This is a genomic window from Bradyrhizobium sp. SZCCHNR1017 (assembly GCF_032381375.1).
Taxonomy (GTDB): Bacteria; Pseudomonadota; Alphaproteobacteria; order Rhizobiales; family Xanthobacteraceae; genus Bradyrhizobium.
Window position 1 is genome coordinate 169155 of sequence record NZ_JAUHIR010000010.1, and the last position, 52210, is coordinate 221364.

At 64.8% G+C, this 52210-nt stretch carries 71 protein-coding genes (2 of these 71 only partly in view); 20 read left to right on the forward strand and 51 right to left on the reverse strand.

Translation table 11 applies throughout. The features are described 5' to 3' along the window. A protein-coding gene (phnC, locus tag QW863_RS23990) for a phosphonate ABC transporter ATP-binding protein (protein ID WP_315752874.1) crosses the window boundary here: on the reverse strand, positions 1–39 show its 5' end (the start). It extends 771 nt beyond the left edge of the window; 39 of the gene's 810 nt are visible here — the first part of the coding sequence; it begins with the start codon at positions 37–39; its stop codon lies beyond the left edge, outside the window. Positions 40–213: 174 nt separating this feature from the next. On the opposite strand from phnC, the gene QW863_RS23995 reads away from it, so the two are divergent. Genes QW863_RS23995 through QW863_RS24005 form a run of 3 tightly spaced genes read left to right on the forward strand, consistent with a single transcriptional unit; the run spans position 214 to position 2774 of the window. Next, a complete protein-coding gene (locus tag QW863_RS23995) occupies positions 214–876 on the forward strand; it encodes a DapH/DapD/GlmU-related protein (RefSeq protein ID WP_315768804.1) in 663 nt (220 codons plus the stop codon). Further along, the gene (locus QW863_RS24000; protein ID WP_315768806.1) at positions 873–2057 is read left to right on the forward strand and encodes an alpha-D-ribose 1-methylphosphonate 5-triphosphate diphosphatase; all 1185 of its coding nucleotides are present in this window, start codon (positions 873–875) and stop codon (positions 2055–2057) included. Before QW863_RS23995 ends, QW863_RS24000 begins: the two co-directional genes overlap by 4 nt. 6 nt (positions 2058–2063) lie before the next feature. Next, positions 2064–2774: a DUF1045 domain-containing protein gene (locus QW863_RS24005; RefSeq protein ID WP_315768808.1), complete on the forward strand. Its 711-nt coding sequence runs from the start codon at positions 2064–2066 to the stop codon at positions 2772–2774. Between the two features lie 5 nt (positions 2775–2779). Here QW863_RS24005 and QW863_RS24010 read toward each other — a convergent pair whose 3' ends face one another. Then, entirely contained in the window at positions 2780–3385 is a 606-nt protein-coding gene (locus QW863_RS24010) for a hypothetical protein (RefSeq protein ID WP_315768810.1), read from the reverse strand. A 158-nt stretch (positions 3386–3543) separates the two neighbouring features. Between QW863_RS24010 and QW863_RS24015 the strand changes: the two genes are divergently transcribed. The 4 genes from QW863_RS24015 to QW863_RS24030 all read left to right on the forward strand — a co-directional run bounded on the left by QW863_RS24015 (position 3544) and on the right by QW863_RS24030 (position 8516). Further along, entirely contained in the window at positions 3544–4098 is a 555-nt protein-coding gene (locus QW863_RS24015; RefSeq protein ID WP_315713058.1) for a peroxiredoxin, read from the forward strand. Positions 4099–4100: 2 nt separating this feature from the next. Continuing rightward, positions 4101–4646, forward strand: a complete 546-nt coding sequence (locus QW863_RS24020) for a carboxymuconolactone decarboxylase family protein (protein WP_315768812.1) — start codon at positions 4101–4103, stop codon at positions 4644–4646. A gap of 503 nt (positions 4647–5149) precedes the next feature. Next, positions 5150–6067: a sel1 repeat family protein gene (locus QW863_RS24025; protein ID WP_315768814.1), complete on the forward strand. Its 918-nt coding sequence runs from the start codon at positions 5150–5152 to the stop codon at positions 6065–6067. A 103-nt stretch (positions 6068–6170) separates the two neighbouring features. Beyond that, positions 6171–8516, forward strand: a complete 2346-nt coding sequence (locus tag QW863_RS24030; RefSeq protein ID WP_315768816.1) for an ABC transporter substrate-binding protein — start codon at positions 6171–6173, stop codon at positions 8514–8516. A 13-nt stretch (positions 8517–8529) separates the two neighbouring features. On the opposite strand, the gene modD is transcribed toward QW863_RS24030, so the two are convergent. Next, positions 8530–9405, reverse strand: a complete 876-nt coding sequence (gene modD, locus QW863_RS24035; protein ID WP_315768818.1) for a ModD protein — start codon at positions 9403–9405, stop codon at positions 8530–8532. Positions 9406–9478: 73 nt separating this feature from the next. On the opposite strand from modD, the gene QW863_RS24040 reads away from it, so the two are divergent. Next, positions 9479–10042, forward strand: coding sequence for a DUF2478 domain-containing protein (locus tag QW863_RS24040; protein ID WP_315768941.1), 564 nt, complete (start codon positions 9479–9481; stop codon positions 10040–10042). Positions 10043–10069: 27 nt separating this feature from the next. On the opposite strand, the gene QW863_RS24045 is transcribed toward QW863_RS24040, so the two are convergent. From QW863_RS24045 to nifH (QW863_RS24095), 11 genes are all read right to left on the reverse strand, one after another. Continuing rightward, positions 10070–10276, reverse strand: a complete 207-nt coding sequence (locus QW863_RS24045; protein WP_315713067.1) for a molybdopterin-binding protein — start codon at positions 10274–10276, stop codon at positions 10070–10072. Between the two features lie 152 nt (positions 10277–10428). Further along, entirely contained in the window at positions 10429–10725 is a 297-nt protein-coding gene (locus QW863_RS24050) for a ferredoxin family protein (RefSeq protein WP_172112536.1), read from the reverse strand. A 41-nt stretch (positions 10726–10766) separates the two neighbouring features. Further along, positions 10767–12074, reverse strand: a complete 1308-nt coding sequence (locus tag QW863_RS24055) for an FAD-dependent monooxygenase (RefSeq protein WP_315768820.1) — start codon at positions 12072–12074, stop codon at positions 10767–10769. Positions 12075–12096: 22 nt separating this feature from the next. Continuing rightward, positions 12097–13203: an electron transfer flavoprotein subunit alpha/FixB family protein gene (locus QW863_RS24060; RefSeq protein WP_315713073.1), complete on the reverse strand. Its 1107-nt coding sequence runs from the start codon at positions 13201–13203 to the stop codon at positions 12097–12099. A gap of 36 nt (positions 13204–13239) precedes the next feature. Beyond that, positions 13240–14085, reverse strand: coding sequence for an electron transfer flavoprotein subunit beta/FixA family protein (locus tag QW863_RS24065; protein WP_315752866.1), 846 nt, complete (start codon positions 14083–14085; stop codon positions 13240–13242). 261 nt (positions 14086–14346) lie between these two features. Then, positions 14347–14685: a nitrogenase stabilizing/protective protein NifW gene (gene nifW / locus QW863_RS24070; RefSeq protein ID WP_315713078.1), complete on the reverse strand. Its 339-nt coding sequence runs from the start codon at positions 14683–14685 to the stop codon at positions 14347–14349. Further along, entirely contained in the window at positions 14682–15473 is a 792-nt protein-coding gene (gene cysE, locus QW863_RS24075; RefSeq protein ID WP_315713080.1) for a serine O-acetyltransferase, read from the reverse strand. Before cysE ends, nifW begins: the two co-directional genes overlap by 4 nt. Positions 15474–15475: 2 nt before the next feature. Beyond that, entirely contained in the window at positions 15476–16615 is a 1140-nt protein-coding gene (gene nifV / locus QW863_RS24080; RefSeq protein WP_315768822.1) for a homocitrate synthase, read from the reverse strand. 326 nt (positions 16616–16941) lie between these two features. Then, a complete protein-coding gene (gene irrA, locus QW863_RS24085; protein ID WP_315713082.1) occupies positions 16942–17436 on the reverse strand; it encodes an iron response transcriptional regulator IrrA in 495 nt (164 codons plus the stop codon). Positions 17437–17453: 17 nt separating this feature from the next. Continuing rightward, a complete protein-coding gene (locus QW863_RS24090; protein WP_315768824.1) occupies positions 17454–18188 on the reverse strand; it encodes a nitrogen fixation protein NifQ in 735 nt (244 codons plus the stop codon). Between the two features lie 83 nt (positions 18189–18271). Continuing rightward, the gene (nifH, locus tag QW863_RS24095; protein WP_315713086.1) at positions 18272–19159 is read right to left on the reverse strand and encodes a nitrogenase iron protein; all 888 of its coding nucleotides are present in this window, start codon (positions 19157–19159) and stop codon (positions 18272–18274) included. 419 nt (positions 19160–19578) lie between these two features. On the opposite strand from nifH (QW863_RS24095), the gene QW863_RS24100 reads away from it, so the two are divergent. Both QW863_RS24100 and QW863_RS24105 read left to right on the forward strand, forming a co-directional pair. Continuing rightward, positions 19579–20010: a response regulator transcription factor gene (locus tag QW863_RS24100; protein WP_315741025.1), complete on the forward strand. Its 432-nt coding sequence runs from the start codon at positions 19579–19581 to the stop codon at positions 20008–20010. Next, positions 19904–20431 carry an ArsC/Spx/MgsR family protein gene (locus QW863_RS24105; RefSeq protein ID WP_409977958.1) on the forward strand — a complete coding sequence of 176 codons (528 nt, stop codon included), beginning with the start codon at positions 19904–19906 and terminating at the stop codon, positions 20429–20431. Before QW863_RS24100 ends, QW863_RS24105 begins: the two co-directional genes overlap by 107 nt. 19 nt (positions 20432–20450) lie before the next feature. Here QW863_RS24105 and QW863_RS24110 read toward each other — a convergent pair whose 3' ends face one another. The 3 genes from QW863_RS24110 to QW863_RS24120 are packed head-to-tail and all read right to left on the reverse strand — an operon-like array spanning position 20451 to position 21421. Then, entirely contained in the window at positions 20451–20813 is a 363-nt protein-coding gene (locus QW863_RS24110; RefSeq protein WP_315768828.1) for a (2Fe-2S) ferredoxin domain-containing protein, read from the reverse strand. Next, a complete protein-coding gene (grxD, locus tag QW863_RS24115) occupies positions 20810–21139 on the reverse strand; it encodes a Grx4 family monothiol glutaredoxin (protein WP_315768829.1) in 330 nt (109 codons plus the stop codon). The genes QW863_RS24110 and grxD overlap by 4 nt, the downstream gene beginning before the upstream one ends. A gap of 48 nt (positions 21140–21187) precedes the next feature. Next, the gene (locus tag QW863_RS24120; RefSeq protein ID WP_315768831.1) at positions 21188–21421 is read right to left on the reverse strand and encodes a BolA family transcriptional regulator; all 234 of its coding nucleotides are present in this window, start codon (positions 21419–21421) and stop codon (positions 21188–21190) included. Between the two features lie 272 nt (positions 21422–21693). Here QW863_RS24120 and QW863_RS24125 point away from each other — a divergent pair, with 272 nt between their 5' ends. The 4 genes from QW863_RS24125 to QW863_RS24140 all read left to right on the forward strand — a co-directional run bounded on the left by QW863_RS24125 (position 21694) and on the right by QW863_RS24140 (position 23684). Next, the gene (locus QW863_RS24125; protein WP_315768833.1) at positions 21694–22185 is read left to right on the forward strand and encodes a hypothetical protein; all 492 of its coding nucleotides are present in this window, start codon (positions 21694–21696) and stop codon (positions 22183–22185) included. 88 nt (positions 22186–22273) lie between these two features. After that, positions 22274–22636: an iron-sulfur cluster assembly protein gene (locus QW863_RS24130; protein ID WP_315713640.1), complete on the forward strand. Its 363-nt coding sequence runs from the start codon at positions 22274–22276 to the stop codon at positions 22634–22636. A 36-nt stretch (positions 22637–22672) separates the two neighbouring features. After that, positions 22673–23431, forward strand: coding sequence for a dienelactone hydrolase family protein (locus QW863_RS24135; RefSeq protein ID WP_315768835.1), 759 nt, complete (start codon positions 22673–22675; stop codon positions 23429–23431). 10 nt (positions 23432–23441) lie between these two features. Continuing rightward, on the forward strand, positions 23442–23684 hold the full coding sequence (locus QW863_RS24140; protein WP_315768836.1) for a hypothetical protein: 243 nt from the start codon (positions 23442–23444) through the stop codon (positions 23682–23684). A gap of 241 nt (positions 23685–23925) precedes the next feature. On the opposite strand, the gene QW863_RS24145 is transcribed toward QW863_RS24140, so the two are convergent. The 20 genes from QW863_RS24145 to QW863_RS24240 all read right to left on the reverse strand — a co-directional run bounded on the left by QW863_RS24145 (position 23926) and on the right by QW863_RS24240 (position 34620). Further along, positions 23926–24384 carry a group II truncated hemoglobin gene (locus QW863_RS24145; protein WP_315768837.1) on the reverse strand — a complete coding sequence of 153 codons (459 nt, stop codon included), beginning with the start codon at positions 24382–24384 and terminating at the stop codon, positions 23926–23928. A 16-nt stretch (positions 24385–24400) separates the two neighbouring features. Then, the gene (locus QW863_RS24150) at positions 24401–24568 is read right to left on the reverse strand and encodes a hypothetical protein (protein ID WP_315713107.1); all 168 of its coding nucleotides are present in this window, start codon (positions 24566–24568) and stop codon (positions 24401–24403) included. Between the two features lie 12 nt (positions 24569–24580). Then, the gene (locus tag QW863_RS24155; protein ID WP_315768838.1) at positions 24581–24895 is read right to left on the reverse strand and encodes a DUF6156 family protein; all 315 of its coding nucleotides are present in this window, start codon (positions 24893–24895) and stop codon (positions 24581–24583) included. Positions 24896–24908: 13 nt separating this feature from the next. Beyond that, complete coding sequence (locus QW863_RS24160; protein WP_315752854.1) at positions 24909–25121, reverse strand: hypothetical protein; 213 nt, start codon at positions 25119–25121, stop codon at positions 24909–24911. A gap of 12 nt (positions 25122–25133) precedes the next feature. Beyond that, the gene (locus QW863_RS24165) at positions 25134–25442 is read right to left on the reverse strand and encodes a 2Fe-2S iron-sulfur cluster-binding protein (protein WP_315713113.1); all 309 of its coding nucleotides are present in this window, start codon (positions 25440–25442) and stop codon (positions 25134–25136) included. Between the two features lie 35 nt (positions 25443–25477). Beyond that, positions 25478–26692 carry a DegT/DnrJ/EryC1/StrS family aminotransferase gene (locus QW863_RS24170; RefSeq protein ID WP_315768840.1) on the reverse strand — a complete coding sequence of 405 codons (1215 nt, stop codon included), beginning with the start codon at positions 26690–26692 and terminating at the stop codon, positions 25478–25480. Positions 26693–26694: 2 nt separating this feature from the next. After that, positions 26695–26955 (reverse strand): hypothetical protein, encoded by a 261-nt coding sequence (locus QW863_RS24175; protein WP_315768842.1) that lies wholly within the window; start codon positions 26953–26955, stop codon positions 26695–26697. Between the two features lie 19 nt (positions 26956–26974). After that, positions 26975–27331: a DUF3024 domain-containing protein gene (locus QW863_RS24180; protein WP_315713117.1), complete on the reverse strand. Its 357-nt coding sequence runs from the start codon at positions 27329–27331 to the stop codon at positions 26975–26977. Between the two features lie 6 nt (positions 27332–27337). Next, on the reverse strand, positions 27338–27586 hold the full coding sequence (locus tag QW863_RS24185) for a nitrogen fixation protein NifZ (RefSeq protein ID WP_315752850.1): 249 nt from the start codon (positions 27584–27586) through the stop codon (positions 27338–27340). Further along, positions 27583–27906, reverse strand: coding sequence for a nitrogen fixation protein NifZ (locus tag QW863_RS24190; RefSeq protein WP_315768844.1), 324 nt, complete (start codon positions 27904–27906; stop codon positions 27583–27585). The genes QW863_RS24185 and QW863_RS24190 overlap by 4 nt, the downstream gene beginning before the upstream one ends. After that, a complete protein-coding gene (locus tag QW863_RS24195) occupies positions 27903–28676 on the reverse strand; it encodes a 4Fe4S-binding leucine-rich repeat protein (RefSeq protein WP_315768845.1) in 774 nt (257 codons plus the stop codon). Before QW863_RS24195 ends, QW863_RS24190 begins: the two co-directional genes overlap by 4 nt. Further along, entirely contained in the window at positions 28669–29202 is a 534-nt protein-coding gene (locus QW863_RS24200; RefSeq protein ID WP_315713124.1) for a hypothetical protein, read from the reverse strand. The genes QW863_RS24195 and QW863_RS24200 overlap by 8 nt, the downstream gene beginning before the upstream one ends. 11 nt (positions 29203–29213) lie before the next feature. Next, positions 29214–29543 (reverse strand): iron-sulfur cluster assembly accessory protein, encoded by a 330-nt coding sequence (locus tag QW863_RS24205; RefSeq protein WP_315713125.1) that lies wholly within the window; start codon positions 29541–29543, stop codon positions 29214–29216. 11 nt (positions 29544–29554) lie between these two features. After that, a complete protein-coding gene (locus QW863_RS24210) occupies positions 29555–29779 on the reverse strand; it encodes a YfhL family 4Fe-4S dicluster ferredoxin (protein WP_006609676.1) in 225 nt (74 codons plus the stop codon). A 55-nt stretch (positions 29780–29834) separates the two neighbouring features. Beyond that, positions 29835–31397 carry a nitrogenase cofactor biosynthesis protein NifB gene (nifB, locus tag QW863_RS24215; protein ID WP_315768848.1) on the reverse strand — a complete coding sequence of 521 codons (1563 nt, stop codon included), beginning with the start codon at positions 31395–31397 and terminating at the stop codon, positions 29835–29837. Between the two features lie 265 nt (positions 31398–31662). Next, positions 31663–32529, reverse strand: a complete 867-nt coding sequence (locus tag QW863_RS24220) for an SIR2 family protein (protein ID WP_315768850.1) — start codon at positions 32527–32529, stop codon at positions 31663–31665. After that, complete coding sequence (gene nifT, locus QW863_RS24225) at positions 32529–32750, reverse strand: putative nitrogen fixation protein NifT (protein ID WP_315713133.1); 222 nt, start codon at positions 32748–32750, stop codon at positions 32529–32531. The genes QW863_RS24220 and nifT overlap by 1 nt, the downstream gene beginning before the upstream one ends. Continuing rightward, positions 32747–33961, reverse strand: a complete 1215-nt coding sequence (gene nifS / locus QW863_RS24230) for a cysteine desulfurase NifS (RefSeq protein WP_315768852.1) — start codon at positions 33959–33961, stop codon at positions 32747–32749. The genes nifT and nifS overlap by 4 nt, the downstream gene beginning before the upstream one ends. A gap of 9 nt (positions 33962–33970) precedes the next feature. Continuing rightward, positions 33971–34261, reverse strand: a complete 291-nt coding sequence (locus QW863_RS24235) for a NifU family protein (protein WP_315713137.1) — start codon at positions 34259–34261, stop codon at positions 33971–33973. A 38-nt stretch (positions 34262–34299) separates the two neighbouring features. Next, positions 34300–34620 (reverse strand): HesB/IscA family protein, encoded by a 321-nt coding sequence (locus QW863_RS24240; protein ID WP_257170758.1) that lies wholly within the window; start codon positions 34618–34620, stop codon positions 34300–34302. A gap of 324 nt (positions 34621–34944) precedes the next feature. Between QW863_RS24240 and QW863_RS24245 the strand changes: the two genes are divergently transcribed. Then, positions 34945–35553 (forward strand): hypothetical protein, encoded by a 609-nt coding sequence (locus QW863_RS24245; RefSeq protein ID WP_315768854.1) that lies wholly within the window; start codon positions 34945–34947, stop codon positions 35551–35553. A gap of 71 nt (positions 35554–35624) precedes the next feature. On the opposite strand, the gene QW863_RS24250 is transcribed toward QW863_RS24245, so the two are convergent. Then, entirely contained in the window at positions 35625–36044 is a 420-nt protein-coding gene (locus QW863_RS24250; protein ID WP_315752842.1) for a Rieske (2Fe-2S) protein, read from the reverse strand. Between the two features lie 199 nt (positions 36045–36243). Between QW863_RS24250 and QW863_RS24255 the strand changes: the two genes are divergently transcribed. From QW863_RS24255 to QW863_RS24265, 3 genes are read left to right on the forward strand one after another with little or no spacing between them, the layout of a single operon-like run. Beyond that, positions 36244–36702: a hypothetical protein gene (locus QW863_RS24255; protein ID WP_315768856.1), complete on the forward strand. Its 459-nt coding sequence runs from the start codon at positions 36244–36246 to the stop codon at positions 36700–36702. Positions 36703–36755: 53 nt separating this feature from the next. Next, positions 36756–37607, forward strand: a complete 852-nt coding sequence (locus QW863_RS24260; RefSeq protein WP_315768858.1) for a sulfurtransferase — start codon at positions 36756–36758, stop codon at positions 37605–37607. A 22-nt stretch (positions 37608–37629) separates the two neighbouring features. Then, entirely contained in the window at positions 37630–37947 is a 318-nt protein-coding gene (locus QW863_RS24265; protein ID WP_315713146.1) for a hypothetical protein, read from the forward strand. A 323-nt stretch (positions 37948–38270) separates the two neighbouring features. Here the strand turns inward: QW863_RS24265 and hspQ are convergent, their stop codons facing one another. From hspQ to nifH (QW863_RS24315), 10 genes are all read right to left on the reverse strand, one after another. Then, on the reverse strand, positions 38271–38597 hold the full coding sequence (gene hspQ / locus QW863_RS24270; RefSeq protein WP_315768860.1) for a heat shock protein HspQ: 327 nt from the start codon (positions 38595–38597) through the stop codon (positions 38271–38273). Positions 38598–38616: 19 nt separating this feature from the next. Then, on the reverse strand, positions 38617–38904 hold the full coding sequence (fdxB, locus tag QW863_RS24275; protein ID WP_315768862.1) for a ferredoxin III, nif-specific: 288 nt from the start codon (positions 38902–38904) through the stop codon (positions 38617–38619). A 21-nt stretch (positions 38905–38925) separates the two neighbouring features. Then, entirely contained in the window at positions 38926–39126 is a 201-nt protein-coding gene (locus QW863_RS24280) for a CCE_0567 family metalloprotein (protein ID WP_315768864.1), read from the reverse strand. Positions 39127–39141: 15 nt separating this feature from the next. Next, the gene (locus tag QW863_RS24285; RefSeq protein WP_315740955.1) at positions 39142–39612 is read right to left on the reverse strand and encodes a NifX-associated nitrogen fixation protein; all 471 of its coding nucleotides are present in this window, start codon (positions 39610–39612) and stop codon (positions 39142–39144) included. Between the two features lie 10 nt (positions 39613–39622). Next, complete coding sequence (nifX, locus tag QW863_RS24290; RefSeq protein ID WP_315713153.1) at positions 39623–40018, reverse strand: nitrogen fixation protein NifX; 396 nt, start codon at positions 40016–40018, stop codon at positions 39623–39625. Positions 40019–40043: 25 nt separating this feature from the next. Beyond that, the gene (nifN, locus tag QW863_RS24295; protein ID WP_315768866.1) at positions 40044–41441 is read right to left on the reverse strand and encodes a nitrogenase iron-molybdenum cofactor biosynthesis protein NifN; all 1398 of its coding nucleotides are present in this window, start codon (positions 41439–41441) and stop codon (positions 40044–40046) included. Positions 41442–41451: 10 nt separating this feature from the next. Continuing rightward, positions 41452–43125, reverse strand: coding sequence for a nitrogenase iron-molybdenum cofactor biosynthesis protein NifE (gene nifE / locus QW863_RS24300; RefSeq protein ID WP_315768868.1), 1674 nt, complete (start codon positions 43123–43125; stop codon positions 41452–41454). 132 nt (positions 43126–43257) lie between these two features. After that, positions 43258–44817: a nitrogenase molybdenum-iron protein subunit beta gene (nifK, locus tag QW863_RS24305; protein ID WP_315768870.1), complete on the reverse strand. Its 1560-nt coding sequence runs from the start codon at positions 44815–44817 to the stop codon at positions 43258–43260. A gap of 83 nt (positions 44818–44900) precedes the next feature. Beyond that, positions 44901–46403: a nitrogenase molybdenum-iron protein alpha chain gene (nifD, locus tag QW863_RS24310; protein ID WP_315713160.1), complete on the reverse strand. Its 1503-nt coding sequence runs from the start codon at positions 46401–46403 to the stop codon at positions 44901–44903. Between the two features lie 73 nt (positions 46404–46476). After that, complete coding sequence (gene nifH, locus QW863_RS24315; protein WP_315713086.1) at positions 46477–47364, reverse strand: nitrogenase iron protein; 888 nt, start codon at positions 47362–47364, stop codon at positions 46477–46479. 449 nt (positions 47365–47813) lie between these two features. Between nifH (QW863_RS24315) and QW863_RS24320 the strand changes: the two genes are divergently transcribed. Together QW863_RS24320 and QW863_RS24325 are read left to right on the forward strand one after the other, a co-directional pair. Beyond that, entirely contained in the window at positions 47814–48206 is a 393-nt protein-coding gene (locus QW863_RS24320) for a response regulator (RefSeq protein WP_315752834.1), read from the forward strand. A gap of 45 nt (positions 48207–48251) precedes the next feature. Continuing rightward, positions 48252–48713 (forward strand): SufE family protein, encoded by a 462-nt coding sequence (locus tag QW863_RS24325; RefSeq protein WP_315768872.1) that lies wholly within the window; start codon positions 48252–48254, stop codon positions 48711–48713. A gap of 270 nt (positions 48714–48983) precedes the next feature. Here the strand turns inward: QW863_RS24325 and QW863_RS24330 are convergent, their stop codons facing one another. The 3 genes in view from QW863_RS24330 to sufC are tightly spaced (at most 14 nt apart) and all read right to left on the reverse strand, a layout consistent with a single transcriptional unit that may run on beyond the window. Next, on the reverse strand, positions 48984–50225 hold the full coding sequence (locus QW863_RS24330; protein ID WP_315768874.1) for a cysteine desulfurase: 1242 nt from the start codon (positions 50223–50225) through the stop codon (positions 48984–48986). Between the two features lie 3 nt (positions 50226–50228). Beyond that, positions 50229–51554: a Fe-S cluster assembly protein SufD gene (gene sufD / locus QW863_RS24335; RefSeq protein WP_315768876.1), complete on the reverse strand. Its 1326-nt coding sequence runs from the start codon at positions 51552–51554 to the stop codon at positions 50229–50231. A gap of 14 nt (positions 51555–51568) precedes the next feature. Beyond that, positions 51569–52210, reverse strand: the 3' portion of a protein-coding gene (gene sufC, locus QW863_RS24340) for a Fe-S cluster assembly ATPase SufC (protein WP_315768878.1). 120 nt of this gene lie beyond the right edge of the window; 642 of the gene's 762 nt are visible here — the last part of the coding sequence; its start codon lies beyond the right edge, outside the window; it ends in the stop codon at positions 51569–51571.

The following is a 52210-nucleotide window of genomic DNA, read 5'->3' on the forward strand; positions in this document are numbered from 1 at the left end:
CATGCCAAAACGGCACGTCAGGCCATCCACCACCAGCATTGAATTCTCCAGACGCCTCGCTTTGGCCTATCGCTAGCGTCTGGATTCTACAGTTATGTGACAGGGACACTGCGGCGCCACGTCCGTCCACATGCCGGTCACAGTCATGCAGATGTCACGCCTCTGTCATAGGGGAGATCCAACACCCTCACAGGCGTAGAGACAGGACGCGAGATGGCCGGCAAGTCGCTTTCGATTGAACCTACCGTTGATCCCTCGGCCAAGCTCCAGGACGTGACGCTCGGCGCCTATTGCGAGATAGGCGCCCGCACCATCCTGCAGGAGGTGACGATGGGCGACTACTCCTACGTGGTCAACGATTCCCAGATCACCTACACGACGATCGGGAAGTTCTGCTCGATCGCGGCGATGACCCGGATCAATCCGGGCAACCACCCGATGCAGCGGGCGACGCAGGCCCATTTCACCTATCGCGCCAGCGCCTATTTTCCAGGAGAGCCGGACGATACGGAGTTCTTCGCCTGGCGGAGAGAGCATCATGTCCAGATCGGACACGATGTCTGGATCGGCCATGGCGCGATCGTGCTGCCGGGCCGCAACATCGGCACCGGCGCGGTTGTGGCGGCTGGCGCCATCGTTACCAAGGACGTTCCGGCCTATACCGTCGTCGCCGGCAATCCGGCGCGCCCGATCAAGCGCCGGTTTCCGCACGAGGTCGAGCAGCGGCTGCTGGATCTGGCGTGGTGGGATTGGAATCACGAGGCGCTGAGCGCGGCGCTGCCGGATTTCCGCAAGCTCGCGATCACCGCGTTTCTCGACAAATACGAGGCTGCCCTCGACGCACGCGTCGCGGTGCGGCAGAGTGCCGCCCCATGACCGATATCTCCATCTCGCGGGGCCGCTGCCTCGTCGATACTGACCTCGTCGACACCTCCTTGATCATATCCGGCGGCATCGTCGCCGGCGTCGGGACACCGGGACGCCGGTCGGGTCTCGAACTCGATGCGGAGGGACTCACCGTGCTCCCCGGCATCGTCGACATTCACGGCGATGCGTTCGAGCGCCAGATGATGCCGCGCGCCGGGGTCGATTTCCCGACTGACGTTGCGCTGATCGACAGCGACCGCCAGGCCATCAGCAATGGCATCACCACGGTCTTTCACGCGACGACCTGGTCGTGGGAGCCGGGCCTGCGCAGCGCCGACAATGCGCGGCGCCTGCTCGAATCGATCGAAGCGCTGCGCCCGCGGCTCGCAGCCGACACGCGCTTCCATCTGCGCCACGAGACCTTCAATCTCGACGACGAGGAGGAGATCGGGTGGTGGCTCGCTGACCGGCGCGTCGACCTGTTCGCCTTCAACGACCACATGGATTCGACGGTGGCGAGTCTGGACAAGCCGCACAAGCGCCAGCGCATGGTCGACCGCACCGGCCTGCCCGGCGCGGAGTTCGACCAGTTGGTCGCGCGCATCGCCTCTCGCGCCGATGCCGTTCCGGCCTCGATCGCGCGGCTGGCCGAGATCGCTCGCAAGGCTGGTGTCCGTATGCTGTCGCACGACGACGACAGCCCGGCCATGCGCAAGGCGTTTCGCAGCCAGGGCGTGACCATCGCAGAGTTTCCGGTCAACGAGGAGACTGCGCGCGAGGCCGCCCAGGGCGGCGACGCCATCGTATTCGGCGCGCCCAACGTCGTCCGTGGCGGCAGCCATACCGGGTGGACGAGGGCCAGCGACATGATCGCCAAGGGCCTCTGCTCGGTGCTGGCCTCCGACTACTACTATCCCGCACCGTTGCTGGCAGCGTACCGGCTCGCGACCGAGGGCGTTCTCCCGCTGGCGCGCGCCTGGGATCTGATCTCGGGCGGCCCTGCACGCGCAGCCGGGCTGGCGGACCGCGGCACGCTCGCTGAGGGCCGCCGCGCCGATATCATTCTGGTCGACGACCGCGTGCCGTTGCGCCCCCATGTCGTCGCCGTGATCGCGTCCGGCCGGCTGGTCTATCTCACCGAGACAGACCGGCTGAACGCCCGGCCGGCGCGTGCCATAGCGGCGGAGTAGCGAACCATGGCCAAATTTCCGCGCTATGCGATCTACTATGCTCCACCAGCCACAGCCGACCTGGCGGAATTCGGCGCGAGCCTGCTCGGATACGACGCGTGGAGCGGCGATGACCGCAGCTTTCCGAGCGAGATCGTCCGCGCGCTTCCAGACTGGGCTGAGCTGACCGCAGACCCGCGCAAATACGGCTTTCACGCGACCTTGAAGGCTCCGTTCGAGCTGTCCGATGCGGAGAACGAAGCCGCGCTCCGCAGCGCCTGTGCCGCGTTCGCGGCCACGCCGCGAGCCGTCCCGGCCATCCGTCCGATCGTGGACGCAATCAGCGGCTTCATCGCGATGATCCCCGGCGAGCCGTCGCCGGCGCTGCAACAGCTCGCGGCCGATTGTGTCCAGGCCTTTGAGCCATTTCGCGCTCCGATGACGGCTGACGACCGCGCTCGGCGCAAGCCGGATCTGCTGACACCACGGCAGCGCGATCATCTCGATCGTTGGGGTTATCCCTATGTCATGGAGGACTTCCGCTTCCACATGACGCTGACCTGCCGGCTGTCCGACGAACGGCGCCGGCCGATCCTGATGATGCTGCAGGAGAGATTCGCGGCACTGTCACTGACAGAGCTTCGGATCGACAGGATTGTGCTGTTCCGCCAGGCCAAGGCCCACGAACGTTTCCGCATCATCGGAGACTGGCCGCTCACGGCCGTCCAGGGGGGATAGCGGCGTCAGCTCGGCATGGCTGCATAGTGCGGCGGCGCCTCGCGGCCGAAGACCAGAGTGGCGGCGAGATGTCGGCGCGCTCCCGCGGCAGGGCTCCCCATCCTGCCGCGAGCGCGGCTGAGGTCGCGAGAAATCGTCGATCGATCGACAGGCTCGCGCTTGCATTTGGTGCCGAGACGGTTTCGCTCATGGTGATGAACTCCTCCCAGGCCGATGAAAATCTGCGAGGAGACTATGGTCGGGTCATCGCGCAGCAAGGCGAAATAACAGACGCGATCTGCCGAAAAGCTGACAACACTGTGCGCCGCGCGACACCTTGCACCGTGCCGCGCCGTGATCTGCCGACGGCTTGTCGCCTTGATGCCGCTTAGCGAATCGCCGTGGTCAAACGTGCATCGCGACGAAGGCGATAATGTCAATTTTGCCACTTCGGCCGCACAAAGAAATTGCACGTCGGGCGTCGTCGAGACCGTCAACACGACTTCGCATGGCGCTTCGACCAAGCGGGATATCAACCTCCTTTTGCCGTGGCGACGACGCGCGCGCTCCGGCTGTCGTCGCTCGATGTCCGATCGCAATGTCACGAAGCCGACGCTCCAAGCCAGCTCCATCCAAAAGCTCCCCATCGCCACGGCCTCGCACTCGCAGCATGTTGCCGCCACGTGTCGGGTTTTCGACAATCCACTGATACTAAAAACGAATGGCATATCGCTTGCAATGCACAATGCGTCTCGCTATTGCAGCGCAATAATTTTCTTGGAGTGCCCCAATGCTCGGAATCGGAAGCAAGCTGCCATCGTTTGAAATCGTCGGCGTGAAACCCGGCTTTCATCTTCAGGAGGAGAAGGGCGAGAGCGCCTTCGAGACCCTGACCGAGACCAGCTTCCCTGGAAAGTGGAAGATCATCTTCTTCTATCCGAAGGATTTCACCTTCGTCTGCCCGACCGAGATCGCCGAGTTCGCGCGCCTGGCGAAGGACTTCGCGGACCGCGATGCCGTCGTGCTCGGCGGCTCGACCGACAACGAGTTCTGCAAGCTCGCCTGGCGCCGCGACCACAAGGATCTGCACAAGCTGCCGATCTGGCAATTCGCCGACACCAAGGGCGCATTGGTCGACGGCCTCGGCGTCCGCTCGCCCGACGGTGTCGCCTACCGCTACACCTTCATCGTCGATCCCGACAACACCATCCAGCACGTCTATGCGACCAACCTGAATGTCGGCCGCGCTCCGAAGGATACGCTGCGCGTCCTCGACGCGCTGCAGACCGACGAGCTCTGCCCGTGCAACCGCGAAGTCGGCGGCGAGACCCTGAAGGTCGCCTGATCATGTCGATCGAGCAGCTGAAGGACCAGATCCCGGACTTCGCCAAGGACGTCAGGCTCAACCTGTCGTCCATGGCGTCCGACGAGACGCTGTCGCCGCAGGCCAAGTATGGCCTGTTCGTCGCCTGCGCGATTGCGACTCGCAATCCGAGCGTCGTTGCGGCCTTCGAATCGGTTGCGGCCGCGCAGCTGTCGCCCGCCGCTTTGGCGGCGGCGAAATCGGCCGCCGCGATCATGGCCATGAACAACGTCTACTACCGCTTCGTGCACCTTGCCTCGAACAAGGAGTACGCGACGATGCCGGCCCGGCTGCGGATGAACGTCATCGCCAACCCCGGCGTCGCCAAGGCCGATTTCGAGCTGTGGTCGCTCGCGGTGTCCGCCATCAACGGCTGCGGCACGTGCATCGATTCGCACGAGAAGGTCCTGCAGGATGCGGGCGTGCCCGCGGCCACGATCCAGACCGCCGTGCGCTTTGCCGCCATCATCCAGTCGGTTGCCGTTGCGATCGAAGCCGCTGGTGTGTCCGTCGCGCTGGCGGCGGAATAAGAATCGATCGGATATGTGAATGCGGCCGGCATTGTCCGGCCGCATTTGTCTTTCGCCATTTCTCGCCTGAGTTGCAGAATTTCCCGGCGCGCCTGCAACTCCTCGGTCCGCTAAGCCCCTGACCTCGCGGCAAAGTCGAGATGGCTGCGGCATCCTGATACTCCAACCGATCTTTCCGCAAAGCGCAGAACTCGCCCCCGGTCTCGCGCATTGCGAGTAGTCACCGATGCGGCGCGCCGGGAAATTTCCATCAAATAGCCTTACCTACTCACCCTTCCCGACAAGAACATTGATCAGCTTAGGGACCAAGCAACATCGATTGTGACCAGGGCGCGCGAAAACAATGGCGTGCATGTCGGAAGGAAACCGGACCTGTCGGTCTCGACGGAAGCGTTGATGCAATGTCCCCGATGTCGCATCATGTGCGCTTCGGTTGGACCGCGCGCGCCCGACGTCCTGAAGCTATCTCCCACGACCCGTTCGTCGGAGACAGGAGGCTAGTGATGAGTGCTCCAGATCAGAACGATCCGGCGAAACCAGCGCCGCCCTGGGCGAACGAAGAGCTCCGCAGATATGCGCCGCGCCGCCGCCAGACGGAGGCCGGCCCGACGGCATTCGATCCGCCCGCCGACGGCATCCCCCTGCCGCATCATCTGGTGTCCCGGCCAAGCTCCCTGCCGGCCCGGCCAGCGGCCCTTGACCTCGACGATGAGGAGGCCCACCGTGCCTGGAGCGCGAAGCTCGATCCCGTGGTGATGCCCCTGCCGCCGGAGGATCCGGACAAATCGTTGCGGCTGAGTAGCATCATCAAGATCGGTGCCGCCGTCGGCATCGCGGCCTCCATCGCCATGATGGTGGTCAACATGGTCTCCTTCGACAACGGCGCAGCGACACCGGGTGGCAAGAGCCCGATCATGCCGACCGCCGTACTGGAAAGCCTGGCCCAGATCGATCCTGCGGAAGCCAAGGTCGCCCAGGACGACCCGCCGCAGACGGTCGCCGCGCTCGCGGCTCCCAGCGGTACAGAACTGGCGATGCGGCCATGGCCCTCGACGCCGACGTCGCCAGCGCCGGCCGCCGCAGCACCGGCGGTCTCGCCCCCCTCCGCTGCGCTCCCGATGGCCTCGCCTCGCCCGACCGTTCCACTGCCGCGAGACGAGGTCGATGCTCTGATGAAGCGCGGACGCGACCTGCTCGCCGCGGGCGACGTCGCCAGCGCGCGCCTGATCCTGACGCGGCTTTCCGACGCCGGAATTGCGGACGCCTCCCTTCTGCTCGCGCGCACCTATGACCCGGCCGAACTGACGAAATCGCGGTTGCTCGGTGCTGTTCCCGACGCAGCCAAGGCGCGTGCCTGGTATCTCAGGGCTGCGGAGCAAGGATCGCCGGAAGCCAGCCGACGCATCTCGGCTGCGCGCTAACGCATAAATCTCGAAGCGCTCGAGACGCGACCCGGACCGCTCCCTGCGAGACGGGCGGCCGCGATCTGCTGCGCCCGAGAACCAAATATCGATGGGAGGACTGATGATGCACGGCATCCATGCTGCAGTTCGCGCCGGCTTGGCCGCCAGATGGAGCCGACGTCGCAGACCACGGGATGCAAAGATCAGCCCCCCTCGAGCAGCCGCATGCCTCGCCCTGGCTCTGTCCGCTCCGCTGGCGCTGACCGGACATCAAGCGGTCGCCGCGGACAACGAGATCCGCATCGGCAACACCATGCCCTACAGCGGCCCGGCTCTCGCCTATGGCGTCATCGGCAAGACGATCGCGGCCTACTTCAACAAGATCAATGCCGAGGGCGGCATCAACGGCCGGCGCGTCAACTTCATTTCCTACGACGACGGCTATGCGCCGCAGAGGACGGTCGAGATGACCCGCAAGCTCGTCGAGGAGGACAACGTCCTCCTGATGTTCGCCAGTCTGGGCACGGCTCCCAACCTGGCGGTCCGCCCTTATCTCAACGCCAACAAAGTCCCACAATTGTTCGTGGCATCAGGCTCCTCGCAATGGGACCAGCCCCACGACTTTCCGTGGACCATGGGCTTTCAGCCGAGCTACCAGGCCGAGGCGCACGTCTATGCCCAGTACCTGCTGGAGACCCACAGCCGCGGCAAGATCGCGATTCTCTATCAGGACGATGATTTCGGCAAGGATTACGTCAAGGGATTGAAGGACGGCCTGGGTGGCAAGCTTCCGATCGTCGCGGAAGTCACCTACAAGGTGACGGACGCCAACGTCAATCAGCAGATCGCCACGTTGAAGGCATCCGGCGCCGACATCTTCTTCGACGTGACCACGCCCAAATTCGCCGTGATGGCGATCCGCCGCGCGGCCGAGCTCGGCTGGCGTCCGGACCATATCATCTCGACGGTCTCGGAATCGGTCTCCGCCGTGATGCAGCCGGCCGGCCTGCAGAATGCCGAAGGCATCTTGTCCGCGGGCTACTACTACGAGGGCGAGGAGGCCGCGGCCGCAGGCGATCCATCCTACCGCGAATGGTCCGCATTCATGGACCGCTATTTGCCCGACGTACCGAGAAGCAATGGTCTTGCGACCTTCGGCTACCTCGCGGCAAACGCGATGGTCGCAGTGTTGCGGAATTGCGGCGACGACCTGTCGCGCGACAACATCATGAAGCAGGCGGCATCCCTGAAGAGCCTCAAATTGCCGATGCTGACGCCCGGCATCACCGTCAACACCAGCCCCCATGATCACGCGCCGCTGGAGCAGATGCAGATGATGCAGTTCACCGGCGGCAAGTGGCAGCGCTTCGGTCCGGTCCGGAGCGGTATCGATCCCGGCAGCGTCAGCGATTCCTTCAAGACCATCTTCCGTTACGGCACGGCGAAGCGCGATCTGGCCAACCAGCTGAATGCCAATACCGTCACGCTGATGACCGGCTCGTTCGGCAGCACCTACGCCAATATGGGCGCGGACCTCGCATCCGCGCTCGACAAGGGGACGGAGTTGCGCATCCTTCCCGTGATCGGCCGCGGCTCGGTGCAATCGGTCGCCGACATCCTGCTGCTGCGCGGCGTCGACGCCGGCATCATCCGCAAGGACACCTTGGCCTTTCTCGAGCGCAAGGACTTCGCCAACAACATCCGCGAACAACTGGTCTATGTCACCAAGCTGTTCAACGAGGAGATGCACGTGCTGGCGCCGAGATCGATCGCCAGCCTGAGCGAGCTCGACGGCAAGACGATCGCCGTCGACCTGCCCGACGGCGGCACCTTCGTCACCTCGATCAACGTGTTCGAGCGCCTCGGGATCAGGCCACATCTGCTCTATATCGAGCCGCGGCTGGCGCTGGACATGCTGCGCAAGGGCGACATCGACGCGATCATCACGGTCGAGGGCAAGCCGGTGCAATGGCTGAGCCAGGTCAACGATCCCAATCTGCATCTGGTGCCCGTCGACTACGACAAGGCTCTGCACGACGACTATCTGCCGGCGCAATTGTCCGCCGAGGACTATCCGAACCTCGTCGGCGCCTCGGCGCCGGTGAACACGATCGCGGCCGAGGCCGTGCTGGCGTCGTTCAACTGGCCAGCGGGCAGCGACCGTCACCGCCGGCTGTCTCTGCTGGTCGAAGCCTTCTTCAGCAACATGCAGGCGCTGCAGCGGCCGCCATACCACCCGAAATGGCAGGAGGTGGCGCCGCTGGCGCCGATCGCCGGCTGGACACGGTTCAAGACGGCACAGGACTGGCTCGATCGCAATACGCCGCCTCCCCAGATGCTGGGGGCCAACGCGCAGGCCAATGATCTGCAGGCGAGCGGCGTTTCGGCCGATCCGCGGCTGTTCCGTGAGTTCATGGAATGGCGAGCCAACCGACAGAAGCGCGCCGCTCCGCGGCACCCACAGTAGCCGGGTCGTGCGGTCAAGCCGCGGCCGAGGCAGGGCTGATCCGCACCTGCACGTCGCAGGGACGCGCGAGGTAGGGCGCCGAGGTGACCAGCACGTCCGCCCCCGCCGCAGCATAGGCTGCGGCGTTCTGCGCATTCACGCCACCCGCGGCCGCAATGATCGGCCGCCGCGGCAGCGCCGCGCTGATGGCGATACGCTCCGTCAGCGCAGCGATCTCGGCAGGCGAAAATTTCTCGGCCTGGATGACGTCGAAGCCGGCCACGGCGGCGGCGACGGCCTGCTCGACCGTGGTGACCTCGATCACGAGCCGCTTCTCCGGCGCACTCCGCCGCAACCGCTCGGCGACATCGGCAAGCGGCGCATCGCCGAGAAACGCCCGGTGTTCCGGAAACACCAGCACCGTCTCCGACAGGCCGAGCCGATGCATCACCGCGCCACCCGCCTTCACCGCGGCAACGGCGAACGGCTTGGTTCCGGGGACGTTCTTGCGCGTGCAGGCGACCGCAATGCCAGGCCTGGCCGCACGCGCCGCGCCGACGATCGCAGCCGCCCCGGTGGCGACGCCTGACCAGATCTCGATGAGCGTCTGCGCCACCTTCCAGCTCCGCAACAGGCCTGCCGCCGCGCCCTCTGCACGTAGGATCGGGGCCCCCTCCTCCAGCACCATTCCGCTGCCGGCGAACAATTCGACATGGCAGCCCGTGAGCTCGATCAAGGCCGCCGCGTCCTCGGCTAGGGCCAATACCATGCGGCCGCGCGCAGCGAAGTGCATCAGGCCCGGCTCGGCGCCGATCCCGAGCGTCTCCGTCGTCAGGTCGCCATAGGGGACATCGTCGCGGAGCAGCGCTTCCAGATCATGGTGCGTAGCGGTGGTCGGCGCGCGCGACATCTGCTCTTTCTCCACAGGCTGCATCCTCTATATAAACCCTGGTCGCCGCCCGCCCCCGATCGCCAGGCCCCGCATGATCCCGCACGATCTTCCTGCTTCCGCCGAGCCCAATCAGCCCCGTCTCGCCGCCATTCTCTACGGACCGGGCGACGACGCCGATGCCTTGCTGGACGCCTTTGCCCAGGAGCTGCTGCAACGGGGCGTCCGCGTCGGCGGCATCGTTCAGCGCAATACGAGAGACGAAGTCGGCAAGAAAAGCGGAATGGACGTGATCGATCTCGCCAATGGCGACACGATCTCGATCTGTCAGGACCTCGGCACCGGATCGACGGCCTGCAAGCTCGACACCGCAGGCCTTGCCGAAGCCGGCATGGCCGTTCACCGCGCCATCGCGGCCCATGCCGACCTCATCGTGATCAACAAGTTCTCCAAGCAGGAGGCTTCCGGAAGCGGGTTGCGCGGCGAGCTGGCCGATGCAATCACGTCGGGGATTCCGGTGCTGACGGCCGTGCCGCAGAAATGCATCGACGACTGGCGGACCTTTGCGGGCGATTTCGGCACGCTGCTCCAGCCGTCGCTTTCCGCGATGGAAACCTGGTGGCTCGACCTGCGCGCGCGACAGGCGTCGCGCGGCTGATCGGCGCAGCAATTCGGCGCCACGCTCCTATTTGCCGATCATCACATCCGACGACTTGATGACGGCGGAGACGCTGTCGCCGACGGCAAGCGCGAGTTCGTCCACCGCCTCGTTGGTGATCGCCGAGAAGACTGTCAGTCCCGGGGCGAGCTCCACCTTGACGTGGGCGGTGGTCGTTCCCTTTTCAACCGAGATGATTCGTCCCGGTAAGACATTTCGTGCGCTCAGCTTCACGTGCTGTTCCTCATCCGTTGCAGCCTCGTTGCTGCTGCTCAATGTAAACAGAACGCGTGCCAGAACTCAATGACCTATATCAAACACAATACAGGATTGATGATCCGGCGCTGCGTTTGCGGCACCCCGTCGACCGGCATGATCCGACGGCGTCAGCCGAACTTGAACAGCACGCCGTAGCCGCCGCGCGGATAGCTCCACTCGATGTCGCCGCTGGCCTCGCCGATGACCCGGCAGGTGCCGCATTCGATGCAGCCGTCGACCGTGATCTCGACCTGGCCCTTGTCGTTGAGTTCGTAGCAGCGTGCCGGGCAGGCCTTGAGAAGCGCCTTCAACTGCGGCGTCGGCGTGGTATGCGGACGGACCTTGATATGGGCCCGGCCGGGATCGACCTGATAGCGATTATAGAACAGCTTGTCTTCGACCCTGACTGCGACGTCCGTGCTCATGTCTGATCTCCCTCGCCTGAGCTGTTTCGTTCATTCACCAATCATCGCCACGCCCGAGCAAACCTGAAGGCGTCACCGAACAGGCCGGTCCATGACCTTGCATTCACGAAGGAGCGCACGGTGCTGCTTTCCTTCTCCTTCTTCGGCGTGCCGTCGACGCGCACGAAGTTCTGCATCGCCTTGGAGACGAGCTGCGGATAGGTCAGGAAGAAGTTCTGCGACTGGTTGTGCAGCAGCGCCGGCATGTCCTTGTATTTCTTCAGGTCCTTGATGACGAAGGAGTCCTCCAGCATCTTCTTGTAGAGCGCGAGGTTCTCCTTGGTCATCGGATCGCGGCGCGACTTGACCTGGAAGATCGCCTCGGCCGCGATGCGCCCCGAGGTCATCGCGAGATTGGATCCCTCGCGGTGGACGGCATTGTTGAGCTGGGCGGCATCGCCGACCACCACCCAGCCATCGCCGCAGAGCTGCGGGATCGCGTTGTAGCCGCCCTCGGGAATCAGGTGCGCCGAGTACTCCTTGACTTCCGACCCCTCGATCAGCGGCGCCACCGACGGATGCTGCTTGAACCGCTCGAGCAGGCCGTAGGGCGTCTCGCCGGTCTTCTGGAAGTCGGAGACGAGGCAGCCGATGCCGAGCGAAATGCACTCCTTGTTGGAATAGATGAAGCCCATGCCGGTCATGCCGCGGGAAATCGTGCCGACGGCCTCGATGACGGCCCCTTCGTCGCCCTTCAGGTTGAAGCGCGCCTCGATCGTTTCGCGCGGCAGGAAGTGCATCTCCTTGACCGCGAGAGCGACGTTCTCCGGCTTCGGCCGCTCGCGCAGGCCGGCGCGGGTTCCGAGCAGGCCGTTGACGCCCTCGGCCAGCACGACGACGTCGGCATGGATCTCACCATCGCGCCGATCGGTTCTGACGCCGATCACCTTGCCATAGGCATCCTGCGCGAGCTCGGTCACGGTGGTCTCGCACAGCACGGTGGCGCCAGCCTCCTTGACCTTGGACGAGAACCATTTGTCGAACTGGGCGCGGATGATCGTGTAACGGTTCGGCTTTTCCTCGTTGAAGTCGTCCGACTTGTAGTGCAGGCCGACATGCGACTTGTCGTCGAGCATCCAGAAGCGCTGCTCGACCAGATGGCGTTCCAGCGGCGCTTCCTCGCGGAAGTCCGGAATCAGCTTCTCCAGCATGTCGGCGTAGAGGATCGCGCCCTGCACGTTCTTGGAGCCGGAATACTCGCCGCGCTCGAGCTGCAGCACCTTCATGCCGCGCTTGGCCATGGTCAGCGCAGCCGCATTACCGGCCATGCCGGCACCCACGACGATCGCGTCGAAACGTTCCTCGATCATTGCCCTGCTCCCTCTCTGGTGCCTAGCTTGCGATGCGATCGCGCGAATGCGGCGACAGACGCGCGCGGAATGCCTCCGTCAGCGCGGGCAGCAGCCGGATCGCATCGGTGACGATGCCGACATGCGCGAAGTCGAAGATCGGCGCGTTCTTGTCGGTGTTGATGGCAACGATCAGGTCGGCGCCCTCGACACCGACCCGATGCTGGATCGCGCCGGAGATGCCCGCGGCGATGTAGAGCTTGGGCCGAATGGTCTTGCCGGTCTGGCCGATCTGGCGATCCGAGGTCACCCAGCCCTTCTGCACCAGCGGCCGCGAGCAGCCGAAGTCGGCGCCGAGCACCGCGGCGAGCCCCTTGACGAGCTGGAAGTTCTCCGGCGAGCCAAGCCCGAGCCCGCCCGCCACGACGATGTCGGCATAGGCGAGATTGGACTTGGCGGAATCGCGATCCGGAATGAAGGACAGCACCTTGGTGACGATGTCCTCCTCGACGAGACCGAGCTTGTGCTCGATGATGCGACTGGCGGGTTTCTCGACGCGGTCCGGCATCGGCATCACGCGCGGGCGGACGGTGGCCATCTGCGGCCGATAGTTCAGCGTGTAGATCGTGCAGAGCAGCGAGCCGCCGAAGGTCGGACGCGTCGCGGCCAGCGAGCCGTCGGCATCGACGTCGAGCTCGGTGCAGTCGGCGGTCAGACCCGTGAGCAGCGTTGTCGCGACGGAGCCGGCGAGGTCGCGGCCGAGCGTGGTGGCGCCGAGCAGCAGGATCTCCGGCTTGAAGGTGTTGACGACGTCGGTCAGCGCCTTGGTGTAGGCTTCGTTGCGATAGTCGGTGAGAACGCCGTCCGCGACGATGTAGGCGAGATCGGCGCCATAGCAGAACGACTCCGCGGCAGCGTGCTGCACGGCTTCTCCGGGAGGACCGATCACGACGGCCGCGAGATCGACCTTCAGCTTGTCGGCGAGCTTGCGTCCGGCGCCCATCAGCTCCCAGGATACCGGGTGGACCTGGCCGCGCTCCTGCTCGATGAACACCCAGACGTGCTTGTAGGCCTTGAAATGCTCGGGCAGCTCCTTCTTGGTCGCGGCGCGACCGGCTGCGGCGGGCGGTGCTTTGGTGGGTTCGCTCATGGTCGTCGTCCCTTGGTCCGTCAAAAGCCGTTTGGATCAGAAGCCGTGCGCTGACGTCGTCAGCTCGGCTTCGAGCTTCGGCTGCCGCTTGAACAATTCCTCGATCAGCGCGTCGGCCGGCGCGCGGTTCGAGAAGTCGACCATGGTTGCCTTCTCCGCCCGGGCCGACGGCGCGAAGACCCGCTTCACGATGGTCGGCGAGCCCTTCAAGCCGCACTTCGAGATGTCCTCGACGCCGGCGTCCTTGGCGCTCCAGGTGACGATCTGAGCGCGCGCCGCACGGAGCGCATCGGCCATGGCGCCGCGGCGGATCTCGTTGGTCGCCTCGAGCATCGTCACCAGGCACGGCAGCTTGGTCTTCAGCACTTGAACGCCCCCCTCGGAGCGGCGCTCGGCTTCGATGGTGCGCGCGACAGGATCGACCTCGCGGATCTTCGCCACGTACGTCAGTTGCAGCAGGCCCAGCCGCTTGGCGATGCCCGGGCCGACCTGGGCGGTGTCGCCGTCGATCGTCTGCTTGCCGGTGAACACGATGTCGGGCGCGCCAAAGGTCTCGCTGACCTTGCGAATGGCTGTCGCCAGCGCATAGGTGGTTGCCAGCGTATCGGCGCCGGCGAAGAAGCGATCGGTCAGCAGCACGGCGCGGTCGGCGCCGTAGGTCAGCGCCCGGCGCAGCGAGTCCTCGGCGGACGGCGGTCCCATGGTCAGCACCGTCACTTCGCCGCCGAACTTGTCGCGCAGTTGCAGCGCCGCCTCGAGCGCAAACAGGTCGTAAGGGTTGATGATGGTCGGCACACCCTGGCGCATGATGGTGTTGGTCACCGGATGAACGCGGATCTGCGCGGAGTCCGGAACCTGCTTGATGCAGACGACGATATGCATGCGATCACTCCGGGTGTGTAGTCCTGCGATCAGGACAGCAATTGTCGTACCAGTTTCGGCCGCGATGATTATCGGCACGGATTCAACATCTTGGCGCATGAACCTGATCTGCTTCTGAGAACTCGCCGACGAGGTCCGACACGTCGCAAGCAACACGCGTCGGGAATGCGACAGGAACTTGAAAGCGCACGGCTCGCTTGAAAGCAGAAGCGCCGCCAGTCGTGCTGGCGACGCTGGTGGGAGCGATCGTCAGTTCATGCGCTACTTGAGCGTCGTCAGCGAAACGAACGGCTTTGGAGCCGGCTTCGGCGGCGCCACCGCCTCCTTGAGCACCTTGAACACCCGCTGATCGAGCGGCGTCGAGACGAGGAAGTCCTGATAGGCCTGCTCCAGGAACGATTTGCAGCGGGCTGCGACGTCCTCACTGGAAACGCCGGAGAAGTCCTCGCTGACGAGGTACTGCCCCATCCGGCGGAGGATATGCAGCCGACAGACGTTGAGCACCTTGGGATCGTAGTCGACACCGAGCAGCTTGAAGAACTCCTCGGCCGCGGAGGTCTTCTTCAGTTCGTCCAGAACGTTCGGCGTTGCCGCAGTCATTGCTTTGCTCCTTGACTCGAAATCGGATCAACCTCGCAGAAGGAGGTCGGCGCCGGAGCCGGCGGTCCCTGGCGTATCTTCTGCCTGATGTGGGCGAGCTGCGCTTCGAGGAACTCGATCCGGTCCAGCATCACGGAAAGGGCCTCACCGACCGGATCAGGCATCAGATGATGATCCAGATCGATCCGTCCGACAGTCCGCCGATGGGTGAACTCAGGCCGCACCACCTTGGCGGGGATCCCGACCACCGTGACGTCGGGCGGTGTGCTCTGGATGACGACGGAGTTGGCACCGACGCGGGTCCGCGGACCGATGGTGATCGGTCCGAGAATCTTGGCGCCGGCGCCGACGACGACACCGCTGTCCAGCGTCGGATGCCGCTTGCCTGGCGACCACGACGTACCGCCCAGGGTGACGCCGTGATACAACGTGACATCGTCGCCGACCTCCGCGGTCTCGCCGATCACGACGCAGGCGCCATGATCGATGAAGAAGCGGCGGCCGATTTCGGCGCCCGGATGAATGTCGACATTCGACAGGAAACGTCCGAGCCACGACAACAAGCGCGCCGGAAAACGCCAGCCGCGGATCCACAGCCGATGCGCCAGGCGGTGCCAGATCAGCGCGTGAATGCCGGGATAGGTCAGCAGTGTCTCGATTTCGCTGCGCGCCGCCGGATCGCGCGAGCGGACACACGCAATGTCCTCGCGGATCAGGCGAAGCAGCGAGGGCCGGCTCGCCTCGACGACGATCGGCTCTGCAATGGGGGTGTCGACGATGTCGCTCATGATCAGGCAAAGCTCGCCAGCGGGTGATCGCAGACTTCGCGCCAGATGGCCGCAACGGCCTCCTTCGGCACCGGTCCCTTGTGAGTGACGGCATGCCTGCGCACGCGCGCCAGGATGCGCTGGGCCTGGTCGACGCTCGCCGGCAGCCGCAAATCCGACAGCAGCGAGGTGATCGCCGACAGCCCGGAATGCTTCCCGATCACGATCCGATTGGAGCGGCCGAACAGTACCGGATCGAGCGCCTGGTAGGTGCGCTGATCCTTCAGCAGGCCGTCGACGTGAATGCCGGATTCATGGGTGAAGACGTGCTCGCCGACGATGGCCTTGTTGAGTGGAATGGCGCGTGCCGCGGCGGCCGCCACGACATTGGCGACGTGATCGAGTTCGGCCAGCACGATGCCGGTCTCGCGCCGGTAGAGCTGCCGCAGCGCGACCGCGACCTCTTCCAGCGGGGCATTGCCGGCACGCTCGCCGAGGCCGATCACGGTGACCGACGCATGGGTCGCGCCCGCCTTGACCGCCGCCAGCGTGTTGGCGGTGGCAAGACCGAGATCGTCATGGCCGTGAAACTCGATCTCCAGGTTCGTGGTCGCACGCAAGGCGCCGACCAGGGCTGACGTCGCGTCGGGATCGAGCACGCTCAGCGTATCGGCGACGCGGAAGCGTCGGGCACCGAGCGACTTCGCGGTCGCGATCACCTCGGCGAGAAAGCCGACATCGGCGCGCGACGAATCCTCACCGCCGACGGCAACGGCCAGTCCGCGGCTTCGCGCATAGCCGACCACGCGCTTGAGCAGCTCCAGCGCGGCGCTGCGGCTGCCGCCGAGCTTGGCGGCGATCTGCACGTCGGATGTCGGGATGGAGACATTCACCATCGAGACGCCGGCCGCGATCGCCGCATCGACATCCGCCTCGCGCATCCGGCACCAGCCGATGATGGTCGCGGGCAGACCGGCCTCGACGATCGCCCTGATCGCCGCGATCTCGTCGGCCCCCATCGCCGGCGTGCCGGCCTCGATCTCGGGAACGCCGGCACGGGCGAGCGCACGAGCGATCGCGACCTTCTCTCCGAGGGCGAAGGCGACGCCCGGCGCCTGTTCGCCGTCGCGGAGCGTGGTATCGTTGAGGATGACCCGGGGCATCGGGCTCCCCGAGGCTGTGCCCCCGTGGGCAGAGCCGGCATCTCGGGCATTCCTAGACCCGCGCTGTCCGGAGACGTCTGGCATTCACTCGCTCCGTCGCAACCTGTGTGCGGCCGCCAGAAGCACGACGCTCCGTTGCGGCCTGCCATTCACTCAGCAACGGCCATGCCACCGCCGGACACCACGCCAACCAATTGAATATCTGATTGTTTTTCCAACGCCCCGAATTGTCGGATTCGTAACAGCGTCGGACATCGAACGTCGAACGTCGACGCAGAGAGACATGCCCGCGCAGCGCCTGGACCGCGTGGCGACCTGCGCTGCCGTCAGGCGTGACGCCTGCGGCGCAGATGAATGACGATGTCGATCCGCTCCATGCCATAACCCGGCAGCGGCTCGGGCATCTGCTCGAACGCGACCTGTCCGGGCACATCGACGAGCGCGCCTTCGTCCTCGTAGAAGAAGTGCGGGTGCACGGTCGTATTGGTGTCGAAGAACGATTTCGAGCCGTCCACGCCAATTTGGCGCAGCAGGCCCAGCTCCACGAACTGGTTGAGCGTGTTGTAGATGGTGGCCTGCGAGATCTTCATGCCCGAAGCAACGGCTGCGGCATAGAGCGCGTCGGCGGTGATGTGGCGGTCACCGCCGCCGAACAGAATCCGGCTCAGTTGCTGACGCTGCTGGGTGGGGCGCAACCCGGCCCGGCGCAGCGCGTCCTCGCATCGACGCATCAGGATCTCGCCAGCTTCGCAGGTCTCCGCCTGAGGACAACGTCCGCCGTCGGAGTTGCACGGGGATCCAAGCTGGCTGTCCATCAACATCATCACGGTCCTCGAACTCACATCGCGGCGCCCGCCGCCTCCCGCAGCGCCACCTCGCGCCGCCGTTCGGCCATCCGGCTCTCGCCGCTCTCCTCCCCGAAGCAGAGCTGGAAGTCGTTGCACTGGGTACAGACCGGCGTCGTGCACATCACGAAGCCATCATCCTCGCACAGCATGCGGTAGAAGAAGCGCTTCCAGCGCATGTTGCTGGTGTTGCGGCTCGCCAGCGGCGCGAAGTGACGCATCAGCAGGCGCGACAATTCGGAGCGCTCGCGCAGGCCCAGGTCTTCCCAGAGATGGTTGGGCTCCATCGCGCGACGCGCCACCATGGCCGCGAGCCAGCGGCCGACCTCGCCGTCCGTGGAGCGCTGCGCGGCGAGCAGATCGCGCACCATCGTGATTTCGTCCTCGTCCGGCGCGGCCACGGCCCCGGTGATCGGCAGCCATGAGGAGTCGATCGAGGCTGCCGGAAACAACTGCGCCAGCAGTGCGATCAGTTCGACGGTCGAAAGCCCCGCGCGCTCCGCCAGCGCGCCATGCTCCATCGCTGAAACGGCGAGAACCGATGCGATGACGTGACGATCGAAACCGATGTCACTGTCGATCAGCGCCTCGTCGGGATCGACGCCGGTCAGCAGGCGGTAAATCTGGCGGCCGTGATGCGGCGCGTTCTCTTCGCAGGAGCCGTTGCGCGGCGACGGTTGCAGGCCGGCAGCGACGGACTCCGAGACGCCCACGATTGCGATGGTCATAGCTTGATCCCCTGCCGCGCGCCGACGGGACATGCGATGAGGTACCGGCCTTCCGACGGGAGGAAGGCCGGTACCAAGACTGCTTAAGCCGTTGCGGCGAGTTCGGCGGCAGTCTTTCCGATCTGGGTTTCGTCGACGGCCTTCATGATGCCGTGCTCCATCAGCATGTCCTCGAGCTCGTCCATCGTGATCGGGGTCGGGATGATGCCCTTGCCGCCGTTGTTGTGGATCTTCTGCGCCAGCGAGCGGTAGTGCCCGGCCTGGACCGAATCCGGCGCATATTCCAGCACGGTCATGCGGCGCAGCTCGGCGTGCTGCACGATGTTGTCGCGCGGCACGAAGTAGATCAGCTGGGTGCCGAGCTTCTTGGCGAGAGCCTCCGCCAGCTCCAGCTCCTTGTCGGTCTGACGCTCGTTGCAGACCAGGCCGCCCAGGCGCACGCCGCCGGAATTCGCATATTTCAGGATGCCCTTGGAGATGTTGTTGGCGGCATACATCGCCATCATCTCGCCGGACATCACGATGTAGATCTCCTGCGCCTTGTTCTCGCGGATCGGCATCGCGAAGCCGCCGCACACGACGTCGCCGAGCACGTCGTAGGACACGTAGTCGATGTCCTCGTAGGCGCCGTTCTCCTCCAGGAAGTTGATCGAGGTGATGACGCCGCGGCCGGCGCAGCCGACGCCCGGCTCCGGACCGCCGGACTCGACGCAGCGGATGTCGCGATAGCCGACCTTCATGACCTCCTCGATCTCGAGGTCCTCGACGCTGCCCGCGGCAGCGGCCAGGCTCAGGATCGTGTCCTGCGCCTTGGCGTGCAGGATCAGGCGGGTCGAATCCGCCTTGGGGTCGCAGCCGACGATCAGGATCCGATGACCCATCTCGGCGAGCGCCGCGAGCGTGTTCTGCGACGTCGTCGATTTGCCGATGCCGCCCTTGCCGTAGAATGCGATTTGTCGAAGTGATGACATTCTGCTCTCCATCAACCGATTGCCAATGTCGCGCCCGCGCTGCTCGCGAGGCGTGACCGCGTCCTCTGTGTGTCCGAACCGGCAGACGGGTTGTTGGGAAGGAGAGCATCGCTCGTCCGGAGCGTCGGCGTGCACTCAGCCCTCAACCATTGCCTGAACCCGGTTTTGCAACGGCTGTGCCAGCACGCGCACAGGGCCAAAACGATCATGTTTTAAAGGAGATGCGGAGCAATCCGGGCGCGATTGCGAGTTGTTGCAAACCCGACATCGGAATGCTTCGCAAGATGCGACGACGCGCGGCGCTGTCCGAAACGACACAACAGCGGTAGCTTTTCAGCCGGGCGGTGCCCGGAACGAGATTTGCTAGATCCCCTCTGCAGCCCTGCGGCACAGACGCTGACAACGTTGAGGAGGATGCAATGCAGATCGGAGTGGAGACGGCCAAGGCAGTGGACCAGCGGCGCGTGTTCGTGATCGACGACGACGAGATCACGCGCGCGGCCCTGCAGTTCATGTTGCACGATGAAATCGAGACCCACGAATTGGCGACGCCGGAGGAGGCGTACGAGAAGGGCGTCGACTGGCTGGCACCGAACGTGGTGCTGCTCGGGGTTTCCTTCCTGAAGCAACGCGGCCCCGAGCTCGTCCGCGAGATCCTGGCGAAGTTCAAGGGCGTGCGCATTCTGATCGTGACCGCCAAGGCCGACGAGGCGATCGCGATCGAAGGTCTCAAGGCCGGCGCGCATGGCGCCGTGGTCAAGCCGCTCACGATCGAGTCGGTGCGCAAGAAGGTCGACACCATTCTCGGCCGCGCCGGCGGTGCGCAGCTGGTCCAGCTCGGCGGTGCCTGACGTGACGACCGTCGTCTTCTACGAGAAGCCGGGCTGCGGCACCAACGCCCGGCAGAAGCTGATGCTGACGCGCGCCGGCCACGATGTCATCGCCAGGAATCTCTTGACCGAGCCCTGGACCGGCGAGCAGCTGCGGGCGTATTTCGCCGGGACCCCCGTCTGGAGCTGGTTCAATCCGGCCTCGCCGCGCGTGAGATCGGGAGAGATCGAGCCAGAGACGATCGAAGCCGTCGCGGCCATCGACCTGATGCTCGAGGATCCGCTGCTGATCCGCCGGCCATTGATCGAAGCCGGCGGCCGGTGCTGCGCCGGCTTCGATCGTGAACCCGTCATCTCGCTGCTTCGGCAGAGCGACGGTCTGGAGGATGTCCAGGGCTGCACGCGTCCGGAGAGGTCGACACCTTGTCCGGAGCCGCGTTGAGCGGCTCCGTTCTGCAAGCTCAGCGCTTCAACACCATGACCAGGCGATCGACACGCTTGCCCTGCTTGAAGTGGGATTCGACGATCTCGTCGATATCCTCCGGCCTGGTCGGCCGATACCAGACGCCGTCCGGATAGACCACCATCATCGGTCCGGCGCTGCAGAAGCCGAAGCAGCCCGCGGCGGTGACGCCGATGTCCGTCAGCCGCTGCGCCTCGATGGTCTTGGTCAGCCGGTCCCACAGCGGCTGCACGCCGAGCGCGCCGCAGCTGCCGCGCGGATGTCCGGGCGGACGCTGCGTCAGGCAGACGAAGGCGTGATATTTGTAGAGCTGCGGAATCTCGAATGAATCATCCGCCTCGGCGACATCGACATCGCTCATGACACAGGCGCCTTGATGCCCTTGTCGGCGAGCAGGGTCGCGAGCTCACCGGCCTGGAACATCTCGCGCACGATGTCGCAGCCGCCGACGAATTCGCCCTTCACATAAAGCTGCGGAATGGTCGGCCAGTTGGAGAACTCCTTGATGCCCTCGCGAATGAAGGGATCGGCGAGCACGTTGACGCTCTCGTACGCCACGTCCAGCTTGGCCAGGATCTGCGTCACCGCGGCGGAGAAGCCGCATTGCGGCGCCGCCGGCACGCCCTTCATGAACAGCACGACATCATTGCCGTCGATCAGCTTCTGAATGCGTTCGGATGTCGACATAGACTGGATCCTTTCCCTGAATGCGACCGATCAGCCGGATCGCAACGATCACTTCGGCAATGACGTCTCGAGCGCCAGCGCATGCAGCACGCCGCCCATCTGGCCCTTGAGAGCCGAATAGACCATCTGATGCTGTTGCACCCGGCTCTTCCCGGCGAACGCCTGCGAGGTGACGCGCGCCGAATAATGGTCGCCATCGCCCGCCAGATCCTCGATCAGGACGACGGCATCCGGGAACGCCTCCTTGATCAGACGCTCGATATCCGTTGCTGCCATCGCCATCGCTGCCACTCCCGCTGGATTGATGAAGGCCTCATGCAAGCTCCGAACCAGTCATTTGCTCGCCGCGATCGCCGTCTCGTCTGCATCTGACGACGCGTCCACGCCAAATCGCCAAGCGTTGCGTCGTCTTTGCGACATCGGCCTCGGCGCGGCGAAGAGGTGGCGTTCAAAATCCAACATCGGCCCGCTCTTCCGCCCGCCTCGTGCCGGCTCCGGCGCTGCTGCGCCCGCGCGAAAACGGTCCGCGTCTTGCAGTGATTTGATCGAGGTCAATGCAGATGCTCGAACTCGTCAGCGAACCCGACACGATCAACTTCGGCGATCTGCCGCAAGAGGTCGATGCGCTGTTGCAACAGGGCGTGGCGGCGTATCGCCGCGACCACGCGCAGGCGGATCGGCTGTTTCGCCAGGCGCTGGCGACCGCTCCGCAGCAGCTTCCGACCTACTTCTGTCTGTACAAGATTCACACCTATCAAGGCCATCTCGACGAGGCAGAGGCGGTCGCCGAGCTGGGCCTTGCCGAAGCGGCGCGCCAGGCCGGCTGGCCACGGGATTGGCGGCACTGGACGCCGCATGATCCGCTGCCGGATGGCGCTGGCCGCTTCGCGCTCTACACGCTGAAGGCCCTCGCCTTCATCCATCTGCGCAAGACTGATTCCGACGGAGCAGCCGAAATGCTCGCGGCGCTGCGGCGACTCGATCCCACCGGCGCCGTCGGATGGCCGGTCGTCGCCGCGCTGGCCGAGGGGCTCGGTTCGGAATGAGGCGACGCCATGCATGAGCGAAACATGACTCGAATTCCAACGACCATCCCCCGGTGCGAACCAGGATCATGAGAGGAACCAACGCATGATGACCATGCACGCCCCGCCCCCTCCTTCCCCGGCGCAGAACGCCGTAGCGACCGGCTCCCAGAGTGCAGCCGAGAGCGTGATTGCAGCGTTGCGAACGGTCTATGACCCGGAGATTCCGGTGAACGTCTACGATCTCGGGCTGGTCTATCGGATCGCGCACGAGGGCGGCGGCGCGGTCGAGATCGACATGACCTTGACGGCGCCCGGCTGTCCGGTCGCAAGCGAGATCGTCCGAATGGTGGAGGACGCCGTACAGGCCGTCGACGGTGTGGTGTCGGTCAGGGTCACCCTTGTCTTCGAGCCGCCATGGGACAAGTCGCGCATGTCCGAAGAGACCGCCCTGGAGCTGGGTTTGTTGTAACGCGCGCCAACCGCGCAAGGGGAGCAGGAGCATCACATGCCTACAGCGAGCACGATCAAGCTGACCGCCAGCGACGGCCATACCTTTCAGGCGTTTCGTGCCGATCCCGCCGACGCGCCGAAGGGGGCGATCGTCGTCCTGCCGGACGGCGCCGACGCTGCCGGCAAGCTACGCAAGGTCGCCGATACTTTCGCCGCGAGCGGCTATGTCGTGATTGCGCCGGAGCTGTCGCCTCCCGCGGAGATCGAAGCGGCAACGGAGGGCGAGCCGGCCGAGAGCGTGCCGGATCCGGCAGCACCGCTGCTCGCCGAGATCCAGTCAACGGTCGACAGCGTCAAGGACTGCGGCAAGGTGGCGGTGGTCGGCTTTGGCGCCGGCGGCGGTCTAGCCTATGACGCCGCCAACCGCGTCTCCGGTGTGGCCTGTGCGGTGAGCTACTACGCGACCGGTGTCGTCAACGCGGCCGGCGCCAAGCGCAGGATTCCGACGCTGCTCCATTTCGGCGAGGCCGACATCGTCGTGCCGTTCGCGGAGGTGACCACGTTCCGCGCCTATCATCCCGAGGTCAGCGCGTTCTCCTATCCGAATGCCGCGCATGCGTTCGACGGTGACGGCGAGACCTATGATGAATCTGCAGCTGCGCTGGCACATGACCGGACCCTGGCGTGGATCTCGCAATATGTCGTCGGGCAGCCGCCGATCACGCTGAAGAACGCCGGCGCCTATGCGCTCGCCAAGACCGACAAGAAAAAGAAGAAGAAAGCCGACGACGACATGGGACCGCCGATGGAGTGAGAGCGCCGCGATGCTGCCGACCACCATCCTGATCGACGAGCGGCCACGTTGCGTCGTGCGCCCCAACGACACCAAGGATCTCAACCGCTTCATCCGCAACGGCAAGCCTTTCCTGCTCGCCGAGGTGCCGGACGGCAGAATCACGCATCGCAATGCCAGCGAGGTCGAGATGATGCAATGGCAGACCGCCCTGGCGCTACACCGCGCCTGGGGCGGCGACGACGAGACCTTCTTCGGCGTGCCGTTGTATTAGCTGGATTGCGTAAGGTGGGCAAAGGCGCCACGGACGGCAGTGAATTGCACCGTCGGAAGATCGCCGTGCCCACCTTTCTGGCCCATGTTGCAGGCGAGACCGCCGGTGGGCGCGTTTCGCTTGGTCCAGCCTACGCGTCACGTCCTTTCCGTCCTTGCGAGCGCGAAGCAATCCAGGGTAAGGCGGGCGACTCTGGATTGCTTCGTCGCCTTCGTCTCCTCGTAATGACGTCACCGCAGGCTCACGGCCGCGCGGCCCGAGCATCGTGCGGGTTGCCGGCCTGGTTGCGCATCCAGTCGGCGAGCTTGGTCATGGCGGCGTCGACATCCTGACGGGCCTTGACGTCGCTGACAGTCTCCTCGAGCGCGCCGCGCATGCACAGCAGCCAGGCGTCGCGCTCGGCATTGCCGATGGCAAAGCCCATGTGACGCTGGCGCAGCCGCGGATGGCCCTTCTCTGGCGAGTACAGCTTGGGGCCGCCCAGCCATTCGGAGAGATAGCGCTTCAGGATGTGCTTGATCGGCCCGAGATTGCGGCCGTGCATGTCGCGGATGCCCTTGGCCTCCGGCAGCGTATCCATTCGGTGGTAGAAGGATTCGACGAGACGGTCCACGACAACCGCTCCGCCGATTCGCTCATAGGGGGTCGCGACCGGCCCTGCGTCCGGAGTTCCAGTCTCTGAAGTCCCAGCGTCCGCCATCCGACCAGTCCGCCCTCTACTCATCCAAGCTCGGCTGCAGGATCACCTCGGCCGGGGCGCCCGGGCCCTGCTCGTCCACAAGCTCCAGCGTATCGACACGCGACAATCCACCGCCGCTGTCCATCAGCACGATAGCGTCCTTCGGCATGCTGGCAAGAGCCTCGATCAGCTTGGCGACGGTCACGGGGCCTCCTTCTTAAGCGTCTCGCCCGGCGACGGGTGCGCCGGTCTCGTCGAAATTCAGCGTCGCCGGCTCCTCGTCCAGCATCACGATCTCGGCCCGCCTCAACGCCCCGCTGGCATGGTAGCTGTAGCTGTGCGTGAGCTCGATCTCGCCATAGACGATCTTTTCGAATCCGGTCAGCACGCCCGCGGCATCGAAATAGCCGCGGATGAACGTGTTGCGGTTCGACAGCTGCTCCGGCGCAATCGCAGTCACGAGCCGCAGCGGCAGCTTGACGCCCGTGTAGGAGACGAAGAATCGGCACGCCTGTCCCGCATCGGTGCTCATGCTGCCGACCGCGTCACGAGACAGCCGCGGTCTTCAGGGCCTCGATCTGCTCACGAGCCACCTTGAACACGCCGCGGCCGCCGGCGAAGGTCTGATAGGCCTTCATGCCGATGGCCTCGCTGAGCTTGTCGAACCACTGCTGCGGCGTCAGCTCGACCGGCCGCTCGCTGATCTCGGCGACCGTGCCATCATTGGCAAAGCGGACATGAAGCGTCAATTTGTCCATGTGATCCTCCTGTTACAGGCCCGAGCCGAAGCCCAGGAGTTCGATCTTGACGTTCTCGGTGCCAAGAATGGTCGCCTGACAGGCGAGGCGAGACTTCGAGCCGACGCCGACGATGGTGTCGAGCTTCTCGTTCTCCAGCTTGGTGACCTTCGACACGCCCTTGCGTCCCTCCTGCAGGAAGATGTGGCAGGAACCGCACTTTGCCTGGCCCTCGCATTTATGCTGGATCTCGACCTCGGCGCCGAGCAGCGCTGCCAGAATGGTGGTGCCCTCGCCCACCTCGATCGTCTTACCGGAGGGCATTACCGTCAATGTCGCCACTTGGATTCTCCTTTTCGGTTTGAACTTAGAACTTCTCAGTAGATCGCGGCGCCCGCCCCGACATTGACCGAGGCGTCCTTCATCGTCGCAACGATGAAGGCGATCTGATCCCTGGTGAGATGCACGTGGAATGGCAGGGCCACCACACGATCGGCGACCTTCTCGGTCACGAGATAATCGCCTCGGCGATATCCCATGTCGAAATAATGCCGCTGCAGATGCAGGGGATTCGAATAGGCCACGGCCTCGACCTGTTCGACCCTGAGATCCTCGACGATCGAATCCCGGCTCGACTTCGAGAACCGCGTGCCCAGATGCACCTGGTAGAGAAACCAGTTCACCTCGGTGACATCGGGCCCGACATAGGGGTCCTTGATGCCCTCGAACGACTGCACCTCGCTGTAATAGATCTGCTCGATCAGCTTGCGCCGCTCGAGGATCTCGTCGATCCGCCGCAATTGCGCCAACCCGAGCGCGGCGGTCACGTCGCTCATCACCGCCTGGTGCGACGCGCTGCTGCTGACCACGACCGATGCGCGCTCGTCGAGCCGGTGCGAACGGTGCCGACGCACGGCCACCGCGATGTCGACGTCGTCGGTGACGACCATGCCACCCTCACCACAGGTGAGCGCGAAAGGCTGCGAGAAATCGAACACCGCGGCCGTACCGAATGTGCCGACCAGCGCCCCCCTGTATTTCGAGCCGATGGCCTCGGTCGAATCCTCGATGACAGGCAGATTGCGGGTCTTCGCGATCGCCTGCAGCTCCGACCATTTGGCCGGATGGCCGTTGGTGTTGCCGGCCAGGATCGCCTTTGTCCGCTCCGTGATGCGCGCCTCGATCTTGCTTGGCGCCAGCGTGCCCGAGTAGTAATCTATATCCGCAAACACCGGCTTGGCGCCGACGATGCTGATGGCATGCGCGATCTCGCGGAACGAATACGACGACGTGATTACCTCGTCGCCCGACCCGATGCCCATCGCTTTCAGGACCAGCACCAGGCCAAGCGTTCCGCTCGGGACGGCAATGGCGTATCTGCGCCCGAGATAGCTTGCGAATGCCGCCTCGAACTCCTCGACCAGCGGACCGCAGGACAGCCGCGGCGAGCGCAGCGCGGCGTCCACGGCAGCAATCTCCGCCGTGGTAATGTCGGGATCAGAGAGCGGAATGAAGCTCGCCTCGACCGGCGTAAGCTCCGCTTCATCCTGCTCCTGCCGATCGGCGTCATGCACCAGATAGGGCTTGGTCATGCTCAGCTCCGCTTGGCCAGGATCAGGCCGGTGGCTTTGGCAAGGTCATCGGTCACACCCGCGCAGTGGTCGCTGGCGTCGAGCAGATGCAGGTCGAATGCCGGATAGCTGCGGAACGGCGCTTCCGTGACATCAGACGCGTCACAACGTGTCAGTACCAGCTTTGGAAAGCGGCGGCGCAGCTCGCCGAACGCCGCGCTGCCGGCGTCGGGTCGCTCGAGGACCAGCGCGATCTCATTCAATTCCTGTTCGGCCAATGCCATGTCACCCGTCCTCTTCGCTCTACTGCCAGAAGATCCGCTCAGGGTCCGCGTTCAGCTCGTCGACCGCCGCGGTCAACCGCCGATGCAGACTATGCAGCTCCCACGTCCCCTGCGCGTGATCTCTCCAGAACAGCTTCCACATCGCATTCGCGGGATCATGGCGCAGCAGCGCGACGTCGATCACCCCGCCGTCCTTGTCGATGTTGCGCGAGCAGCAAGGACTGCGGACGTGATAACCCTCGTCGACCGGCGACACTGTCGGCTCGACATAGCGGTAGCGCTTGCGTGACTTCAGCGCGCGCGCGATCCGCTTGCGATCCAACTCATTGGGATGTGCGGGCAGGACAAAGCTGGGCTTGAGCGCGGTTGCGGCCATCGTGGATCATCGCACCTCAACCGGGACGATCTCCTCTTCGAGACAACCCACGACGAGCTGCTCGCCGAACTCGACGAGATAGATCGGCATGTTCGCTTCCGTGTGGGTGCCGACCTGCACGATCTCACCCATATCGCCGACGCCAACGAGCTTGGCCTCGGCCGGCGCGTTCGGGAACGAGCCGTCATTGACGAGGTCGATCAGCGCCTTGACACGCTGACCCCATTGATATTTCGGCAGTCGTGGCTCGATCATGATCTGTACGCTCTCGGCAGGGGCAACTCGTCGTCGGCCTCCCCGCGGGGGACGGTCGATTCGAGCTCCTTGCGCTTCATGCCGACGCGGTTTCCGCTTTCGAGAAACTCGACGCCGTAGATGTAGAACTGCTGCAGGAAGGTTCCGATCGAGACGACGTAGCCGATCTCGCCCTTCTTCGCGAGGATCTCGCCGATTTCCTTGCCTGCATAAGTGCCGTCGTTGCGGATCGTGCGCTTGGCCTTGACCTTCTCGCCGAACGTGAAGTACGGCGGCGCCGACAACTCCACGACCTCGCTGTCACGAACGATGTTGCTCATGCCGGTTTCTCCATGGCAGCTCCGAAGTGGTTCGCGAGCCGGTCGCGCGCCATCTCCTGCACCAGCGGATCCTCGTCGCGGGTCAACTCGGTGAGCTCGCTGAGCGCGATCCGGCTCGCAACCTCGTGACGCACCCGCCAGTCGGCGTCCTTGCGCATCGCGGTGAGGAGATCAGGCGCGAGGCGCTCGGCGATCTCGAGCCGCACCCGTGGATCGGGGTCGCTGATCATGCCGAGCAGCCAGTCGCTCGGGATGCGCCGCGCGACGACGCGACGGACCTCGGCCTCCGGGTCCCCCATCATCCGGCCCAGCACGGACGGTACGATGCGGCGCGCCACGACGAGACGGACGTAATAGTCGTCGTCGATCATCATCGGCATCAGGTCCTCCGGATCGAGCACCGTCGCGATTCGAATGCGGACCTCGCGATGCGGATCATGGCGCAGCCGCAACACCAGCCGCTTCGGCAGCCGCCGCGCTGCGTTCCAGCGCACGGTCTCCTCGGGATCATCGAGCAGCGGAGGCAGAAAGAACGGGCTGGCATGCTTCGCCGCGATCGCGCGCACCTCGAAATGCGGATGCTTGACGTAGCCGTTGGCGAGCGCCGGATTCCAGTTGAAGAAGCGGTCGATGCGCCGGGCGTAGCGGTCGTGCACGCAGGCGTGCCGAAGGCGACAGCCGCCGGATGCGTTGAGCTGCGCGTGTTCGCAGCCCGCACAACTGATCTCGTTGCCCTGCCAGTCGATGGCCTCGTCGATGTCGTCATTCATCGTCGAGCTCCACCCGGTCGACCACCTCGAGCAGGACGCGTGCGCCGATCTTGTCGCTGGGATCGAGCTCGAGCAGCTTTTGCACCGCGAGCCGTCCCTCGACGAGATTGCCGAGGCGCATCTGCAAATAGGCGTATCCCTTCAAGGTGAACATGAAGAAACGCGGCAGCATGTTGTCATAACTGCCGAACTCGGCATGACCGGCGCGAACGTCGCGCCAGTGCGGCGGCAAGCAGTTTTCGGCGGCCGCCTTGGCGAGGCACCGCTTGGCGATGCGCAGCGCGTCGGCGAGCCGTCCCTTGTAGAAATAGAACCGGTAGAAGCCGATCAGGACCGCCGCATGCCCAGGCGCCAGCGCTTCCGCCTCTTTCAGATGCGCCTCCGCAACCTCGTCGAGATGATAGCTCTGGCCCGCCTGCCACAGATGATACTCGGCCTCCTCCGGCAGGCCGCCGCCGAGCAGCGCGTCGGCGAGCAACGCGTCCTCGATGGCGGTCTGAGAGCTGGGCCGGGCATCGGTGGGCATGGCGAGCTGTCCTAGTGCTCCAGCGCCTTCAAGGCGTGGGTCGAGCACGAAACCTGCTTCGGATCGTGAAACACGAGGCCGGTCTGCGTCGCAGTATCCGCGAAGTCGATGGTCACACCGTCGAGCAGCAAGCGGCTTTCCGCCGGCAGAAACAGCCTGACACCGTCGCGCTCGACCACGGCATCACCGGGCTGCGGCGTGGCGAGCACGCTGATATCGGCCGCAAGGCCGGAGCAGCCGCCGGGCGACACCGCGAGACGGAAGCCGGAGCCCGCGGTACCGTCGGTTCGAAGCATCATTCGCATGAATTTCTGCGCGGCTGGCGTGAGGGTGAAATTCATCTCGGTCTCCCTCAAGCCGGCGGCTGGTAGCGCGGGAACGAATTGTCGATCACGCAGGTGTTGTCGACCGGGCAGACCGCCGCGCATTGCGGCTCGTCGAAATGGCCGATGCACTCGGTGCACTTCTTCGGATCGATCACGAAGGTGCCGTTCTTCTCCGAGATCGCCACGTTCGGACATTCGGGTTCACAGGCCGAGCAGCTCGTGCACTGCGAGGCAATGATCTTCAAGGTCATCAAAGGCTCCTGTCGAAGGGACCCGGCGACGCAACAGCGTCGCCGGGGTCTGGTGTCACGCCGCCGAAATCAGGGCGCCCTGGCGAATTTCGGCGTCACCGCGCACGACGTGCTGGATTTCGCCGCTGTTCACCTTGTCGAGGTAGCTCTTGAACCAGGCGATCGCGGACTTTTCGATGAACTCGTGCGCGAACTGATCGACCGGCTCGATGCCCGCGGCCTGCAGGTCGCTCTTCGGGCAGCCGCCGATCTTGGCCACGAACACCGCATGGCAGTCGTTGATGGCGCGGATGACGGTCTCCAGGCTGTCCTCGTCGCCATAGCCGCCCTGGCAGTACAGGTCGACGCGGCGATGACCGACGAACTTGGCACCGGCGGTGGAGAGCTCGTAGACCTGGAACTCCTTGGCGTGGCCGAAATGCTCGTTGATCAGGCCCGAGCCCTTGGTCGCGACCGCGATCAAGAGCTTGATGTCGCTCGACTGGCCGGCGAGCGAGGCGAGCTCCTCCTGCTTCGCCACGACCTTGGCGACACGCTCCTGCTCGACCGCCTCCTGATAGGCCTTGCGACTGTCGATATCGTAGTTCACCTCCATCGCCATGATCTTGTCGGTGGTGAATTCGGCCGAGCGATCCTCACCGAGCAGGCCCACGGCGTCCGCGCGGCACTGGCGGCAATGCCGCATCATGTTCATCTCGCCTTCGCACTCGTCCTGCAGCGCCTTCAGCTCCTGCGCGGTCGGACCGCGCTGGCCGGTCAGACCGAACACGGTGCCGTGCTCCGGCGAGGAGATCAGCGGCATGATGTTGTGCAGGAAGGCGCCACGCGACTTCACCGCCTTGTTGACCTCGACGAGGTGCTTGTCGTTGACGCCGGGGATCATCACCGAGTTGACCTTGCAGAGGATACCGCGCTCGGTCAGCATCTCCAGGCCCTGGAGCTGGCGATCGGTGAGCAGCTTCGCCGCCTCGACGCCGGTGTAGCGCTTGTGCTTCCAGAATACCCAAGGGTAGATCTTGGCGCCGATCTCGGGATCGACCATGTTGATGGTGATCGTGACGTGGTCGACGTTGAAGCCGGCGATGGTGTCGACATGGTCGGGCAGCGCGAGGCCGTTGGTCGACAGGCACAGCTTGATGTCGGGCGCGGTGCGCGCGATCAGCTCGAAGGTCTTGAAGGTCTTCTCGGGGTTGGCGAGCGGATCGCCGGGGCCGGCGATGCCCAGCACGGTCATCTGCGGAATGGTCGAGGCGACGGCGAGCACCTTCTTGGCGGCCTGCTCCGGCGTCAGCTTCTCGCTGACCACGCCCGGACGCGACTCGTTGGCGCAGTCATATTTGCGGTTGCAGTAGTTGCACTGGATGTTGCAGGCGGGCGCGACGGCGACGTGCATGCGCGCGTAGTGATGATGCGCCTCCTCGCTGTAGCAGGGATGGTTCTTCACCTTCTCCCAGATCTCCGGCGGCAGGTCGTTCTCGCCGGCGCCCGAGCCGCAGCTCGCCTTGCCGCTGCCGCCCGAGGTGCCGCAACCCTTGTGTTCCGCGATGGTCTGCATCACCGAGCTCAGCTTGTCGCCGTCCGGTATCGTCGCCTGTTCGTGCTGCACTGACGCGTCCATGTCCGCTCCTTAACGTTGCTGGCGAGCCGCAAACCGCCTTGGGCTAGGGTTCAGCAACTCGCGTGCCACGCCGCGGACAAGATCATTTCGTCAGACTATCAACGCCTTAGCCAAATCATCGCGCCTGTCGCCTTGCCAACATGCGAAAGGCTCTCGTTTCGAGCGTTGTTAGAAACGTTACAGATTCGGATTGCGACACATGAACGAACGGCAAGACAGCGCGGCTTGCGGCCGCGCTGTTCAATTTCCGGTGTCGTGGTTTCGCTCAGCCGCCGATGATGATCTCGCTCGCGCGGGCCAGCGGAATCGCGATCGGCGTCAACCGCTCGGCGATGAAGAACTTCAGCTCGTTCTTCGACAATGAGTCGGGCTCGACCAGGACGTAGTGATCGGCGCCGGAGCGTTTGATCACCTGGCGGCCATAGGTGCGCAGCAACTGGTCGTTGAAGCGGCAGCCGATGAACAGGAAGCTGCGGTCGGTGCGCCGGTCCTTGACCGTGTCGGGTATCGGTGTCTGGATGTCGATGTCGGTCAGCACCTCGACATAGTCGGCATCGGTGATCAGGAAGTTCCTGGCCGGCGTGATCCCGCCATGCGGCTTGTAGAGCAGCGTGGTCCAGCTTGCGGCCTTCTCGCGATCGCTCTCGGTGCCCGCGGCGTCGTAGAAGCGATACCAGCGGTCCTCGCCGATTCCGGCCCGCGTGATGCCCTGCACCTCGCCCCAATCGCCGCGCCCGCCGAGCGCGGTTCGCATTGCGCCGTCATACCAACTGTCGACGATCATCGGCAACGGCAGCGACGCCAGATGCTGCTGCAGCGATGTCGGTGCAACGGGCGCGGCAAAGGCTTCGGCCATCAGCGCCGTCACCGTCGAGCGGTGGCGCGTGCTCTCGATGTGCTGGGCTGAAGCCCACGCATTGCCCTTGGCTCGGCGCGGCAGCGCCACCTTGGTGCCGAAGAACGCGGCCAGCGCTTCGGGATTCATCGGCACCGTGGCGCCGGACTGCTCGGACACGGCGGGACCGAGGAACGGGACGACCTTGCCGGCCTTCAGTCCGGCGACGACGTCCTTGAGCAGGGCCTCGGCATCGGCCTGCTTGACGATGTCGATATGAGGAAGCGGCGCATTCATCACTCGTCCCCTTCGCCACCGCGCTTGCGCGCATTGATCGTGATCGGCAGCCGCGTGTCGGCGGCCATCTGCGGCAGTTCGAGGACCCATCCGTTGGCGATGCGGATCCAGCCGCCCCACAAGGACTCGTGCTCCGACTCGACGATGGGCTCCTCGAGATCCTTCTTGGGGACGTAGATCGACAGGCCCGTTTCCGGCGAGCGGCGGATCATGACTTTCATTGCGTGAGCTCCGTAGGGCGAAGGGCGTCCGCCGATGGCGATGGACGATGCTGCAGCCAGGCCGGCGAGGTCTCGCGGAGCCGGCCGACGATGGCGGGCAGGATCTGCAGCACGCGATCGATGTCGTCGTCCGTGGTGTCGCGCGACAGCGAGAATCGGACAGCCCCGCGCAGCAGATCCGGCGGCACGTTCATCGCGCGGAGCACGTGCGACGGCTCCATCGAGCCGGAGGCGCAGGCCGAGCCGAGCGAGGCGGCGATACCGGCTTGGTTCAGCCGCATGACGATCGGCTCGCCCTCGAGATGCTGGAAGGCGATGTTGGAGGTGTTCGGCAGCCGCGCAGCGAGGTCGCCGAGCACGACGCAATGGCCGACGCTCTGGAGGATGCCCTGCTCCAGCCGGTCGCGCAGCGCGCGAACGCGGCCCTGCTCGTCCGCGAGATGCTTTGCCGCCAGCTCGGCCGCCTTGCCGAGCCCGATGATGCCCGGCACGTTCTCGGTGCCGCCGCGCCGGCGGCGCTCCTGCGGGCCGCCGCGCAGCAGCGGCGCGAACGGTGTGCCCTTCCGAACATAAAGCGCACCGATGCCCTTGGGGCCGTGCAGCTTGTGGCCGGACAACGACAGCATGTCGACGCCAGCGGATTTCAGATCGATCGCGATCTTGCCGGCCGCCTGCACGGCGTCGGTGTGGAACAGCGCGCCGGCCTCATGCGCGAGCCTGGCCAGATCGGACACCGGAAACAGCGTGCCGGTCTCGTTGTTGGCCCACATCACCGAGGCGATGGCCGTGCGCGGGCCGAGCGCGCGCTTGTAAGCCTCGAGATCGAGCCGGCCGGCCGCATCGACGCCGATCAGATGCACCGCGACGCCGCGCTTGTCCATGAGGTATTCGACGAGCGACAGGACCGCGGGATGTTCCACCGCCGTCGTGACGACCTCGTCGCGGCCGTCTTGCGTCTCCAGCGCCGACAGGATCGCGGCATTGTCGGATTCCGTCCCGCCCGAGGTGAAGACGATCTCGTGGTCGAAGGCGGCGCCCAGCAGCGCCTGCAGGCTCTTGCGCGCCTGCCTCACGGCGCCCGCGACCTCGCTGCCGAAGGCATGCGAGGACGAAGCATTGCCGAACTGGTCCGTAAAGAACGGCAACATCGCCGCGACGACCTCGGGATCGGCTCGTGTCGTCGCGTTGTTGTCGAGATAGACCGGACGCAAGGCCGCTCCTTAATGCCGCGCCTTGGCTGCGCCGGCCACCGGAACGAGGCGGACGAATTCGCCGAGCTTCTCGATCATGCGCGCCTGGATGCCCTCCAGCGTCGCGCTGGCGAGCTTGCAGAAGATGCAGGCGCCGGCGAGCTTGACCATGATCTTGTTGCCGTCAATCTCGACGAGCTCGCAATCGCCGCCGTCGCGCTTGAGGTTCGGACGGACCTCCTCGATCACGGCTCGGATGATCCGCTCGCGCTCGCTCATCTGCGACGGCGCTTCGACGATGCCCTGGGATTCGACCAGCATGGTTTCACTTCTCGCGTGTTGGATGATCGAGCGAAGACTCAAGCGAACGACTTGCCGCAGCCGCAGCTCGACTTGGCATTCGGGTTCTCGAAGGTGAAGCCGGAGCCCTCCAGCGCGATGACGAAATCGATCGTCGTGCCTTCGAGATATTCGAGGCTCTTGTGATCGACGAGCACGCGTACGCCCTCGCGCTCGATCACGGTGTCCTCCGGCTCGCTGCCGCTGACGAGGCCCATGTTGTATTTCAGCCCGGCGCAGCCGCCGGCTTCGACCATGATCCTGAGGCCGTCGACCGGCTTGTCGGAGGTCGTGATCGCGTTGCGAACCGCATTGATGGCGCTGTCGGTCAGGTTGATCATCATCGTCTCGCCTTTCCTATTCGGCTGTTGTGAACGGAATTGGCAAGTCTCATGCCATGCAGCAATCGCCTGAAAGACCTCAGCTTTTCATGTCGTCACTGTGGCGTTTCCGACGCGTGTCGGCTTTCCGACAGGCGCTGTTCACGCCGTGTCGCGCGGGCGTCGGCGCGATGTCGGGGCGCAAACCCGACAATCGATTGGCGCGAGTGGCAAAAGAACCAAGCAAATCAAGCCGCAACACACACCGGCAGACAATTTGCATCACGTCCCTTTCGACCGCGCCGTGCGGCGAACGGCTGACAAGGACATGCGAGGGGATTGCTGATGACGACATTGGAGAAGACGGTTGCGATCGAGACCACCGCGCTCGCGCAGCTCGACAAGGAAGGGCGGCTGCTGAACGCCGTTCTCAAGGCGCCGACCACCAAGCCGGGACGGTTCGGCTTCCGCGGCGATATCGCGCTGAAGTTCCAGACCCAGGTTGCGGACGAGAAGCGTCCGCCGGACTTCTCGATCGAGCAGGTGCTGACGATCGCGCAGGACGGCGCATCGACGATCCCGGTGCTCGCCGGCTACATCCACTCGCTGGCCTATCTCGAGACCGCGGCCGAGGTGCTCAAGGGCCTGCTGACGCCGGACGGCAAGTACTTCATGTTCTGCAACAACATCGATCTGCTGGCGAAGTACCGCATCAAGATCGACGACATCACCTTCTACGTGCTGCCTTGCGACGAATCCACGGTCTGGAAGGAGATGCTGGAGCTGCTGTCGATCGACAAGAACGACATCAAGAAGCTCGATACCGCCGGCAAGCTCGATTACGTGCTCGACGCCGCGAAGGACTTCAGCGAGAACTACGATCTCGTGCCCTACGCGGATGCACTGGCCAGGATGGAGCCGGTCAAGAACCGCAACGAGAACCGGCCAGTCTGAGACCGTCCGTTTCTTCAAATTCAGGATGAAGTCCCGGCAGTTTCCGTCGGGACTTCACCGCGATCGCCGCCTCAGCCTTCCTCACACTGCAGGCCGGTCTCACCCTCTTCCTCGTCATCCTCGACCAGGGTCACGCCGGTCACGCAGATGTCGCCATCCAGCACGCTCAGCGCGACCGGCGTCAGGCTCTCGCCCCTGCACGGGCCATCGACGCAGAGCCCCGTACCGATCTCGAACAGCGAGCCGTGCTTGCCGCAAAGGATGCGAAGGCCGTTGCCGTCCAAGAACTGATTGCGCTCCCAGTCGAGATTGACCTTGTCGTGCGGACACATGTTCAGATAGCCGAACACCTGCTTGCCCCAGCGGATCACGAAGATCGGCCACGGGCGGTGGCTGCCGTCCTCCGCGACGATCATGAGCTGGAAGCCCATGGCGCGGCGGCTCGGAATGTCGTTGAAGCTGCAGATGGCGTAGGCGACGTCGGTCGTCATGTCGGGCCTCATCGATGTCTGGCGCATCTCCGACACGGCCGCTTCGGCGCAGCAGGAGCGGCGGTCGGCTCGCTTGCGGGCCGCGTTGCAAGATTCGCGCAACTCCGCCTGTCCGGCTCGCCTTCTTTGCTGCTGCGATAGACTGGCACAGAACTTGAAAATTTCTCCTGCAAAGGCGCCTCTTTGTAAGGAGATCGACATGAACGTGGCACTGGAATTCGTCGAGAGCTCGCTCGACGACATCAAGGCGGCATTGGAGGGCGGCACGCTGACGGTTTACTCGGTGGCGCGTCCGATCACAGCGGACAAGCCGGTCGACCGCAGCGGCGTGCTCGCGACCTTCACGTTCGGCTCGCCCGCCTTCGGCGCCGCGGTCGATGGCCTCGAGCAGCCGAACTTCGTCGCGACGTCCGTGCCGGCGGCCACCGTCGGCACGCCCGGCTTTGCGCGGGCGCGCAAGGCGGACGGCACTACCGTCGCCGATTTCTCCGCCGGCCCAGGCGAGCGCGAAATCAAGTTCACCGAAGTGTCGTGCTCGCCCGGCGCGCCGGTCACGGTCGCGACCTTCAAGATCGTCGCCGAAGGCGGCTGGCCGGAGCGTCCCGAATATTACGACACCCATCCGCGCCCGGGCTATCCGATGCCGAAAACGCTCTGACGCCCGCAAGCGCGTCAGTCATCCTGTTGGCTCTTCAAATCGCGAGCGCATGCATGAGCACGGATCCCTCGAGCACCCTGGTCAGCTCCGACTGGCTGGCACAACATCTTTCCGATCCCGCCACCAAGATCCTCGACTGCACCTGGCACCATCCGAGCACCAACCTGGACGGCCGTACGCAATACCGCGGCCGGCACCTGCCGGGCTCAGTGCATTTCGATATCGACCAGGTCGCCGACAAGTCGAACCCGCTGCCGCACATGCTGCCGTCAGCGGGCGATTTCGCCCACAAGGTCGGGCTGCTCGGCATCAGCAATGCCGATCGCGTCGTCGTCTACGACCGTCATTATGGCGGCTCGGCCGCGGGCCGCGTGTGGTGGATGTTCCGCGTATTCGGGCACGACAACGTCGCCCTGCTCGACGGCGGCTTCGGCAAATGGACCAAGGAGAAGCGGCCTGCGGAGATGACGCCGGTGCGCCCGGAACCCGCGAGCTTCACAGCCAGCTTCCAGCCCGGCCTGGTCGCGACCTCGGCCGACGTGCGTAGCCTGCTGCAGGCCGGCGGCCAACTCATTGATGCGCGCGGGCCCGGCAAGTTCGACGGCTCGCAGGCAGACGTGTTCACCTTCAAGCGCCAGGGCCACATTCCAGGTGCCATCAACCTGCCCTGGGCCGATCTGGTCGATCCGGACTCCGGCGTGCTGCTGGCGCCCGACGCGCTCACCGCACGCTTTACGGCCGCGGGCGTCAATCTGAACAAGCCGATCGTTACCACCTGCGCCTCGGGCATCACCTCCTGCATGCTGGCGTTGGCGCTCTACCGGCTCGGCGTTCCGAACGCCGCCGTCTACGACGGCGCTTGGGCGGAATGGAGCCAGCTCGACGACACGCCGGTCGCGGCGTGATTTCAACGACGGGAGCACGAGCATGGCAAAGACTCTGGTCAAGACCACGCAGGACGGCCGCAAGGTCGAGGTGATTGGCCTCGCCATCTGCCTCGAAGGCGAGCTCGAGGCGTTCGAGCTGGTCGAGGTCAAGCTGCATCCGAACCGGCGCAAGATCTGGGAGGCCGCGCCCGACGCGACTCACATGGCCGGCCGCATCACTTTGACCAAGGACGAGGCAGCGATCGTCGAAAGCGCGTTCGCCGCCGCCCAGGCCGAGATCCTCGCCAACCCCGCCGCGATCAACGAGCGCTTCCGGATCGCGGCGATGTGGAAGGCCAGGGAACAGGGGATCGAGTAAAAGTCCCCGCTTTCGGCCTGGCCCTCATCTCTCGACCGTCATTCCGGGGCGCGCGAAGCGCGAGCAGGGAATCCGTAGCCACAGGCGGTTGTGAGGCGCGAGATGCCTGTGGCGCTCTTCTTAGAAGACAATGCCCGTTCGTGGTTATGGATTCCGGGCTCGCGCTTCGCGCGCCCCGGAATGACGAGCGGATAGATCGCGGCCAACACAAGTCTCCGTCATCGCGAACGCAGCGACGCGATCCAGGGCGGCACAAGGAACTCTGGATTGCTTCGTCGCCTGCGGCTCCTCGCAATGACGACCGTGGCTGGATACTCCGCCGCCTAATGGAAAACCCGCCCGCGGTAGCGGTAGCTGCCGGCGTCGTCGACATCGAACAGTTCGCCGATATCGGGATGCTTCACCGGCTCCCCGGAAGCGTCCGCCACCAGGTTCTGCTCAGGCACATACGCGATGTAGCTGCTCTCGCCACATTCGGCAAGCAGATAGTAGAACGGCTGCTCCTTGTCGAGCCTGGCGTCCATGCTGATGGCGCGCCAGCCCTCTTCCTCGGAGAACGACAGGTCGACGTCGAACACGACGCCGCGCAGATCGTAGACGCGGTGCCGGGTCACCTGGCCGATCGTGAATTTCGCCTCCATCCGCATCATGGCAGCACGCTCGACAATCTCAGGCCGCCGCCGAATGGGTCTGGCAGTTGGTCGGGCAGACCCGGGCGCAGGCGCCGCAGCCGATGCAGGCGCCGGTGTCGTGCATGACCATGATCTTCTTCTCGACCTCGTCATCCTCGTCGTCGTCGAGCTCGACGAACTCGCCCTCGTCGTTGATGCCCTTGAGGGTCATCACCTCGCGACCGCACACCTTGTAGCAGCGGCCGCAGCCGATGCACTTTCCGGCGTCGATGGCGACCAGATAGTCCGGCCGCCAGTCGCGGCCGTCGCGGGTTGAATTGGACATGATGACGGGTCCTATGTAAGCCTACGCGGCCTCGAGCTTCTTCAGCTCTGCCCGCTTCTTCTCCAGCTCGGCGAACGCGTCATGCGCCTTCTGCGCCGTCGGCAGGATCTGGTCCCAGTTGATGGGCAGCTCCTCCGACAGATCGTGCAGGTTCATCTTGGCATCCATGGCGCGTGCCGACAGCTTCTTGATCTCGGCCTTCAGGGTATCCAGGTCGCTCATCTCTTCACCTCGCCGTTAGTAATTCGCGACGTCCTTGAACTTCTCGATCATCTCGACGCCGGCGTTGACGAACTTGTCGCCCTCGTCGGCCAGCTTGCCGAGATTGTCGAAGCCGAAGCGGTGCACGTCGCGCAGCTGCTTGTTGACCACGATCAGCCGGCCGCCGATCAGCACCATGCGGCCGAAGCCCTCGTGACTCATCTTCAGCATCGGCGAGATCATGACGCCGGTGGCCTTCTCGATCGACAGTGCGACCGCATTGAAGAACAGCTCCAGCCGCCAGATCGTCTCCGGATCGGGATCGCCGATGATCGGCAGCGCCCGCCGCTTCTCCTTGTCCAGGATGTAGGGCTCGAGCAGGTCGATGTCCTTCTTGCCCTCCCATGCGCCATGGGTGTCCTGGGCGCGCCACACCTTGATCAGCTCCTTGACGAAGGGACGCTGTTCGGCGGGGACGGTTTCGACGGCTACCGCGGTATCGGACATGTTTGTTTCCTCATTCCTCGAAATCGAGCGCGCGTTCCTGGCCCTTGGCCAGCGCCTTGCGCAGCCAGGGCGGCGGCGTGCCCTTGAGCACCGCCTGCAGCTTGCCGAGCAGATCGGTGATCTCCTCGGGCTGGGTGACCTTCATCGGATGGATGTTGTTGGCGACGACGCGCGCTGCGCCGGAGCCGCCGATCGCGGCGACATAGAGGATCGCGCAATCCTTGATCGCCTCGATCTTCGGCGCCAGCTTGTCCTCGTTGCCATCCTCCTTGAGATCGCCGTCGAACTCGACCTTCTCGATGAAGCGGTAGCCCTCGGGATCGAGATCGTAGATCGCGATGTTCTTGGCCCAGCCGAAATGGGCGTCGACGCGCTTCAGATCCTGGGTAGCGAATGCGACTTTCATGTCGTCGGTCCTTTCTCCTGAAACGTCAATGCAGTGGCGCCACGACGGCGGTGTCGATCGATGCCTGTTCGAGGTCCTTCCAGGGATCGAGCCAGGTGTCGGGCGTCGGCTGATGGTTGTCCTCGCGATCGGCGATGATCAGATTGGCGAGCGCAAAGATCAGATCGCGCGTGCCGCGATAGCCGACCGTCAGGAGATGCCCTGCCCCGAGCCGGTCGAACATCGGAAAGCCGATCCGGTAGAACGGGATCTTGAGGCGGGCGGCGGCCTGGCGGCCGTGCGAATGCGTGAGCATCAAGCCGCAGTCGCGCTCCTTTGCCAGGTTTTCGAGATCCTCGAGATCGCCGATCAGCACTTCATCGCAGGGCATCCGCTCGAGCACCGGCGACTGCGTCGTGGTGACCGCCACCGACACATGCGCGCCCATGTCGTGCAGCATGCTCGCGACGTCGAACAACAGATCCGGCTCGGCGCCAACAGCGAGCTTGCGGCCGCCAATGTGGAAATGCGCATCCAGCATCGCGTCTGCGAGCTGGCCGCGCTGCCGGCGATATTTCGCCGGCACCGGGCGTCCCGAGATCTCGCTGAGGAACGTCATGAACTCGTCGTTCGGCAGCAGCCCGCAGAGCCGCTCGAACAGCCGATACGGCACGCCGGTCCTGGCCTGCATCGCTTCCGCCGCTCGCTTCATTTGCGCCCCGATCGCGATCGTCCAGGACGCGCTGCCCATGGTCGCAATCTCTTCCAGGCCGATGCCGCCGTTCGTTGTCGGCGTGAACTCGTCGGGGATGTGGCCGTCGAGCGAGCCGCCGATATCCGGCAGGAACGATGGCTCCAGACCGAAATCCTCGATGATGGTGCGCAGCTCCTCGATATCGCCTGGCGTCAGATGGCAGCCCGGCAGCACGTTGACCCGCGCCGGATCGCGGCGGGTCGAGGTCGGCTTGTCGACGAGCACCTCGACCATCTTGGCGACCGTCTTGTCCCAACCGTCCTGGAACGCGTCCTTGAAGTCCGGCGTCGAGACGTAGACCAGCGGATAATTCGCGAGCTCTGGATGCTTCTCGCGGATCAACCTGATGTAGCCGTCGACGTCGTCGCCCTTGGTCTCGGTGACGCCGGTCGAGCAGATGCCGATGATCTCCGGCTTCTGCTTCTTATGGATGTTGAGGATCGCCTGCTCGACATTCTCATAGCCGCCGAGCACGGTGGCGACCTCGCTCATTGCCGTCGTCTGCATCGGCACCGCTTCCTTGAAGTGGCGCACGAACAAGGTCAGGCCGAACGAGGTGCAGCCCTGCGAGCCGTGTAGCAGCGGCATCGCGCCGCGCAGGCCGAGGAAGGCGAACGAGCCGCCGATCGGCTGGCTCATCTTGAGCGGATTGACCGCGCAGGCCTTCTTTCCAATGGTGACCTTGGCCATGAGCGCCGCCCTACTCCGCCGCCTGCAGCAGCTCGGCCGGCGCCTTGAACGTCGCCAGGATGTCCTCGACCCGGCCGGCGCAGGCGCCGCAGCCGCCCGAGGCGTTGGTGTGCTCGCGAACGCCGGCGACATCGGCGAGGCCATGGGCCTTGATCGCGTCCTCGATGGTGCCGAGATCGACCGACTTGCAGTGGCAGATCTTCTTGGCGCGTCGCGCGGCTTCCGCGGCGACCGGATCGGCCGCCAGCGCCGCCGCTTCTGCATTGACCTGGGCAATCGCCCTGGCCTGCCAGTTGCTGTCGGCCTGCTCCCAGGGCGCCCGCTTGCGCAGCTGCTCCCACATCGGGTTGTAGATCGCCTTGTCGATCTCCGCGACCAGCTTCACCATCCCGATATAGCCCATAAAGGCGTGGGAGCGCTCCTGGTTGATGTCGAGCCAGGGCATCGCCGCCTTCAGCGCCACGAATTGCGACTTGCCGCCCGAGAGCATGATGTCGGCCTTGGCGTCCTTGAGCATCTTGTACATTTCGCGCGGCGCCATATCGTCGATCATGTGCGCGTCCTGGCCCATCAGCTCCTTGATGCGCTCCTTGTCCTCCTTGGTGGACTTCTTGACGGAGGTGCCGACCAGCTCCATGCCGGCCTCCTGCAGCGCCGCTACGACTGACCACGACTTCACGCCGCCGGTGATCAGCAGCACCTTCTTGCCGGTGAGCCGCTTCTTGAACGGCTCGATCGCCGCCCAGGCCTTGGCCTCCTCGCGCGCGATCACCGCCTCGGTGCGGTCCAGCAGATCGGCCGGCGCGCCGCGCTCGACCAGGAGGCGCGCGATCTCGCGCAGCGAGTCCGAGGAGTCTTGGATGCCGTAGAACGATCCCTCGAAGAACGGAATGCCGTAGCGTTCCTCCATCTTGCGGGCGACGTTGATCATCGCCTTGGAGCACACCATCATCGCGGCGCGGGCGCGGTGCGACGAGGCGACGTCCTTGTAGCGGCCGTCGCCGGAGATGCAGGCGGAGATGCGGATGCCGAGTTCGTCGAACAGCGGCTTCACCTGCCAGAGCTCGCCGGAGAGATTGTATTCGCCGATGATGTTGAGGTCGTAGGGCGTTGTGACCTCCGGCTCGACGGTGCCGATGACGTGGTCGAGCAGCGCCTCGCCGGCGAGCTTGTTGCCGAGATTCTTCGGGCCGACGAAGCCGGGCGAGTTGACGGGGATACAGGGCTTGCCAAATTTGGCCGAGGCCGCCTTGCAGACGGCATTGATGTCGTCGCCGGTCATGGCGGGCACGCAGGTCTGGTAGACGAAGACCGCCGGCGGATCGTACTTCTCGATGATTTCCTTGATCGCCTTGTACAGCCGCTTCTCGCCACCGAACACGACGTCGGTCTCGTTGATGTCGGTCGTGAAACCGGTGCGCCAGATCTGCGAGCCAGACGAGGCCGCGCCGCGGTTGTCCCAGGAATTCCCCTCGCAGGCGATCGGTCCGTGCACGAGGTGCGCGACGTCGGTCAGCGGCTGCAAGGCGACCTTGGCGCCATCGAACGCGCACCCGCCCGCCGCACCGCCCGGCTGCAGCTGCTTGGTGCAGCCCTTCTTGCGCTCGGCCTCGGACTTGTTGGCGTTCTTGCCGCAACCCGGCTCGTTGAAGACGTTCTGGATCGTGGCAGACAGCGAGCTCATCGGCTTCTCCTGTTGGCGGACCTTCTGCGCGTCTTTTGGCCGAGGAGGCTCAGGCTTTCAGTGCCTTCCCCATGAGCCTCGTCGTCCAGATCGAGACGCGGCGGCCCTTGAGGGACCGCCGCGCGCCGTGTCCTAGCGGATGATGTCGAAGCTGTAGTCCGACTTGGCGGGCACGTTGGTGTTGCGGTCGATCTCGTCGAAGATCTTGTCGAGGATCGTGACAAGCACGTTCAGGCCGCCTTGATAGCCCCACACCGGATAGCGGTGCTTGTGGTGACGATCGAAGATCGGAAAGCCGATGCGGATCAGCGGCGTGCCGGTGTCGCGCTCCAGATACTTGCCGTAGGTGTTGCCGATCAGGAAATCGACCGGCTCGGTGAACAGCAGCGAGCGCATGTGCCACAGGTCCTTGCCGGGATACACGTGGCAGTTCTTTCCGAACGGCGACGAGTCGAACACCGCCTGCACCTTCTCGGCCCAATCCTTGTTGCCGTTGGTGGCGAGCACATGGGTCGGCTCGGCGCCGAGCTCGAGCAGGAACGCGGCGAGGCCGAGGCAGAGATCCGGATCGCCGTAGATCGCGAACTTCTTGCCGTGGATGTGGGCGCTGGAATCGGCGATTGCGTCGACCAGGCGGCCACGCTCGAGCGCGAGCTGCTCCGGAATCTCCTTGCCGGTGATGCGTGACAGCGCCATCACGAAGGCGTCGGTGCCGGTTACGCCGACCGGATGGTTGAAGGAGACGACCTCCTGGCCGTGGTTCTTGATGAACGGCAGGGTCTTCTCGGTGCAGAAGTGCTGCATCGAGATCGTCGCCTTGGCGTGAATCGCGTTGGCCGCGTCTTCCAGCGTGGTGCCGCCATCATACATACGGAACTCGCCGTCGGTCGGCGTGTCGAACACGTTCGAATTGTCGCCGAGGATCGTGTACTCGATCCCCATCGCCTCGAAGATGTGCTTCACTTCCTTGATGTTGCCGACGGTGTAGCCATCGAAACCGCCGATGAAGTTGATCTTCTCGTTGGGAACGCGCTCCAGCTTCGGCGCGGTGCCGGCCTTGCCGTCCCAGAAGTGCTCGAGAATGCCCTTCATTGCATTGTCGTAGCCGGTGACATGGCTGCCGACGAAGGCAGGCGTATGGGCGAAAGGCACATCGAACTCGGCGGGAACCGAGCCCTTCTCCTTGGAGGTCTTGATGAAGGCGTTGAGGTCGTCGCCGATGACTTCCGCCATGCAGGTGGTGGAGACCGCGATCATCGACGGCTTGTACATGTTGTAGGCGTTGGCAAGGCCGTCGATCATGTTGTTGAGGCCGCCGAAGACGGCTGCGTCCTCGGTCATCGACGACGACACGCAGGAGCTCGGTTCCTTGAAGTGGCGCGACAGATGGCTGCGATAATAGGCAACGCAGCCCTGCGAGCCGTGCACGAACGGCAGCGTCTTTTCGAAGCCGACGGCAACGAACACGGCGCCGAGCGGCTGGCAGGCCTTCGCCGGGTTGACGGTCAGCGCCTCGCGGGCGAAATTCTTCTCGCGATATTCGGGTGTCTTGGCCCATTCGCGGATGCGCTCGACCTCGGCGGGATCGCGCGGATTCTCGAACATCTTCTTCTTGTTCGCCAGCATCTGCTGGTATTCGGGACCACGGAAAAGCTCGAAGTGATCGAGCACATGTTCGGCACTCTGCGTCATGGGATAACCCTCTCTATGTTCCTGTGTCGATCAGGGAGCACTGGCTCTCCGCCGAAGGAGAGCCAGGCCGTGGGTGGTGGTGCTTACTCGGCCGCCTGAAGCAACGGCTTGGGCGCCTGCTTCCAGGGCGCCTTGGCCATCTTCCAGACCGGCGAGTTGATGGCCATGTCCATGTCGCGGGCGAAGATCGCGAACCCGTCATAGCCATGGTAGGGACCCGAGTAGTCCCAGGAATGCATCTGGCGGAACGGCACGCCCATCTTCTGGAACACGTACTTTTCCTTGATGCCCGAGCCGACCAGGTCCGGCTGGACCTTCTCGACGAACTTCTCGAACTCGTAGCCGGTGACGTCGTCGTAGATCAGCGTGCCATCCTTGACGTAGTGCTGGGCGGTGCGCTGATAGTCGTCGTTGTGGCCGAACTCATAGCCGGTTCCGACGACCTCCATGCCGAGATCCTCGTAGGCGCCGATCACGTGGCGCGGACGCAGACCGCCGACGAACAGCATCACGGTCTTGCCTTCGAGGCGCGGCCGGTACTTGGCGATCACGGCGTCCATCAGGGGCTGGTACTTGGCGATGACCCGCTCGGCACCTTCCTTGATCTTGTCGTCGAAATAGCTGGCGATCTTGCGCAGCGATTCGGCGATCTTGCTCGGTCCGAAGAAGTTGTATTCGCACCACGGAATACCGTACTTCTCTTCCATGTGGCGCGAGATGTAGTTCATCGAGCGGTAGCAATGCAGCACGTTGAGCTTCGCCTTCGGCGTCGCCTCGAGCTCTGCCAGCGAGCCGTCGCCCGACCACTGGGCGATCACGCGCAGGCCCATCTCCTCGAGCAGGATGCGGGACGACCAGGCGTCGCCGCCGATGTTGTAGTCGCCGATGATCGCGACGTCGTAGGCCGACGGCTCGAAGCGCGGCGCGGCATCGGCCGGGAGCTTGTCGAACACCCAGTCCCGGATCGCGTCGTTGGCGATATGGTGACCCAAGGACTGGGAGACGCCGCGGAAGCCTTCGCAACGCACGGGGACGATGGTCTTGCCGTCGTACTCCTTCGACTTGACCTTGGAGACGGCCTCGATGTCGTCGCCGATCAGGCCGATCGGGCATTCCGACTGCACGGTGATGCCGTTGTTCAGCGGGAACAGCTCCTGGATCTCGTCCATGATCTTGGCGAGCTTCTTGTCACCGCCGAAGACGATGTCCTTCTCCTGGAAGTCGGAGGTGAACTGCATCGTCACGAAGGTGTCGATGCCGGTCGTCCCGATGTAGTAGTTGCGGCGCGCCGCCCAGGAGTACTGGCCGCAGCCGACCGGGCCATGGCTGATGTGGATCATGTCCTTGATTGGGCCCCACACCACGCCCTTCGAGCCGGCGTAGGCGCAACCGCGGATGGTCATGACGCCGGGGATCGACTTGATGTTCGACTTGACGCCGCAATCCGACTTGCCGTTCTCATGCACGTTGAGATGCTTAGCGCGGCGTTTGGCGGTCTTTTCCGGATAGACCTTCAGGACCTCGGCGATCAGTTCCTTGTTGCGCGCCTTGATCTCGGCGACGCTTTGTTTCTCGGTGACGCTCATCTGGCTTTCCTCGATGATCGGTTGCGGAGGTGATCCGGCCCTTGGAGATGAAGGGCCGGAGCACCGGTGGCGGTTACGCCGTTGCGGCGAGTTCGGCGGCAGTCTTTCCGATCTGGGTTTCGTCGACGGCCTTCATGATGCCGTGCTCCATCAGCATGTCCTCGAGCTCGTCCATCGTGATCGGGGTCGGGATGATGCCCTTGCCGCCGTTGTTGTGGATCTTCTGCGCCAGCGAGCGGTAGTGCCCGGCCTGGACCGAATCCGGCGCATATTCCAGCACGGTCATGCGGCGCAGCTCGGCGTGCTGCACGATGTTGTCGCGCGGCACGAAGTAGATCAGCTGGGTGCCGAGCTTCTTGGCGAGAGCCTCCGCCAGCTCCAGCTCCTTGTCGGTCTGACGCTCGTTGCAGACCAGGCCGCCCAGGCGCACGCCGCCGGAATTCGCATATTTCAGGATGCCCTTGGAGATGTTGTTGGCGGCATACATCGCCATCATCTCGCCGGACATCACGATGTAGATCTCCTGCGCCTTGTTCTCGCGGATCGGCATCGCGAAGCCGCCGCACACGACGTCGCCGAGCACGTCGTAGGACACGTAGTCGATGTCCTCGTAGGCGCCGTTCTCCTCCAGGAAGTTGATCGAGGTGATGACGCCGCGGCCGGCGCAGCCGACGCCCGGCTCCGGACCGCCGGACTCGACGCAGCGGATGTCGCGATAGCCGACCTTCATGACCTCCTCGATCTCGAGGTCCTCGACGCTGCCCGCGGCAGCGGCCAGGCTCAGGATCGTGTCCTGCGCCTTGGCGTGCAGGATCAGGCGGGTCGAATCCGCCTTGGGGTCGCAGCCGACGATCAGGATCCGATGACCCATCTCGGCGAGCGCCGCGAGCGTGTTCTGCGACGTCGTCGATTTGCCGATGCCGCCCTTGCCGTAGAATGCGATTTGTCGAAGTGATGACATTCTGCTCTCCATCAACCGATTGCCAATGTCCCGCATGCGCCTTGCATCGCGAGACCGCGTCCTCTCTCCAGAACCGGCAGACGGGTTATTGGGAAGGAGAGCATCGCTCGTCCGAAGCGTCGGCGTGCACTCAGCCCTCAACCATTGCCTGAGCCCAGTTTTGCAACGGCTGTGCCAGAGCTTTGGAATCGTTAAAAAGGCCATGTTTTGAAAGAGATGCGGCCAAGCTCGGCGCTAGGATGGACTTGTTGCAAATCCGACATCGGGGGATTTCACCCGACGCTCCCGCGCCGTGCTGTCCGAAACGACACATGCCGCCGCGGCTCCGAGCGGCGCTTCCGTAGAGAACACCGCGGAGCGCTCGCGTGGGGCCGGTCAGGAGCGGCGGTACGGAGTTTGCTTGATGCAGATCAAACCCGCTTTCGAACGGGCCAGCAGGAGTACTTTTGATGGCGAGCAAGGCGCGCGTCTTTGTCATTGAAGCCGATCAGGTGATCCGCTCGGCGCTCGGCTACATTCTCAGTGAGCGTCACGAGACCTTCACCTTCGCGGAGACCGCCGACGCTTTGACCAAGGCGGCACGGACCTCGCCCGACGCCGTCCTCATCGGGATGAGCATCCTGGAGGACGACGGCGCCGAGACGGTCGGCATGCTCGCCCGGAAGATGCATCAGGCCGGCATCATCGTGGTCGCGGGATCGCCCCGGTCGCCGCTCGCGCTGGCCGGCCTGCGGCAGGGCGCGGAAGCCATCATCGCCAAGCCAATCACCTTCGACGGGGTCACGCACGCGGTCGATTCCGTGCTGGCGCGGCGCGGCAGCGAGCCTGACATGACGGCATAGCTGGCCCCGCATCTACGGAGATCGGCCGATGACGAGGAGAGGATGATGTTGAGGATGACCCAGACTGCGACGCCGGGGATACCGGACATCGAGGACATCGTCGAGAATTTCGCGCTGCTCGACGACTGGGACGACCGCTACCGCTACGTGATCGAGCTCGGCCGCGGCCTGCCGCCGCTGCCTGACATCGACCGCAATGATGGCAACAAGGTGCAAGGCTGCACCAGCCAGGTCTGGCTCGCCACCGCCGTGCGGCACGACGCCGCAACGCCGGTGCTGCATTTCGTCGGCGACAGCGACGCGCACATCGTGCGTGGCCTGGTCGCGATCCTCCTGGCGATGGTCTCCGGCCGCACCGCGCCGGACGTTCTCGCCGCCGATCCGATCGCCCTGTTCGAGAAGCTGGGCCTGCGCGAGCATCTCACGCCCCAGCGCTCCAACGGCTTCCGCTCGATGGTCAGCCGCATCAAGGCCGATGCGCAGGCGGCGATGGCTGCGGCGGCGTAGGTTTTGATTTGTTGCTTTGATGAAGCCGCTATAGCGCGGCACATTCAGTCTTCGCCTCTCCCCGCGTGCGGGGAGAGGCCGGATTGCATCGAAGATGCAATCCGGGTGAGGGGGACTCTCCGCGAGTCTGGTGCGTGTGGAGAGTCCCCCTCACCCCAACCCTCTCCCCGCAAGCGGGGCGAGGGAGCGCACCGCCAGCTTGGCGAATGCTCGATTCCAACTCGCCAGATGCGAGTCAGTAGGAACTCTGCCAGGACGGAGCGAGTGCTCTTAAGAGAAAAACTCCTGTGCCTTCTTCAGCGCACGTACCAGCACATCCACCTCTTCGCGCGTGTTGTACATCGCGAACGACGCGCGGCAGGTTGCGGTGACGCCAAAACGCTCCAGCAGCGGCATGGCGCAATGGGTGCCGGCGCGGACCGCGACGCCGGAGCGGTCGATGACCGTGGCGAAGTCGTGGGCGTGGGCGCCCTGCATCTCGAACGAGACGATCGCGCCCTTGTCGGCGGCGTTGCCGATGATGCGCAGCGAGTTGATTTCGCGCAGCTGCTCGGTGGCGTAGGCGACGAGATCATGCTCATGCGCCGCGATGCGCTGCTTGCCGATCGAGGCAACGTAGTCGATCGCGGCGCCCAGCCCGGCGGCCTCCACGATCGGCGGCGTGCCCGCCTCGAAGCGGTGCGGCGGATCGCCATAGGTGACCCAGTCCCGCGAGACCTCGCGGATCATCTCGCCGCCGCCGTTGAACGGCGGCATCGCTGCCAGCAGCTCGCGCTTGCCGTAGAGCGCGCCGATACCGGTGGGGCCATAGATCTTGTGGCCGGTGATGCAGTAGAAATCCGCGTCGAGATCGCGGACATCGACCTCCATGTGCACGGCCGCCTGCGAACCGTCGACCAGCACGGGAATGCCGCGCGCATGCGCGATGCGGATGACCTCCTTGACCGGGACGACGGTGCCGAGCACGTTCGACATCTGCGTCATCGCCACCATCCTGGTGCGCGGCGTCAGCAGCTTCTCGAACTCGTCGAGCAGGAAGTTGCCGTCGCCGTCGACGGGAGCCCATTTGATCACCGCGCCCTGCCGCTCCCGGAGGAAATGCCAGGGAATGATGTTGGCGTGGTGCTCCATGATCGACAGCACGATCTCGTCGCCCGGCCCGATCCGCTCGCGGCCGAAGGTCTGCGCCACCAGATTGACCGCCTCGGTGGCGCCGCGCGTGAAAATGATCTGCTCCGGACTTTCGGCATTGAGGAACGCCGCCACCTTGGCGCGGGCGCCCTCATAGGCCTCGGTCGCGGCGTTCGCGAGATAATGCAGCCCCCGATGCACGTTGGCGTACTCGGACGTATAAACTTGGTTCATCCGGTCGAGCACCGCCTGCGGCTTCTGCGCTGACGCGGCGTTGTCGAGATAAACCAGCGGCTTGCCGTGCACCTGCATGCCGAGGATCGGGAAATCCGCGCGGATGCGGCCAACGTCGTAGCCGCTTCCCTGCACCGCTGCATGCATCACCTACTCCCGTTGTCCGAGCCAGCCCAGCATCGCCTCCGTTAGCGCCGCCCGCACGCTCTCATTGGCGGCGCCCTCGATGATCTCGCCGACGAAGGCCTGGATCAGCAGCGCCTTGGCTTCCTTCGGCGGAATGCCGCGCGCCATCAGATAGAACAGCAGCTCGTCATCGATCGCGCCGGTCGTGGTGCCGTGGCCGCATTGCACATCGTCGGCGAAGATTTCGAGCTCCGGCTTGCTGTCGGCTTCGGCCTCGTCGGACAACAGCAGCGCCCGTGACATCATCTTGGCGTCGGTCTTCTGCGCGCCGGGGCTGACCGTGATCTTGCCCTGGAACACTGCGCGCGCGGTGTCGCCGACGACAGCCTTGAAGGTCTCGCGGCTCTGGCAGTTCTCGGCGGCATGCTCGATCGCCAAGGTCGTGTCGGCATGCTGGGCGCCGGACAGCAGCGATCCGCCGCGGATGTCGGCTACGGTGCCCTCGCCCGCGATGTGCACGAACAGCTGGTTGCGCACCAGGCTGCCGCCGGCGACGAAGCCGAGCTGATTGAAGGTCGCTCGCGCGCCGATATTCGCGAGCAGCGAGGAGACGTGCAGCGCGCTGTTGCCCTCCCGGGTCACCTTGATATGGTCGATCCGCGCCTCGTCGCCGACGACGAGCTGCATCGCGGTGTTGACCTGATATTCGCTGCCGTCGGGCCCCTGATGCGACTCGACGATGGTGGCGCTGGCCCCAGTTCCGATATTGACCAGCGACCGCGTGTACATCGAGGTTGCGACCCAGTTCGTCGTGACGAACGCGACGTGGATTGGCCGGCTCAGCGCCGTGCCCGGCGCCACCAGGATCACGACGCCATTGGCAGCCAGCGCGGTGTTGAGCGCCAGCGCCGGATCGTCGTCCGGCACGACCGGACCGAGCCGCTGCGACAGCAGCGGCTTGTCGGCCGCGAGCGCGTCGGCCATCGGCTGGATGGTGAGGCCGGGCTCGAGATCGGCGAGGTCGGACAGCTCGGGCACGAAGGCACCGTCAACGATCATCAGCTTGCGGAAGCCGGTGCCCGCGAACGGGTCGCTCGCCTCGCGCGCCTTGGTCTTGGCGGCATCATCGGGCAGCGAGGCCAGCCGCTTGGCCTCCTTCATCTGCGTGCGCAGATCGGTGTAGCGCCAGGCCTCGACGCGCCGATGCGGCAGGCCGACCGCGTTGAAGCGGTCAAAAGCGGCGGCGCGCACCGCCGTGATCTCCTCGCCGCCCGGCAGATAACGGCGGGCGCCCTGGTACAGATCGGCCAGCCCGAGCTCGGCCTTGGTCTTGCGGATCGCGACGCCCATGCTCGTGCTCCGCCCTACGCCGCTTCGCTCTGATACTGGGCGTAACCGGTCGCCTCGAGCTCGCGCGCGAGGTCCGCGGTCCCGGTGCGGACGATGCGGCCCGCCGCGAAGACGTGAACGATGTCGGGCACGATGTAGTCGAGCAGCCGCTGATAGTGGGTGATGACGATCATGCCCCGCTCGGCCGAGCGCAGCGCATTGACGCCGCTGGCGACGACCTTCAGCGCGTCGATGTCGAGACCGGAGTCAGTCTCGTCGAGCACGCAGAGCGAGGGCTGCAGCAGCGCCATCTGCAGGGTCTCGTTGCGCTTCTTCTCGCCGCCGGAGAAGCCGACATTGAGCGGCCGCTTCAGCATGTCGGCGTCAATGTTGAGCGTCTTGGCGATCTCGCGCACGCGCTTGATAAGATCCGGCGACGACAGCTCCTCTTCGCCGCGCGCCTTGCGCTGGGCGTTGAAGGCGGCCCGCAGGAACGTCAAGGTCGCGACACCCGGGATCTCCAGCGGATATTGGAACGCCAGGAACACGCCCTTGGCGGCGCGCTCATCGGCCTCCATTGCCAAGAGGTCCTCGCCATTGAGATAGACCTCACCGGCGGTGACCTCGTAGCCGGGCTTGCCGGCGAGCACGTAGGACAGCGTCGACTTGCCGGCACC

Bases quoted from the DNA above. Each gene is read 5' to 3' on its own strand.
- QW863_RS24030 (WP_315768816.1), top strand. From the start codon at position 6,171: ATGATGCACGGCATCCATGCTGCAGTTCGCGCCGGCTTGGCCGCCAGA.
- QW863_RS24050 (WP_172112536.1), bottom strand. From the start codon at position 10,725: ATGAGCACGGACGTCGCAGTCAGGGTCGAAGACAAGCTGTTCTATAAT.
- QW863_RS24250 (WP_315752842.1), bottom strand. From the start codon at position 36,044: ATGACGACCGACGTCGCCTACGCCATCTGCAGCTTCAACGACATTCCG.
- QW863_RS24155 (WP_315768838.1), bottom strand. From the start codon at position 24,895: ATGAGCACCGATGCGGGACAGGCGTGCCGATTCTTCGTCTCCTACACG.
- QW863_RS24205 (WP_315713125.1), bottom strand. From the start codon at position 29,543: ATGAATTTCACCCTCACGCCAGCCGCGCAGAAATTCATGCGAATGATG.
- nifD (WP_315713160.1), bottom strand. From the start codon at position 46,403: ATGAGCGTCACCGAGAAACAAAGCGTCGCCGAGATCAAGGCGCGCAAC.
- nifV (WP_315768822.1), bottom strand. From the start codon at position 16,615: ATGCCCCGGGTCATCCTCAACGATACCACGCTCCGCGACGGCGAACAG.
- QW863_RS24190 (WP_315768844.1), bottom strand. From the start codon at position 27,906: ATGAGCAACATCGTTCGTGACAGCGAGGTCGTGGAGTTGTCGGCGCCG.
- QW863_RS24330 (WP_315768874.1), bottom strand. From the start codon at position 50,225: ATGCATGCAGCGGTGCAGGGAAGCGGCTACGACGTTGGCCGCATCCGC.
- QW863_RS24005 (WP_315768808.1), top strand. From the start codon at position 2,064: ATGGCCAAATTTCCGCGCTATGCGATCTACTATGCTCCACCAGCCACA.
- QW863_RS24130 (WP_315713640.1), top strand. From the start codon at position 22,274: ATGACCATGCACGCCCCGCCCCCTCCTTCCCCGGCGCAGAACGCCGTA.
- QW863_RS24145 (WP_315768837.1), bottom strand. From the start codon at position 24,384: ATGGCGGACGCTGGGACTTCAGAGACTGGAACTCCGGACGCAGGGCCG.
- QW863_RS24125 (WP_315768833.1), top strand. From the start codon at position 21,694: ATGCAGATGCTCGAACTCGTCAGCGAACCCGACACGATCAACTTCGGC.
- QW863_RS24105 (WP_409977958.1), top strand. From the start codon at position 19,904: ATGGCGCCGTGGTCAAGCCGCTCACGATCGAGTCGGTGCGCAAGAAGG.
- QW863_RS24240 (WP_257170758.1), bottom strand. From the start codon at position 34,620: ATGATCAACCTGACCGACAGCGCCATCAATGCGGTTCGCAACGCGATC.
- nifN (WP_315768866.1), bottom strand. From the start codon at position 41,441: ATGGCCAAGGTCACCATTGGAAAGAAGGCCTGCGCGGTCAATCCGCTC.
- QW863_RS24260 (WP_315768858.1), top strand. From the start codon at position 36,756: ATGAGCACGGATCCCTCGAGCACCCTGGTCAGCTCCGACTGGCTGGCA.
- QW863_RS24120 (WP_315768831.1), bottom strand. From the start codon at position 21,421: ATGGCGATGGCAGCAACGGATATCGAGCGTCTGATCAAGGAGGCGTTC.
- QW863_RS24020 (WP_315768812.1), top strand. From the start codon at position 4,101: ATGTCGATCGAGCAGCTGAAGGACCAGATCCCGGACTTCGCCAAGGAC.
- QW863_RS24255 (WP_315768856.1), top strand. From the start codon at position 36,244: ATGAACGTGGCACTGGAATTCGTCGAGAGCTCGCTCGACGACATCAAG.
- QW863_RS24175 (WP_315768842.1), bottom strand. From the start codon at position 26,955: ATGGCATTGGCCGAACAGGAATTGAATGAGATCGCGCTGGTCCTCGAG.
- QW863_RS23995 (WP_315768804.1), top strand. From the start codon at position 214: ATGGCCGGCAAGTCGCTTTCGATTGAACCTACCGTTGATCCCTCGGCC.
- QW863_RS24180 (WP_315713117.1), bottom strand. From the start codon at position 27,331: ATGGCCGCAACCGCGCTCAAGCCCAGCTTTGTCCTGCCCGCACATCCC.
- QW863_RS24195 (WP_315768845.1), bottom strand. From the start codon at position 28,676: ATGAATGACGACATCGACGAGGCCATCGACTGGCAGGGCAACGAGATC.
- QW863_RS24055 (WP_315768820.1), bottom strand. From the start codon at position 12,074: ATGATCGAGGAACGTTTCGACGCGATCGTCGTGGGTGCCGGCATGGCC.
- nifT (WP_315713133.1), bottom strand. From the start codon at position 32,750: ATGAAAGTCATGATCCGCCGCTCGCCGGAAACGGGCCTGTCGATCTAC.
- QW863_RS24210 (WP_006609676.1), bottom strand. From the start codon at position 29,779: ATGACCTTGAAGATCATTGCCTCGCAGTGCACGAGCTGCTCGGCCTGT.
- QW863_RS24325 (WP_315768872.1), top strand. From the start codon at position 48,252: ATGTTGAGGATGACCCAGACTGCGACGCCGGGGATACCGGACATCGAG.
- QW863_RS24160 (WP_315752854.1), bottom strand. From the start codon at position 25,121: ATGGACAAATTGACGCTTCATGTCCGCTTTGCCAATGATGGCACGGTC.
- QW863_RS24220 (WP_315768850.1), bottom strand. From the start codon at position 32,529: ATGAATGCGCCGCTTCCTCATATCGACATCGTCAAGCAGGCCGATGCC.
- QW863_RS24060 (WP_315713073.1), bottom strand. From the start codon at position 13,203: ATGAGCGAACCCACCAAAGCACCGCCCGCCGCAGCCGGTCGCGCCGCG.
- irrA (WP_315713082.1), bottom strand. From the start codon at position 17,436: ATGTTGATGGACAGCCAGCTTGGATCCCCGTGCAACTCCGACGGCGGA.
- QW863_RS24185 (WP_315752850.1), bottom strand. From the start codon at position 27,586: ATGATCGAGCCACGACTGCCGAAATATCAATGGGGTCAGCGTGTCAAG.
- nifW (WP_315713078.1), bottom strand. From the start codon at position 14,685: ATGACTGCGGCAACGCCGAACGTTCTGGACGAACTGAAGAAGACCTCC.
- nifX (WP_315713153.1), bottom strand. From the start codon at position 40,018: ATGAAAGTCGCATTCGCTACCCAGGATCTGAAGCGCGTCGACGCCCAT.
- nifH (WP_315713086.1), bottom strand. From the start codon at position 19,159: ATGTCATCACTTCGACAAATCGCATTCTACGGCAAGGGCGGCATCGGC.
- modD (WP_315768818.1), bottom strand. From the start codon at position 9,405: ATGTCGCGCGCGCCGACCACCGCTACGCACCATGATCTGGAAGCGCTG.
- nifH (WP_315713086.1), bottom strand. From the start codon at position 47,364: ATGTCATCACTTCGACAAATCGCATTCTACGGCAAGGGCGGCATCGGC.
- nifE (WP_315768868.1), bottom strand. From the start codon at position 43,125: ATGAGCTCGCTGTCTGCCACGATCCAGAACGTCTTCAACGAGCCGGGT.
- QW863_RS24285 (WP_315740955.1), bottom strand. From the start codon at position 39,612: ATGTCCGATACCGCGGTAGCCGTCGAAACCGTCCCCGCCGAACAGCGT.
- grxD (WP_315768829.1), bottom strand. From the start codon at position 21,139: ATGTCGACATCCGAACGCATTCAGAAGCTGATCGACGGCAATGATGTC.
- QW863_RS24010 (WP_315768810.1), bottom strand. From the start codon at position 3,385: ATGGAGCTGGCTTGGAGCGTCGGCTTCGTGACATTGCGATCGGACATC.
- QW863_RS24235 (WP_315713137.1), bottom strand. From the start codon at position 34,261: ATGCTGGTCGAATCCCAGGGCATCGTCGAAGCGCCGTCGCAGATGAGC.
- cysE (WP_315713080.1), bottom strand. From the start codon at position 15,473: ATGAGCGACATCGTCGACACCCCCATTGCAGAGCCGATCGTCGTCGAG.
- hspQ (WP_315768860.1), bottom strand. From the start codon at position 38,597: ATGATGCGGATGGAGGCGAAATTCACGATCGGCCAGGTGACCCGGCAC.
- nifK (WP_315768870.1), bottom strand. From the start codon at position 44,817: ATGACGCAGAGTGCCGAACATGTGCTCGATCACTTCGAGCTTTTCCGT.
- QW863_RS24040 (WP_315768941.1), top strand. From the start codon at position 9,479: ATGATCCCGCACGATCTTCCTGCTTCCGCCGAGCCCAATCAGCCCCGT.
- QW863_RS24280 (WP_315768864.1), bottom strand. From the start codon at position 39,126: ATGAGCGACCTGGATACCCTGAAGGCCGAGATCAAGAAGCTGTCGGCA.
- QW863_RS24090 (WP_315768824.1), bottom strand. From the start codon at position 18,188: ATGACCATCGCAATCGTGGGCGTCTCGGAGTCCGTCGCTGCCGGCCTG.
- QW863_RS24065 (WP_315752866.1), bottom strand. From the start codon at position 14,085: ATGCATATCGTCGTCTGCATCAAGCAGGTTCCGGACTCCGCGCAGATC.
- QW863_RS24135 (WP_315768835.1), top strand. From the start codon at position 22,673: ATGCCTACAGCGAGCACGATCAAGCTGACCGCCAGCGACGGCCATACC.
- QW863_RS24245 (WP_315768854.1), top strand. From the start codon at position 34,945: ATGACGACATTGGAGAAGACGGTTGCGATCGAGACCACCGCGCTCGCG.
- QW863_RS24200 (WP_315713124.1), bottom strand. From the start codon at position 29,202: ATGCCCACCGATGCCCGGCCCAGCTCTCAGACCGCCATCGAGGACGCG.
- sufD (WP_315768876.1), bottom strand. From the start codon at position 51,554: ATGGGCGTCGCGATCCGCAAGACCAAGGCCGAGCTCGGGCTGGCCGAT.
- QW863_RS24110 (WP_315768828.1), bottom strand. From the start codon at position 20,813: ATGAGCGATGTCGATGTCGCCGAGGCGGATGATTCATTCGAGATTCCG.
- QW863_RS24320 (WP_315752834.1), top strand. From the start codon at position 47,814: ATGGCGAGCAAGGCGCGCGTCTTTGTCATTGAAGCCGATCAGGTGATC.
- QW863_RS24140 (WP_315768836.1), top strand. From the start codon at position 23,442: ATGCTGCCGACCACCATCCTGATCGACGAGCGGCCACGTTGCGTCGTG.
- fdxB (WP_315768862.1), bottom strand. From the start codon at position 38,904: ATGTCCAATTCAACCCGCGACGGCCGCGACTGGCGGCCGGACTATCTG.
- QW863_RS24100 (WP_315741025.1), top strand. From the start codon at position 19,579: ATGCAGATCGGAGTGGAGACGGCCAAGGCAGTGGACCAGCGGCGCGTG.
- QW863_RS24265 (WP_315713146.1), top strand. From the start codon at position 37,630: ATGGCAAAGACTCTGGTCAAGACCACGCAGGACGGCCGCAAGGTCGAG.
- QW863_RS24170 (WP_315768840.1), bottom strand. From the start codon at position 26,692: ATGACCAAGCCCTATCTGGTGCATGACGCCGATCGGCAGGAGCAGGAT.
- QW863_RS24025 (WP_315768814.1), top strand. From the start codon at position 5,150: ATGAGTGCTCCAGATCAGAACGATCCGGCGAAACCAGCGCCGCCCTGG.
- QW863_RS24015 (WP_315713058.1), top strand. From the start codon at position 3,544: ATGCTCGGAATCGGAAGCAAGCTGCCATCGTTTGAAATCGTCGGCGTG.
- QW863_RS24000 (WP_315768806.1), top strand. From the start codon at position 873: ATGACCGATATCTCCATCTCGCGGGGCCGCTGCCTCGTCGATACTGAC.
- nifB (WP_315768848.1), bottom strand. From the start codon at position 31,397: ATGGACGCGTCAGTGCAGCACGAACAGGCGACGATACCGGACGGCGAC.